Origin of the sequence: Allobosea spartocytisi (assembly GCF_014764685.1) — a bacterium.
Lineage (GTDB): Bacteria > Pseudomonadota > Alphaproteobacteria > Rhizobiales > Beijerinckiaceae > Allobosea > Allobosea spartocytisi.
In genome coordinates this window covers 1-45,939 of sequence record NZ_JACXWY010000028.1, presented here as the reverse complement: position 1 = coordinate 45,939, position 45,939 = coordinate 1, and the positions used below count along the sequence as shown (strand labels likewise).

Below are 45,939 nucleotides of genomic sequence, written 5' to 3'. Positions count from 1 at the left end.
GCCTCGTGATCCAGCACCATCCGCACAGCCCGGGCACGCACCTCAGGCGAGAACTTGTTCGTCGTCTTGTTCGTCATAGCCCCATCCTCTCAGGAGTTGGGGCCTCCGACAAACCCGGGGCGGTTCAATCGGCATCCTCACTATCGGCATCTTCATCATCGACACCATAACCCCTTACGAGATATCCGCTGCGACGTTTTATGTGATTGTCGTTCTATTGTCGGCTCGCTTCAGCCACACGCGGGGCATGGGCACGGTCTCTGGAATATGCATCGCGTTGACGATCGCGAGCTACATCCTGACGCCGAGTGGAAGCTTCGGAACCGGAGTCGTCAACACCTCGATCAGCCTGCTGGCGATCGCGGCAACGACCTATCTCGCTGTCAAGATGGAGACCGCTCGTGTGGCGGCCGAACAGGCGCAGACCCGCCTTGCGCACGTCGCTCGGATCACGACTCTCGGCGAGATCGCTGCCTCAATCGCCCATGAGGTCAATCAGCCGCTCGCCGCAATCGTGACCAACGCCAATGCATGTACACGCTGGATTCACGGAGATCCCGCGAACCTAGAAAAAGCCGCGTCTTCGATAGATAGCATCGTCAGCGACGCAAACCGAGCAAGTGAAATCATCAAGCGCGTCCAAGCGCTGTCTATGCGTGCAGAACCAAAGAGGTCCTGGATTGAGATCAACGTCGTAATCAGAGAGGTGCTGGGGCTTTTGCAAAGCCGTTTCCGAGAAAGCCGAGTTTCCGTTTATACGAACCTGTCGAGTGATCTGCCCATGATCTTCGGTGATCGTATTCAACTTCAACAGGTTGCACTCAACCTTCTCGTGAACGCGATAGATGCGATGGGTACGCTGCAGAGCAGTGTTCGTGAGATTCGAATAAACTCCGCTAAATCAAGCGCGTCCGGCGTGATGATCACGATAGAAGACACGGGAGGCGGTATCGATCCTGGCTTCGTAAGGCATCTTTTCGATGCCTTTCACTCCACCAAGAGCGATGGCATGGGAATTGGACTTTCAATATGCCGATCAATTATTGAATCTCACGGCGGTAATATTTGGGCTGAGCCGACCAATCCGCGCGGCGCTACCTTTTGTTTTACTCTGCCTGGCGACAGGGAGAAAATACTATGAGACAGTCGAAACAGCCCGTCGTTGTGGGCGGCACGGTAGCCGTCGTCGACGATGATCTTTCCGTGCGTGAAGCGCTCAGAAATCTCCTGAGTTCTGTCGGACTTGATATTCACACCTTTGCGTCTACGCACGAGTTTTTGGCGTGGTCGATTCCTGATACGCCGATTTGCTTGGTATTGGACGTTAGAATGCCGGGTCAGAACGGCTTGGATTTCCAACAAGAGCTTTTCAGAACGCGTGTGGAGATCCCGGTCGTGTTCATTACGGCGCACGGGGATATCCCGATGTCGGTCCGGGCTATGAAGTTTGGCGCGATCGAATTTCTGACCAAGCCGTTTAGGGACCAAGACCTACTTGATGCGATCTATCTCGGTCTCCAGACTTCGCAAATCCGACGAAACGAGAAGACAATGACAGCTGATCTTCGCGCGCGGTACGATTCGCTTTCTGTTCGCGAGCGCCAAGTTATGGACATGATACTTGATGGAAAACTCACAAAGCAAATTGCTGCGAAGTTTGCACTCAGCGAAATCACGGTGAAGGTGTGTCGGGCGCAGATCATGCGGAAGATGGAGGCGGCATCCTTGCTTGAACTCGGGCGGATGTCCGAGAGATTGGAAAGAATAAGGGATTGAGAGGCAGTCGATTATTGCTGACTTCAATGCGGCCTTGGAGAGCAGCTTGGGCTCACGCAGGAGCGTGCGCGATCTGACGAGCTATTCTGCCTCGCCATCAACGTCCTCAGAAATCTCCTGATGAAGCTTCGGGCCCTTCGCGAGACGGCGGCCGAGAGCTGTGACAAACTGATCATAGCGTTCGCCAGCTTTGGCGCGCGCGGCCTGCGCAGCAGGTTCTGGCAAACTCGGTGTGGTGGTCACCCAGAAGCGCACGAAGACTGCGAGCATCTCGACCGATATTCCGATATCGCGCTCCATCCGCGACATGCGTCGGTCGAGCTGGTCGAGGCGTTTCGTGATGACGGCCTCCTGGCGTTCGGCGGCATCGGGTGAGAGGAATGACTCGATCGCCGCCTCCGCGACCAACGATCGCGAATGGTCGCGGCGCGCGGCGTGATCTGCGAGCCGGTTCATGACAGAGGGGTCGAGATAGACGGAGAGGCGTTGCTTGCGGGGTGGTTTCGTCACGGGCGTCTCACAGCTCCATGCCGTCACCGGGGTCGAGCGAGACCTGGCGCGCGACGCCCTGCATGAGCCGGTTCATACGGCTGGTGCGCACGGCATCGTCGTCAGACTCGTCCCGATCGGTATCGATCTCGAACGGGTTGTCGATTGGCACTTTCTTCTCGACGGGGTTCACCCGATTGAGTTCCGGTTGCTGGCGGCGTTCCGACTCGGTTGGATCTTCATCGGCGGGCTGCGCTAGCAAGGTGGCCTCGGCAATCTGTGGTCGGGCTGGCAACTGGTGCGTGGTCCAATCGTCGGGCTGTCCTTGCTGCGACGTTGTGAGCGCGGGCGGCGGCAGCAGGCGTTCCTTGAACCGAGCATCCTCGTAATAGCGCGCCTTCTTCGCACGAATCGGCGGCGTGCCCGCCGCCATGACGATCTCGTCGGTGGGAGGGAGCTGCATGATTTCGCCAGGTGTGAGCAGTGGCCGAGCTGTTTCCGAGCGCGAAACCATCAGATGGCCAAGCCAGGGGGACAGCCGGTGGCCGGCATAGTTCTTCATGGCCTTCATCTCGGTGGCGGTGCCGAGGGCGTCCGAAACGCGCTTGGCGGTACGCTCGTCGTTGGTCGCGAAGCTGACGCGCACATGGCAATTGTCGAGGATCGAATTGTTCGCCCCGTAGGCCTTTTCGATCTGGTTTAGGGATTGCGCGATCAGGAAGCTCTTCAGACCGTAGCCGGCCATGAAGGCCAGTGCTGACTCAAAGAAGTCGAGCCTCCCCAGCGCCGGAAACTCGTCCAACATCAGCAGGAGACGATGGCGTTCGCCCTTTGCTTGCAGATCCTCGGTCAGGCGTCGGCCGATTTGATTGAGGATCAGTCGGATAAGCGGTTTGGTGCGGTTGATGTCGGATGGTGGCACGACGAGATAGAGTGTTGCCGGGTATTTTCCGCCCACGATATCGGAGATCCGCCAGTCACAGCGCCGCGTCACTTCGGCGACGACGGGATCGCGATAGAGTCCCAGGAACGACATGGCGGTAGAGAGCACGCCTGAGCGTTCGTTGTCGGATTTGTTGAGGAGCTCGCGTGCGGCGCTGGCGATCACGGGATGCGGTCCGGCGTCGCCGAGATGCGCCGTCTTCATCATCGCATCGAGGGTGGATTCAATTGGTCGCTTCGGATCAGAGAGGAACGCCGCGACGCCGGCCAGAGTCTTGTCCTTTTCCGCATAGAGGACGTGGAGGATCGCGCCGACTAGCAGCGCATGGCTCGTCTTTTCCCAATGGTTCCGCTTGTCCAACGACCCTTCTGGGTCGACCAGGATGTCGGCGATGTTCTGGACGTCGCGAACCTCCCATTCGCCGCGGCGCACCTCGAGCAGAGGATTGTAGGCAGCGGATTTTGTGTTGGTCGGGTCAAAGAGCAGCACGCGGCCGTGCCTGGCGCGGAAGCCGGCGGTGAGCTGCCAGTTCTCGCCCTTGATGTCGTGAACAATCGCCGAGCCCGGCCAGGTCAACAGCGAGGGCACAACGAGGCCAACACCCTTGCCGCTTCGGGTGGGCGCGAAGCACAGAACATGTTCAGGCCCATCATGGCGCAGATAAGCGTGCTCGTAGCGTCCCAGCACGACACCATCGGGACCGAGAAGGCCGGCCGTCTCCACCTCCTTCTTCTCGGCCCAACGCGCCGAGCCATAGGTCTCGACCTTCTTGGCCTCGCGTGCACGCCAGACCGACATGCCGATGGCGACGGCGATCGAGATGAAGCCACCGGACGCCGCGATGAAAGCGCCTTCGACGAAGATCGCGGGTGCGTAGGCGTCGAAGCCGTACCACCACCAGAAGAAGGAGGGTGGCAGATAGAAAGGAAAGCCGAACAGCGTGAACCACGGCGCGCCCAACTCCGGCTGGAACGCCAATCGCCAAGCCACCCATTCCGTTGCGCCCCAAGTGGTGGCGAGGACGATCAGGAAAACGGTGAGGATCTGGCCCCATAGGATCTTCGTGGCGGACATTGGAACGGTCCTTTCGGAGAGAGGTTAGAGGCCGAGCCCTCGTTTGCGGCCAAAGCTCCAGTCGATGCCGCCATCATCGCGGGCGACGCCGGAAACATGCTTGCCGAGGTGCTTTTCCAGAGAGGGTGACCAGGGCACGAGTTGGAAGCCGAGGCCGTCGTCCAGCATGGCAAAGCGGCCGGAGGCGAGTGCCAAACGCTGGCGGTAGGTGCCGGCAACATACTCGCCGCTTCCCGCGCGATTGAACGGCTGGCCTGTTTCGGCGGAGAGTTTTTCGCCGGCCGCTTCCAGCTCGCGACGGCGCAGCGTGTCGATCAGCCCGCGATTGAAGGTGACACGCTGGCCGTGTCGCTCGCCGAAGCCCTGTCCGACCAGATGATCCGCGCGTCGATCCAGCGCCTGCCGTACCTCGGCGCCGAAGCCGGCCTCGGACAGGGCGGCAGGTTCGCGCGCGATGTTCTGCCGATCGAGCCAAGTCGCGCCGGTTGCCGTGACCTGACGATCGATATCGAGATCGGAGCGGACGGCGATTGCGACCCGGCGCTGTCCCTGTGCATCATCGAACGCACGCAACTCGACGATCGAACCCGCCGCGCTGTCACCGGCGGCTTCGAGATCGGGCAGCTTGATGTGATGGGTGCGGCCGTCGACGCCGTCGACCACGGCGTAGGCGGAGCCCTTCAGCTCGTCATCAAGACCGCGATCGACCAATCGGCCGATCACGGGCGCATCGAGGCTTTCGGCCGCGAGCACATAGCCCGCCGAGCCGCGTTCGATGCCGCGATCCGTCAAAGCCCGGTGCATGCGTTTGATGATGTCGCCGCGCTCGCCGAGTTCACGCAGAGTCGCCTCGGCCTTCGTGTCGATCGCCCATTGACCGGGGCCGACCTGCTCGGCGAGGCCGAGTGTTTCCAGCTTGCGGAGCCGTCCGACCTTCAGCGCATGAAATTCGTCGAGCCGGACGTTCGGATCGATCGCCGTCTCGATGACGCCCGTGGCATGGCCATCGCGGATAAGCTGGCGGTCAAGCTGCGTGAAGCGCTCGGCATCGACCTGGCGTTTCAGGCTGCGCTGGATGTCGAGGTCGGTGCGCGGCCCTAATTCCTGCGTGATGAGGTCACGCGCGCGGTCGCGCATTCCTTCCTTGATGTAGTCGCGTGAGATGACGAGGTCCTGCCCGTCGTCACGGACCCCGCGCACGATCAGGTGGACATGGGGATGCTCGGTGTTCCAGTGGTCGACCGCCACCCAATCGAGGCGGGTGTCGAGATCCTTTTCCATCTGCGTGACGAGATCGCGGGTGAAGGACCGCAGGTCGGCCATGTCGGGCGCATCGTCGGGCGAGACGATGAACCGGAAATGGTGGCGGTCGTCCTGGCACCGTTCCGCAAAGGCCTTCGGATCGGCGTCGTCGCCCCCGGGACCGAAGAGATGGGCCTTCTCCCCATCGCGGGTCACGCCTTCGCGGCGCAGATAATTGAGGTGGGTCGCGAGCGGCGCCGAGCGCGATGTCTGGCGCACGACGCGCGCCTTGATGACAGCGCCGCGCGTTCGCGCGGTGAGCAGCCGGTTCGCCTGGATGCTCGCACGCTGGCCCCGCCCGAAGCGCGAGCGGTTGCCGGACACGATCCGGCCGGAGCGTGAGACGCCGGCCCCGGCCTTCTTCGCCGCGGCGAGAGCCTGCGCGATGAAGGGACGAGCCTGCTGCGCACGGGTCGAGCGGATGCGGCCCGGCCGGATGCGGAAATCACTGTCGCCGGTCATGGCTGATGCCTCGCACATCGCGCCAAGCACAGGAAATCGCAGGAAAATCGGCGTAGTCGTGAGGTGCGGGGAAATCCCGCACATCGCGAAATCGCCTCATAACCTATTGAAAAACCACAACCGACCCAAGCCGCACCTCGCGGCCTTTTATCCTGCCATCGTCCGGTCGTGTTGCCTGCCTCTACCCTCAACGCACACCATGACGCGCTTGAGCACGCTATCGTGCGATCAGGAACCGGGCTGCTCATGGCGCATTCCTTTGGCCCGAACGCGGGACAAACAGCCCGCCCGACTGCGGCTCGATGGCGGAAACATCGCGCACGGACGATGTCGTCATCGCGGCATCGGAAGCGCGCTCGGCCGGTACGGGAACGGGTATCGATATGCGCTCAGCTTGCGCGATGAACAGCGGCGCGCGTGTCCAGGCGAGTGCATCGGCCGCGGCGGCCACGATCGGCCAAGTCGCATCGCCGCTGGTCACCGACGGCGCGACGATGGCGACATAGGCGCGCGTTTCCGCGGGCAGCGCCCGGCCCTTCAGCGAGTCCTCGTAACGACCAGGACCGGCATTGTAGGCCGCGATCCAGCCGGGCGATCCGTAGCGATCGAACAGCTCGCGGATGTAGCCGGCGCCGGCGATGATGTTGTCATGCGGATCATAAGGATCAGCGCCGAGACGGTGGCGAAGGCGCAAGCCTGCCCAAGTGGGCGGCATGATCTGCATCAGGCCCATCGCGCCCTTCGGCGAAAGGGCGCGTGGATCGCCTGCACTTTCGGCACGCATCACCGCCCTGATCCATGCGATCGGAACGCCGAAGCGCCGCGAAGCCTCGGCGATATGATCGCCATAGGGATCGCGTGGCGACGGTCGATCGGCGCCCAAGTCCTGCGCCATCGTGATCGCCGGCATGATGCTCGCGAGGCTAAGGCCGGAAAGGAGGAGGAGAGCCATGCGCCGGGCAGCGCAGCGCGGCCCGGACGCAATCGAACGGCTCCTCGGTTGACGAGAGCCAAGCATCGCTCAGTCCTTCTCGCCGCGATCGCGCGGACGCGACCAATGCAGCGACCAGGCCGAGCCGCCATCGTCGTCGCGGAACATGTTGGCGCGGATCGGGTGCGGGAATGTCGGATCGTCGATCAGCAGCGCGACGTATTCGCCGGCCTTCTCTCCGGAGCGTTTCCATCCGGCGCCGATCTCCGCGCCCGGCTCATTGTTCATGCCGTCGAAGACATGCACGCGATACTGCGGTGCGTTCTCAACCTCGGTCGGTTCGGCTGCGATGATTATGACGTCCTGGTTCAAAACCAGCGTCGTCAGATGCCCGACGAAGCCGGTCTCGTCGCGCGTGAATTCGCCAATCTGGGGCATGTCAGTCTCCTTCGCGGTGGGGATTGGGACAGCCATCGGCGAGCACCGCTCCCGCCGAATGGGAAGGCGGTCAGCGTGTCGGCGCACGCCATTCGAAGCGGCCGGTGCCGTCTTCATCGGTCCACAGTGGGACGGCACGGCCGATGATCTGGTCGGTCGAGATCAGGCCGAAGTAGCGGCCGTCGAGGCTGTCGCGGACCTGCCAGTTCATGAGGAAGACTTCGCCAGTCTGGACCCGGCGGCAGCCTTGCCAGACGGGAAGATCGCGGCCTGCGCGATCGCGCTCCAGTGCCGCACCGACCTCCACACCATCGACGGTGATAGTGAGGTTCGAACGGCAAACGGTCTGCCCGGAGACGGCGAGGATGCGCTTCATCAGCGGCACGCCCTTGGGCAGGTAGCCGCGCTCGGCGAGGAATGTCGCGAGCGGCTCGGGCGCATCGACCGCAACGAGATCGGTAACGTCGAGCGGCCCGTCGAAGTCGATCGAATAGAACCCGATGGGCGCGCTCGCCGATGCGTTCCAGATCAGCTTGATGGGCATCGGCGTGAGGCCGGGATAGCCGACGCTGAGCGCGGCGAGCGTCGTCGCCAGGAGAAGTCCGGCGCGGCTCACGACTCGGCCTTTCGGCGCAGCAGGAATGCGCGATGATGGTCGAGCGTGTAGGTGCGCGGCTCGTGTCCAGCAGCGAGCCGGTTGTGGACGTGACGCCAATGATCGGGCGAAACCGCTTCGGGATCGATGCCGATGCGCTCGATGGCGTCGATCGCCTGCAGCACGCGCTCGACCCTGGGCCAGCTCTCGACCTTCAGCAGGATTTCGCCGCCAGGACGAACGAAAGGCAGCGTCTGGTACGTCTCGCCGCGCGCAACCGAGCGCACGACGTCGATGCGCGAGATGATCGTTCCGAAGTCATTCGAGGCCCAGCGCACGAAGGCGAAGACCGCGCCGGGGCGAAAAGACAGGACACGCCGACGGCGATCGAGAATCTGTTCGTGGGCGTGCGTGCCGAAGCGGATCCAGTTCTCGATCTTCTTCTCAACCCAGGTCAGTTCGACATGGGTGAGATTGTCTTGGTGGCGTGCGGTCGGCGTCGGGCCGCCGCGCGCGCGGGGGGCCGCGGCGCCGGTCATGAGGGGTCTCCTTCGATGTGTGGGAATTCGCGCGCGAGCATCTCGCGCAGCATGTCGGCAACGGTAACGCCGCGCCGGAAGGCAGCGATCTTGATCCGTCCACGTAAGGCGGGCGTGACGTCGATCGTCATGCGGGCGGTGAAGGCTTCATCGTCCGGCGCGCGCGGCGCGGTGGCATCTGCGGCCTTGATCCAGGCCTCTTGATTGGTCGGACGTGCCGCAAAGCCGCGCCGTTCGGATCGCTCGCTCATGGTGAGATCCTTTCGAGCTCGGTGACGAGCGCCGCGATCTCGCGCGCGGCGGGTCCGTCGTCGTCGATCTCGAAAGCGAGCCGGCCCGATTGCGCGGCGTCGGCGTAGATGACGCGCTGTCCGATCGCCGTGCGCAGCACTGGCGGATCGTGGTCGGCGAGCGTCTCGGCCGTCTCGCGGGCGATCACGGTGCGCGCGCCGCAGCGATTGAGGACGAAGCGAGCGCGAAGCTCCGGCCGATAGATGCGCGCCTCCGACAGGAGCGCCAGCATCTCGGCCGAGGCCCAACCATCGAGCGGCGACGGCTGCACGGGGATCAGCACGAGGTCGGCGGCGAGCAGCGCGGATCGCATCAGCCCGGCGACGCGCGGCGGCCCGTCGATCACCACATGATCGACATCGCGCGCCAGCTCGGGCGCCTCACGGTGGAGCGTGTCGCGCGCCAGGCCGACGACGCCGAACAGGCGCGGCGCGTGCTCGCGGGCGCGTTGCTGCGACCAGTCGAGCGCCGAACCCTGGGGGTCCGCATCGACGAGCGTGACCCGCTTTCCCCTACCGGCCCATTCGCCGGCTAGGTGCAGCGCCAGCGTCGTCTTGCCGACGCCGCCCTTCTGGTTGAGGAAGGCCACGATCATCGGCGGCCTCCCGGGCGTGGACCGAAGGGAAGCTGCGGAGGGCCGGAGGTCCCGTTTCTCGCCGCGCCAGCGTTGGTAAGAGCGGCGCTGCTGGTGCGCCGCTTGCCAGCGGCGCTTAGCGCGTTCGCGGCCTGCCGGACGAGGTTTTCCACCTCTCGCGCGCGCTCTTCAAAGTTAGATTCTCTGTTAGATTCTAAGTTAGCGAGGCGATTTTCGGTTCTGCTGTCGTGGGTTAGGCCGTGTTTCGGTTCCCGTTGGCACGAGGGGCCGGTTCCTGATGGCACGCGCTTTCGGGTTCCCGATGGCACGAAGCCTTTCACAGCTTTTCCACAGGGCGGCGTCCGCTCGAAAGCGAGCAACGTTCGGCCGCCGGCCTCGATCTCGAGGAACAGCGTGTAGCCGGGAAGCGGCTGGCGACGGATGATGTCGCGCAGCTCGAAGGCGAAGCGTTTGTACGGTGACAACGCGCCGGATTTCTGGTGGAGGTGGCGAAAGTCGAATCGCCAGCCATTGCGCTGGCGCCCGCCGTGCTTGCGCACCAGGCGATAGAGCCAGCGATCGAGCCCGCCTGTGAGATCGAAATAGGCCCGGTCGATCGTCAGCACGAGCGCATCGTCGAGAACGGCCTGATAAAACCAGTCCGGGACGATCATCTCGATCCCGTCCGGCTTGCCGTTGCGGTTGGTGCGCTCCTTCCACTCGTTGATCCACGAGAAGCGATGACGCCGGCCCTCGGCGGATTGGCGGATCGAGGTGCAGACCGTCGTGGATTGCAGACGATCGAGCGCGGCCTTCAAGCGCTGATAGTCGCGTAAGGACGTGCCGCGGCCGATGAATTTGAGAATTTCATAGGGCGTGGCGACCATCAGGCGCGACGTGCGCAGGCCGGCGTCACGCGCCTCGACGATCTGGCTCGCCGCCCAGATCAGGATGTCGGCGTCCCAAATGGTCGCCATGCCGTGATCGGGCACGGCCTCGACGCGGATCGACACATTGCCGGCGGCGAAGTCGATCGGCGCGACGCGGTGCGATTTGGAGAGGGAGAAAAACGGATAGGCCATGAGATCCTGTGCGTCTCGTGCTGCGAACTCGCCGGGGAGCGCACGGAACAGATCGAGCTGCCCGCGCTCCGAGAGGGACTGGTGTCGCGCCGCCATTCGGGAATCCGGGGGCGATCAGCGCGCGTATCGTCCGGCATGTGCCGGCGGCGCAGGCGTATGGCGCTTGGCCGGAAGCACGCTGCCGCGCGGATCGGAGGTGGAGGTGACGGCGCCGCGCTCGGCCCAGGCCTCAAGATCGTCGACCGCATAAACGACGCGACCGCCGAGCTTGCGATAGGCCGGACCCGTTCCGTAAGTCCGATGCTTTTCGAGGGTGCGGGCCGATAGGCTGAGGAATTCGGCGGCTTCCTTGGTGCGCAGGTAGCGCGGCGGGAGAACGGCGAGATCAGGTCGCATGGGAGGGCCTCCGTGGGTTCGTTGGGGCCGCCGGGAAGCGGCGGGTAACGAAGGCCACGTTGGCGAAGCAGGGCCGGCGAGATGCAGGGCGAATTCAGGGGGGCCTAAATTCGCCCACCAAGAGTCGGATGGAGATCGGCTAAAGTTGCCGCCGATGACGAAGCAACGTGCGATACCCACCCACCATCATCGCGCGGGCATCTCGAAGCAGGGCTTTGGTGGCGTGGCGGGCGGAAGATGCCTGCCAGTCGTCGCGACCGAGAGCGCCGATCCGAAATATGACCTGCGCAATTTCTTGCTGGGTCGCGCCCGCGCGATGACCGTCGAAGGCCTGCAGCATCCGGCACAGCCGAGCACGTTGCTGCCGTGTCAGTCGGGTGTCGGGCGGTATGGCGCGGCCATGGAGGGCGGAGAGCAAGCGGGCGACCGATTGGAGCCGGTCGAAGCCTTCCAGGCCGAGCGGGATGAAGGCGCCAAGAGATTTGGCGGGTCGTGTCTCGGACGGATGAACAAGCGCTACGCGCTGACCGTTTCCGAGATCGAGAACCAGATGGGTCTCGCTGCCGACATCGACGCTTACGGCGGCGTCGATCGTCGGTTGGGGATCAGCGCTTGCGGACGGAATATCCGGAGGTGGGCCAAGAACGATGGCGCTTGTGTCTTCCTGGGGAAGCCAGATCACCTGCGCTTCGGGAGGTGCCTGCATCGGGTCTACGGGGAAATCGCAACCCCCACCGCTGCCCGATCCCGTCGGTCAGCGTGCGCAGATCACTTTCGCTGTCGCCGAGCGCTTGAAAATCCCTGTCGTAGGTTTCGTTGCGGCGCAGCCATTCCCACGCGACGTCGGACGCGGTCATGTCGGCGACGTGCGCATAGCGTTCCGATGAACGCCAGCCGGAAGCATCTGGTGTCATCGCGATCCTCCCTAGTCTTTGAATTTGTGGGAGAGTCAGGATTCCCGGCTGGGTTGTTCAGTGGAAGTCAGAGGGCCGGCAAAGGGTGGTGCCGAAACGGCATCGCGGCGATCACTGTGCGGAGCGGACCAAGTCTCGATAGCCGTGCTCGGTCATCCACTGCGCGCGGGCGAGATGCGTGTCATGGACCTGGCGGCACCGCTGCGGCTCACGTGCCGTATCGAGGCCAAAGAGAATCTGGACGGCTTCGCGCCAATCAGCTCCGTCGCGCGAGGAATCGAGCAGGCGCAGATAGAGAACCATATGCTCGCGGTCATAGGCCGTGAGGGTCTGGCTGATCGGAGGCGCATCGAGAAACGGCGGCATCGCGGATTCCATCAGGCGACTATATTCGCGCGGAAAGCATTCGTTAACACTCGTGCCCGGCATTACTGTGACAACGTGCGATGGATGGTGTGCGCCACGCGATCACGGCGCTGCTAACGCCTCGTCGGCCGGTCGTCCCGCTCATGGAGCAGCAGCACTCCTTCGCCCTTGTCGGTGGAAAGCAGGACGATACCGGCTGTTTCAAGCGCCCTTCGCACCTGATCGCGCGTCGACTCGTACACCTCTAATCCACTTTCGGACTCAAGGCGCTTGAGCGCGGTTAGCGATGTCCGGGCCTTGTCAGCGAGCGTCTCCTGTGTCCACCCCAGCAACGCGCGCGCGGCCCGCGATTGTCGGGCGGTGATCATGCATGATCACCTCCCACCGACGGACACACGCTTGCCAGAACTACGACTATAATAGTCGTTCTTTGCGCCCATTGCGAGGGTAATCGGCGTCTCAGGGCTGGCGGTGCCCTCGCCGGGCGGCCGAAGTGATTCGCGCTAGCAGTGGAAAGGCCCCGGCCTGTTCGGCCGGGGCCTTGCTCGGGGCTCAGTCGCCGCGGCGGGTCGGGCGGGACCAGATCAGCGAGTGGGTGTCGCCGTCCTCGTCGTCGAAGAGGTTGGCGTAGATGGGGGCGTTGAAGCTCGGATCGTCGAGCTTGAGGCCCAGATAGTCGCGGCCCTCGTTGGAGCGCTTGGACCAGGCGGCGCCGATTTCCGCGCGGCCGACCAGAACCCGGTGGCTGGGGGCGTTCTCGCCGGTGGCGCGGGTGTCGGGGACGATGCGCACGCCCTTGGCTTGGACGCTGAGGGTTACGATTTCGCCGGTGAACTCGTTCGAGCCGGTCTTCTTGAAGGTGCCGATGGTCGCCATTGTAAGTCTCCGTTTCGTTTTCGGGACCGCTCCATTGCGGCCTCGATGGCGATCGACAGGCCGGAGGCGACCGACGCCGCATCGCTTGCGACCGGAGCAACGCGGAGGATGGCAGGAACGACTTTGTTGTTTCGCGAGGAATGACGGCCTTGGCCGGCAGGGGAAGAAAGTCGGGACGCGCCGTTGCGGCATAGGCGGTCGAGGCGCAGCCGTCCTTCGGTCAGATCAGGCCATTGGAGAGGCCGTTCGGAGCGGTCTGGAGACAATCAGGAACGGAAGATCATGGCGACCCGGTCGCAACCAGCAGACGGCGCAAGCTGAAGATCATCTGCGACCCGTCCTCCCCTTGTACAGGCGAGGGTCGAGCTTTCGTTTCGAAGTCGGCCAGTGGAGATGACGCCCTCGACTTCGTGTTGCACCGTTCCCGCGCACAGAGGCGCCGAGCAGAAATCCGGGCGCTGTTGAGGCGGCCGCACGATGGGCTTCAGTCAGGTTCCGGTGACGCGGCTCCCTCTCCAACTGCACAACGCTGAGGGCTGAAACCCCCGACTGGTCGTCCCGGCGACGGTTCCGTCGTGGTGTCAGGCTGGTGCAATGCCCTGGCTGGACGGGCCGGTGCTTGCCATCCCAGCGACGCGCGCGAACGCGGTGACGCCGACCGCGACCGCACCGATGACGGAGAACACGAGCTGCCAGGTCTCCGACGGCATGGTGTGTTTCACGATGCCATGCGTGGCGTGGAAGCCGGCGATCGCCGCGGGTGCGACAAATGCCAGCGCGATCAGCAGGCGTGCCCAGAGCGGGCGGACAATTCCAAGCAAGAGCTGCCCCACGCCCAACGTCAGGCCGGCGCCGAGCATGCCGATAAGGATGGCGCCGAGCCAGCCCGCGCCAGTGTCATAGGCCCAGGTGCCGGCGGTCACGCCCGCGAAGAATGGCAGTGCGAACACCGCGAGCGTGAACAGCAACCAGCACAAGATGCCGATGGCTGCGAAGGATAGGACAATGCCGAGGATAATCATGGTGGTGTCTCCGAAAGAGCAAATTCTGACGGTCGCGCCTTCCACCACCACCACGGCGCATTCGGGAGCATAGCAAAAGCTGTGCTCCGTCGGGAGCGGAAACCGCAGGGGTCTCCGCGTCGCCTGGAAGGGTGGCGCGCCGTCATGGCGCGAAGGGATCGACCTCGTGGACGATCTCCGAGACGTCGCCGTCGTATTCGTTTGCGGGTGTCACCGAGAGAGTGCCGTCGCCCGCGCGGAAGATGACGATGACGGCCATCAGCGTGGTGGCGAGGCTGAAGGCGAAGGCGTGTGCGTCGGGGAAGGACATCGATCCGGCTCCTGTTTCGAGCGGAGGACCATCCCCCCGCTGACAGGCGCCCGATGTGTTCGGCCGATGGCCGCAATCACCGCGCAGGCAACGCCGGCGCGGCGGCACGCTATGCGTAGTCCGACCCTTTACGGGTTGATGGCGTCAGGCCATCGGCTGGACCAAGGACCAGCGCCATTCAGCGGGGAGTGGTCTTCTCCGGGCTGGAAGCCGAGTCGATGTGGCCGTGACGTTGGTGAAGCCGTACTGTCTGCGCGAGCTGCCGTGCGACCTCACCTGCGTCATCCGCAAAGCCTGGTGGCCATTTCCTCGACGGCTCGCGCTGAAACCCGCCACGCTGAAAATGCGGATGGAGGTGGCTGATAATCCACTCGATGCGTGAAGGAGGCACCAAGCCGGCTTGAGCCGAATAATGGAGTGCCTTGGCGAGATCGTGCCCGATGTTCGCGCGGTTCCAAACATCATCGGTCGCGACGTTAAGCAGATAGGATTTGAGGAGGAGTTCGATGGCAATTGCAATCGCATGAAGGGCTTGATTGTCGAATCCTTGATCCGCCGCCCATTCGGCGGCTGCAGCCTTCACGGTGGCATTCTCCAGGAAAACCGCAGCGAGAACGGCGTCCGAACGTGCCGGTTTCGGGAGTGGCTTCAGTCGCTGCATTCGTTGCGTTATGCCATAGGCTTGGCCGTTTAGCAGGTGCCCGATGCGGCGGCGCTTACGCGCCGCCGAATTTCCACACCGGGATGCCGAGCTTCTTGGCTTTGTCGGCGAGGTTGTCATTGATGCCGGTGCCGGGGAAGTGCAGCACGCCCTTCGGCAGGATTTGCAGCATCTCGTCATTGCGTTTGAAGGGTGCTGCCCGGCCGTGCTTCGTCCAGTCGGGTGCAAAGCCGATCTGTGGGACATTGCGATTCCTGGCCCAGAGAGAAGCGATCTTCTCGGCACCCTTCGGCGACTTGCCGTGGATCAGCACCATGTCGGGGTGCTTCTCGTGAACCTGGTCGAGCTTGGCCCAGATGAGGTGATGGTTGTCGAAATCGAGCCCGCCGGTGACGGCGATCTTCGGTCCAGGCGGCAGGAGCACTTCCTGCTCGGCACGCTTCTTCGCCATGATGAAGTCGCGGCTGTCGATCATCGCCGAGGTGAGGTTGCGATGATTGACCTTCGATCCTGACCGCGGGAGCCAGGCTTTGCCGACCTGGCGTTCGTAGTGCTCGGCGGCCTGGTCGCGCATCAGTTCGAAGGCGGTCTGGCGTTCGACCTGTGTCTTGCCCTCGGCGATCAGGCGCTCGAGATCGACCGACTTCACCTCGCTGCCGTCCTGTTCGCGTTGGGAGCGCTTTTGGGCCTGCTCGTTGTCGTCGAGCTCGCGGTTGATCCGTTCGGCGGCGCGATGAAAGACGTTCACGGTCGACCAGAGGAGATCGTCGAGGTCGGGTTCGAGGCGCGTGTCCTCCAGGGTCACGATCAGGGCGTCGAAGATGTCGGCGACCGCGCCCGCGACCGCGTTGCCGTCCGGCAGAAGCCGCTGATCGGGTTCGTCGGCGAAAGGCCGGTAGCCGTGGAGCTGCAATTCGTTGAGGACGTGGTCAGTCGGTGAGGATTCGTGGTGCGGTTCGTAGTCGTCGAGATCGCGCATCGGATGCTCCGTCGGATGGACCGCGACCGTCGCGGCCTTCATGGCGACGAAGCACACCGGCGGGGCGGCCCTGCACCCGGAGCGCGAGCGAGGGCCGGAGCGTCAGCGGAGGATGGCGGAGGCCGGCTATTTTGTTTCGCGATGGAAAGCGGCCCCTTGGGGCCGCGCCGGAAAATAGTCGGCCGCAGCCATTGCCGGGCCGGCCTGCCTGTGGGCCGATCGCCCTCTCGAAGGCCGAGGCGCGGTCCTCTCCGATCCGCTGCGTCTGAGCGAGTACGGCGGCGGGGCCGCTGCCGCTTCCTTACCGGCTATGCCGCCAGCGCCATGAAGCGTGCGACGTCCTGCGGCCCGAGCTGTACCCGAGTCTGACTGCGCAATGTCGCGATGCCGAGGGTGCGGAGATCCTCGTTGAAGTCCCCGAGCTGTGGAGAGATCACGATCGCCTCGATCCCGGCCGCGTTCGCCCGTTCGATCAGGCTGTCACGCGCACCATCGCCTGCCGGATCGTCATCGCGCAGGATGTAGAGCCGCCGCAGCGTGTCCGGGAACAGGATGGCGGCGAGATGTGCCGCGGAGAGCGCCGCCACCATCGGCATGTTGGGCACGACCTGGCGGATTGAAAGGACCGTCTCGATGCCTTCGCCGGCTGCCATCACTTCGCCACCAGCGCCAAAGCGGACCGCGTTGCCGAGGAGATCGCCCATCGCCCGGCGCGGGGTTTCGAATGGCGCCTTGTCGTGGCGTCGTGAGTCGAGCCAGGTGCGATGCGCCCCGGTGATCATGCCGTCGAGGTCAGTGACAGCGGCGATCATGGCCGGCCAAGTCTCGGTCGGCGCATGCTCGTCCGGGCGATAATAGCAGTGCGGGTGGAAATACAGATTTCCGGCTCCACGGAGATCCGTAATGCCGCGTTGCCGGAGATACGCCGCGACGATTGTGCCCGCAATCGGCTGCGACATGCGGATGAGGCGCCGTGCGGCTTCGGGCGATCCATGTGGTGCGGGCGCCAGCGGCTGGAAGGCGGAGGGTTCCGGCGCTGGTGGTGGCATGCTGAGGAAGAGCCGAGCCTCGTCGGCGACATCCTTGAAGTCGATGAGGCCGCAGCTCTCGCGGATGACGTCGAGGAGGTCTCCATGCTCGCCGGTAGCGGCGTCAGTCCATTTCCCGGCGGGGCCTTTGGGCGAGTCCTTGAGCCGGACGTACATCGAGCGGCCCTTAGTGTTACGGGCGTCGCCCACCTGCCAGTAGTTGCCCTGACGGTGGCCATTGCTGAGATAATGGCGGCACACCGCCTCGGCCTGTCGGCCGAGACGTTGCGCGAGATCGGATGCGTCGAGACGGGCCATCACGCTGCCTCCCGCTCGCCGACGCGCTGGATCGGGTAGGTGCCGATCAGCTTGCCGATGATGGTCGCGCCGTCCGCGCCGACGGGCACGAAGAAGCGGAGCTTCCACGAGATGATCTCGCTGAAGAGGCCAAAGGCGCGCAGGCGCTCGCGCATCGCGTCGGTGAAGCCGGAGAGTTCGATGCGATCGGCGCCCATGACGCGCACGCGACGGAGTTGGAGGCCTTCGGCGAGATCGAGGATTGTCTTGCCCTCGATGAGCGCGGCATAGGCATGGTCGGCGGACAGGTTCGTCGTTCCGACTGTCGTGGCGTTGGCGACCCATGCGGGCGACACGCGGCGGCCGATGATCCGTTCCCCGTCATCGGTCTGGAGCCGATAGACACGGCTCGACTCGTTGGGCAGCCGCTTCCAGATCGGCAGCAGCAGGCCAGCGACGATGTGGATCGTGGAATCGGAATAGGCTGGCACCTCCGCGATCTCGGCGTTCCAGGCGGCGGTGAACTCGGCGCGACTGGCGGCGATCCAATGGCTTTCGTCCATCATGCGGATGGAGGCGTGATGCTGCTCCATCGGCCGGATCAGCCGCACGCGGCGTTCGATCTCCCCGTCGTCGAGCATCAGCGAAGGCGCTGGAAGCTGAACCGCGGCGCGGTGGGAGCGCTCGTTGACCAGCAACTTGGCGACCGGATCGTCGAGCCAAGCCATCGCCTCCTCGGCGGTCATCGGCCGGTTGCGCTCGCGCTGTTGGATGGTCAGCAGGCTGGTTTCCGCGCCGGTGCCGGGATGGGTGTAGATGGTCTGGCGATCGGTGACGACGAAGCTCTCCGCGCGCAGCGTCTCCAGTCCGATGTCGTAGATGCCGGCGGCGATCGCGCCCTCGACCTTGGCGGTCAGAAGCTGCTCGAAGGCGGCGAACAGGACGTCCTGCAGGTCGATGGTGAGCGCGAGCAGGCGGTTGAGAAAGGTTGTGATCGGCGGGAGCTCGTCCTTGATGCCGTTGTCGTCCATCAGCTTCAGGCCGGTCGTGTCCTCGAACCGCTGGAGCGAGCACCCTTCGATCTTGCCGCGGACGATCAGGATGTAGAGCTGGCGAAGCGCATCGCGCGCATAGTGGCTCTCCAGATTGTCCTCGGGTCGGAACAGGCCCTGGCCGCCGGTCTGGCGCTGTCCGCGCGTGATCGCGCCCAGCGTGTCGAGCCGGCGCGCGATGGTCGATAGGAAGCGCTTCTCCGCCTTCACATTGGTCGCGATCGGACGGAAGAGCGGCGGCTGCGCCTGGTTGGTGCGGTGGGTGCGGCCGAGGCCTTGGATCGCGGCGTCGGCTTTCCAGCCCGGCTCAAGCAGATAGTGGACGCGAAGCCGCGTGTTCCGTGCCGACAGCTCCGCATGGTAGCTGCGGCCCGTACCGCCGGCATCGCTGAACACGAGCACGCGCTTCATGTCGTCCATGAAGGCCTGGGTCTCGGCGAGATTGGCGGACGCCGCGCGGGTCTCGACCACAAGGCGCTGTCCCTTGCGCACGATACGACGCGAGCGGCCGGTGACTTCGGCCACCACGTCCGCGCCGAAATGCTGGACGATCTGGTCGAGCGCGCCCGGCACCGGCGGAAGGCTCGCGAGTTTCTCGATCAGCTCGGTGCGGCGGGCGACCGCCTCGCGGCTCTCGACCGGCTGGCCGTCGCGAAAGACCGGACGCGAGGACATATTGCCCTCGCCGTCGCTGAAGGGCTCGTAGAGCTGCACCGGGAAGGAATGGGCGAGATAATCGAGGACATATTCGCGGGGCGTGATGTCGACGCGAATGTCATTCCACTCCTCGGTCGGAACTTCGGCCAAGCGCCGTTCCATCAGCGCCTCGCCGGTCGAGACGATCTGGATGACCGCGGAATGCCCGGCCTCCAGGTCCGCCGCGATCGAGCGGATCAACGTCGGCGTCTTCATCGATGTTAGCAGATGACCGAAGAAACGCTGCTTGGCGCTTTCGAAGGCGGAGCGCGCGGCGGATTTGGCCTGGCGGTTCAACGTCCCGGTCGAGCCGGTGATGTTGGCCGCCTGCATGGCCGCATCGAGATGGTTGTGGATGATGGCGAAGGCGCCGGCATAAGCATCGTAGATGCGCCGCTGCTCGGCGGTCAGCTCGTGCTCGACCAGCTCATATTCGACGCCGTCGAACGACAGCGATCGGGCGGTGTAGAGGCCGAGCGCGCGAAGGTCGCGGGCAAGCACCTCCATCGCCGCGACGCCGCCGGCCTCGATCGCCTCGACAAACTCGGCGCGGGTCGAGAAGGGAAAATCGTCGCCACCCCACAGACCGAGGCGCTGCGCGTAGGCAAGGTTCTGGACCGTGGTGGCGCCGGTGGCGGAGACATAGACGACGCGGGCATTGGGCAAGGCGTGCTGCAGGCGAAGCCCCGCGCGCCCTTGCTGCGAGGGCGTGACATCGCCCCGTTCTCCCTTGCCGCCGCCAGCGTTCTGCATCGCGTGCGCCTCGTCGAAAATGATCACTCCGTCGAAATCGGAGCCCAACCATTCGACGATCTGCTTGACCCGCGAAACCTTCTCGCCGCGGTCGTCGGAACGCAGCGTGGCATAGGTTGTAAATAGGACGCCTTCCGGCAGAGCGATCGGCTTGCCCCGCGGGAAGCGCGAGAGCGGCGTGACCAGCAGGCGCTCCATGCCGAGTGCGGACCAGTCGCGCTGCGCATCCTCAATCAGCTTGTCGGATTTGGAGATCCAGACCGCCTTGCGCCGGCCCTGCATCCAGTTGTCGAGCACGATGCTGGCCGACTCGCGCCCCTTTCCGACGCCGGTGCCGTCGCCGATGAAGAAGCCGCGGCGGAAGCGGACGACGCCGTTTGCATCATCGGCGGCGGCCGCCACGACATCGAAAGTGTCGTCGATGGTCCAGGAACCTGCGAGAAAATCGGAATGGGCTTCGCCCGCGAAGATCAGGGTTTCGAGCTGGGAGTCTGAGAGCGAGTCCATGATGGTCGCTGGCAGCGTCGGCCGATAGCTCGGCTTGGGCGGGGCGACCGAGGCCATGGCGGCGGATTGCACGAGCTTGGTGGGATGGGCCTGAGAGCCGGGAATACGGATCGTCTGCAATCCGTATTGCTCGTAGATCGCGTCGCTGAGGCGGGCGCCCTCGGCCGGGGTCCAGTCGACGGTCTCATAGGCGAGCGGCACGCCCTCGGGATCGGCGAGGCCCACGCGGGTCGCCGATGTCGCCGCGGTGCGCGCGAGATAGCCGCGAACGGTGCGCGGCGTGGCGCCGGTCGGCATGACCTGAACAGCAGGCGCGACAGCCAGGCGCGGCGGCACATGCTCGGCGATCCACGTCATCAGCGTGGCGATGTCGGGAGCGGTGCCGGGGGACGCCGGAAATGCGGATGGCTCGTCGGCCGGGATCTTGTCGATCACGGTCAGCCGGGTTTCGACGGTCGTGCCGTGCTTGGCATAGACTGAGCCATGGACGGCGGCGGTGAACACGACGCGGCCCCTCTCCTGCAGGCGGACGAAGGCGTCGCGCCAGGCCGGTATGTCGGGGCCGAAATTCGCGCCGGTGATCGCGACCAGGCGCCCGCCATCGGCGAGCCGCGCGAGCGCGGATGCGAGATGGCGATAGGCTGCGTCGGCGACACGCCCCTCGACATTGGCGAGGACCGAGAATGGCGGGTTCATCACCACGATTGTTGGGACGGTCGCCGGGTCGAGATGATCGTCGATCTGGGCTGCGTCGAAGCGGGTCACGGGAATGGCCGGAAAGAGGGAGGAGATGAGTGCGGCCCGGGTTTCGGCGAGTTCGTTGAGGACAAGCGTGCCGCCGGCGATCTCGGCGAGGATGGCGAGCAGGCCGGTGCCGGCCGATGGTTCGAGCACGCGATCGGCGGGTGTGATGGCGGCCGCAGTGATCGCGGCCAGGCCGAGCGGGATCGGCGTCGAGAATTGCTGGAAGGCCTGCGCCTCCTCGGAGCGGCGCGTGTGGGTGGGCAGAAGTCCCGCGATCTTGCCGAACAGAGGAACCGCCGCAGCCGGAGACCCGGCTTTGCGCAAAAGCGCCTTTCCGTATTTGCGGAGCATGAGGACGGTTGCGGCTTCGCAGGCGTCATAGGCGTCCTTCCAGTCCCAGGCGCCGGCAGTATCGGACGCGCCGAAGGCGGTCTCCATGGCGGTGCGCAAGACCGCGGCGTCGATGCGCTCGCCGCGCTCGATGTGAGGAAGGAGGAGAAGTGCCGCGGCATGGATGGCGGCAGCGTCGGTCGGCTGATCGGCGGCGGTCGGCAGCGCCGCCGCAAGGGTGTGAGCATTCATGGGAGACGTCCTCGGGAGAGCGGAGCGGGAAAGCCCGCCGGCGCTCTCTCTCGGACCGGACGGGCTCAAACCCGTCCCGGCCTTCCTCTCGCTCTCAAGGGGCGCGGCCCGGCCGCGCCATCAAGCGACAGACAATGGTCTCGATGATGTCAGGCACCATCGCCGCCATCGATCACCTCGGCGAGCCAACCGTTGGTATAGATCCACGCCACAGTTTCGCCGGTCGCGAGATCGAGGACATGCGCGCCGCCACCGAAGCCATCGAGACGCGGCCGGGAGCAGGTGTTGGCGTACTGAAAGCCCCATCGGCCGGTGAGGTGGAATTCGGCGGCGCAGCGTATGACGAACTGGATCAGCCGTTCGGGATCGCCGGTGACATCGTCGCGCATCCAGAGTTTGGAGCCGCCATGCTCGGGCTGGATGGACAGGAGGAAGCCATCGGACGGCGGTTCCTCGGATGCTCCGTCCTCGGACAGTTGGTTGTAGAGATCGAGCGCGCGGGCTGCGGTCTCGGGCGTGCCGACATCGAGCAGGCATGAGAAATGGGTGAAATAGTCGGCCATGAGGCCACTCCCGGAGAGCAGGGAACGGGAGAGCCGGCAGGCGCTCTCTCCTCCATGTCCGGCTCGCCACGTCCGGGCCAAACTCTCCCTCTCGATCGGCGCGCATGAAAAAAGCCCGACGCCCCCGAAGGGACGCCGGGCTCGTCAAGTCAGATGAGGACCGCCGTCACTCCGCGGCGGCGAGGTGCCGTTCCTCCTCATCATCGGTGTTGGTCTCCTCGTCATCGCCGTCGAGGAAGTCCGGCAACGCCTCGTCGCCCTCGCCAGAGTCCGCCTCGGTGCTTTCGGCATCGGCGCCGGAATTGCGCAGCGGTTCGGGCAGCCAGCCCGTCTCGGCGAGGAGACGTTCGGCTTCGGTCGCCATGTCGCCCTTCTTCAGATGTGCGATGAGTTGGGCGGCGCGCTCGCCGGCGCCTTCACGCACCGCTTCGAGGATGCGGGGCTTGGTGACGCGGCCGAGATAGTTGGCGACGGTCGGCCGCCACCCGGCTTCGGCCATGTCGAGCCCGACCGCCAGCGACAGGCGATCGGCTTCGGCGATGCGCTGTTCGACACTATGCGCCGAGACACGGCCACCGTAGCGATCGGCCCGCTCATAAAGCGCATTGACGCCGAACGAAGCGCAATGGGCGAAGAGTTCGGCCTGTTCGGGGCCAGTCAGTGCGGCCAGCCCATCCCAGAGATCAGCGACTTTGGCCGGGAGCCGTTTGCGCCAGCTATCGTGCCGGGCCTCGATCGCCTTGGCATAGACGCTGTCACGAAGCCCTTCGGGCTGCGAATGGAAGGTCGTGCCCCGCACGCTGACCTCCATCGCGAAGCCGTACTGGCTGCCGCCGTAGAACACGTCCTGGCAGAACTTGTGCAGGACGGCGACGAAGGCGACCGAGGGATCGGTGGCGAGCTTGTCGCGGAGCGCGAGGGTGCGATCGGCGGTCAGCTCCGTGATCAGTCGATCGGGGAGCGGCTTGATCGTGTCGTCCTCGTCCTCCTCCTCGGGCTCGGCAGGTTTGCCGCAGATGGTGATGACCGCGCGCTGGACCGAAGGCGACGCCGGATAGTCAGCGTCATCGTCGCCGCCATCCTGCTCTTCACCCTCGCCATCGCCCGCCTGGTTGGCGATCTCGTCCTCGGGTCGGACATAGCCGCGGTCGATCGACAGCGTGCCGTCGGCGTCCAGGCTGACGAAGACCCCGGCGATCGCGATGTCGGCGGGTTCGTAGTGGACCGGCCGCTCGTCGAAGCTGGCGAGCGCGGTTTCGATTTCGCCAAGGCGCTGATCGATCTCGTCCGGCAACTCGTCGGCGTTCTCATATTCGGCCTCCAGCTTGGCGCACTCGGCGTTGAGCGCCTCGATGGTCGCCTGTTCGTCAGCCGTCAGGTCGAGCGGCGTGCCCACGATCTCGCGCAGGCCGTGGGTGGCGCCATAGGGGAAGCTCATCGCCACCTCGATCCATTTCCAGCCTTCGCCGGCGATCGCTTCGGCGGAGGCTTTCAGCTTGTCGGCGACCAGGCGATCGAGCAGCGCAGGATCCTGCAGCCAGCCGCCGTCGTCATCCTGGAAGAGATCGCGCAGCACGCAGCCGCCGTTGGTTTCATAGGCATCGATGCCGACGAATACGGCCCGCTTGTCGGATGCGCGGACGGCGGTCTCGGTCAGCATGCGCCGGATCTGGTAGGGTTCCCTCTGCCAGCTATTGCGAACCGACTCCCAGACCTGCTCCTGACGCGCATGATCGTTGGTGACGGTGAAGGCCATGAGCTGTTCGAGCGTGATGCCGTCCTCGGCATAGATATCGAGCAATGACGGCGAGACGGCCGCGAGGCGAAGCCGCTGCTTCACGACCTGGACGGACGCGAAGAATGCAGCCGCAATCGCCTCCTCGGTCATGCCCTTCTCGCGCATCGCCTGGAACGCGCGGAACTGGTCGAGAGGATGCAGCGGGGCGCGTTCGATATTCTCGGCCAGCGACACCTCGTCGACGAGGATGTCGGCATTGGCGTCCGACACCACGCACGGCACCTTGGAGGTCTTGGTGAGGCGCTTCTGCTTGACGAGGAGCTGCAGCGCGCGGAAGCGACGCCCGCCCGCCGGCACTTCGTACATGCCGGTTTCCTGGCCGTCGGCATCGAGCACCGGCCGGACGTGGAGGGACTGGATGAGACCGCGCCGGGTGATCGACTCGGCCAGCTCGTCGATCGAGACGCCAGCCTTGACGCGGCGGACGTTCGACTGGCTCAGCACCAGCTTGTTGAAGGGGATGTCCTGCGCCGACGACAGGGTGATCTTCTGAATGGCAGTTGCCATGAGACTTACTCCGCGACGGGCGCCGAAAGCCTCTCTCTCGACCCTAAACCCGTCACGAAGCGAAGCACCGCCCTCTCACTCTAGGAGGGCAGCGACACCATCAAACGCCATCGGTAAGGTCACTGCCAGAACCGGCGATGATCCCGCGCCAGTCCTTCGTATTCGCCCATGACGGCTTGATGCCGCCCTAGAAATTCGAGCGCGGTTCGATGCCGAGGAAGCGGATCATGTTGTCGGGCGCGACGAAGTTGACACCCGAACCCAAGCTGCGGTCGCCTGTTGCGACGAGGCGGCGGAAAATCGCTACCTTGTCAGGATGCATGGGGGCGCCGCCCCACACAGCGTCCTGTACATATCGCGCGATGAAACCGGCGAGGACGTCGGCGACCTGAATGCCGATAGAATCGTGCGATCGCTGGAATTGCAGGTCGGCCGCCTGCGAGAATTCGAAGTCGGCCGTCTGCAGGGGCAATTTCACGCCAAGCTGCGCCAGGTCCTCTGCGAGCTTCTTGTTGTGCAGAAGAATGTCTCCGAACTGCAATTGCTCGTCGTGGAACAGCGTCACGCCGGAAACCTGCTTTCGCGCGAAGCGATTGATCCGGGCGTAGATGTTGGTGAACGATGTCAGGTTCGGCAGAACCCAGAGCAGCTTCCCGGCGGGATTCTTGTCGGGAATCGGTAATGCCCGCTCGACGGCCTTGGCTTTCGGCAGCTTGCGGAAGTCCTTCAAGCTGTCGCGCGCAAAACGGATGATCCCCGCCGCCACGTCAGTAGGCGGAACTCCGCTTCCCTGCGCCCACCGAATTATTTGCTTGTAAAGTTCGCGTATTTCCGCGTGGTCTCTGCTTTGGCAACATGCGGCAAAGGCGTGAGCCAGCTCGGGAGGTGCATATAGCGCCATGTAGTTCGCCATAACGCCCTTCATCCAAAGGGCGCCAGGTTGAGTGTCACATTCCCCCACATAGGGCACCACCATTCGCTCGATGATGTTCACGACAACGAAGAAGTGCTTGTCGACAAGCTCGATAAAGATTGGGGCGCGGCGCGTCTCAAGGAGGTCCAGAAGATCAAAGATGAAGCGCGGCTTGTCATAAGCCTGTTTTGATTTGAGCTCCGACGACTGGATGCGGTGCGCCTTTTTTAGTGCGCCCAATTTATCGGTGAAGTCCTGGTCGAGCGTGCAGCCGAATGCAGCCAAGGCGAACATGCGCTGTTCGACGAAGTAGGAGTCGATTTTGACCGTGCTCAGGTCGCCGGTATTGCCGCTTTCATCGATGTAATATTCCGCAGGCGCCTGCTCTAGCATTCTGTATCCAGTCGCTCGTTTGGCGATTGTGCTCCATGCCGCACCACTGAATAGGTGACCTGGATCTGGGCCACAAGACAGCCCGGAAACAGTATGGCTAGGGGACGCAAAGCCGGAGACACGGACAACCGCATCTCCGGCATTGCGGGGATCAGGCGGCGCGATCGAGCAGCTTCTTGGCCTTGCCTTCGAGCTCGAGCCGCGCGTCCTGGTGGGGCTTGTCGCGCGCGACGGCGGTGATGCCCTGGACGAAATCGAAGATGCTTTCCGGCGGGCGGCCTTCCTCGGCCAGCACCGCGTCGATGATTTTGCCCGTCTCGGCTTTCGAGAAGCCGCGGCGGCGCAGGAATTCGGTGCGCTCTTCGTCCTTGTGCGCGACGATGCGTTCGCGCGCCGCCTTGATGCCGGTGATGAACGGCTGCGGTGAGGAGTCCGCGAAGCTGAGCAAGGCCGGCGCCGCCTCATGGGCGAAGCGCGAAGCGGCGTATTTGGAATGGCGGATGGAGATCTCCTCGAAATCTTCGACGCCCCACAAATTGCGATTCTGGCACACGGCCCTGAGATAGAAGGACGCGATACCAAGGGTCTTGGCGCCCACTTCGCTGTTCCAGGCATAGAAGCCCCTGAAATAGAGATCGGGCGATCCATCCGCGAGCTTGCCGGCTTCGATCGGATTCAGATCGTCGACGAGGAAAAGGAAGACGTCGCGATCGGAAGCGTAGAGCGTCGTGGTGTCCTTGGTGATGTCGACGCGCGGATTATAGACGCCGGTCGACCAGTCGAGGACACCGGGCACTTTCCAACGGGTGTCGCCGGTGCCGTTGCCGGCGATGCGCTGCACGGCTTCGACCAGCTCGTGGTCGTAGATCCGGCCGTAGTCGGGGCCGGTCACGGCGCGCAGCTCGACGCGGCCGTCGTCGGTCTCGAGGGTCTTGATCTGCTCGGCGCGGTGGGCGGTCAGCCCATATTGCAGGTTGATGCCGGCGAGCGCGGCGGGGAGCTGCCGCAGATAGGCGGCCGGCGCGCCGACCTGGCTCGCGAGCTGACCGAAACTCCAGTGCGTCGGAGCGATGGGCTTGTCGGCGCCTGGTAGGATCAGGGCAAGCCGTTCGGGATCGGTGCGGCTGGCTTCGACATGGATAAGCGCGGATTCGACAACGCGCGTTCGGCTGCGCTCGGTGCGCTCGCGGACGGTCCGGCCGAGTTCGGCGAGCGAGAGATAGCGCTCGTCGTCGGGTCGCGAGAACCACTCCGAGGAAACCCGACCGATGCGCTCGCCGCGGTTGATGTCCACCTTCCAGCCGCCACTCACGTCGCGCCGGGCATCGAGAACCTGCATGTTCATGGGATCAAACTCCATGACGGGCGCCGGAAGACTCTCTCCCGACCCTCAACCCGTCACGGAAATCCGGTCCACACTCTCACTCTAATGAGGGCGTTGCGGGGTCTCCCCGCAGAAGGGGTCGGCCGAGACCCTGGGCTCGGCCGCAGGGGAAGGCTTTCCCCTCCAGGCCCCCTCTCAATCGCTGGCCCTTCCAGTCGGTTTGGGGGAGATTGAAAACTGTCAGAAAACCGCATATATTTCTGACAGGAGAAGTGCCGTGCAACGACTGACCGAACAGATTCTGGCGCACACCGAGGGCTTGCCCGAGGGCGCTCCGATCGCGGCGAAGAGCCTGCTCCATCTCGGCAATCGCGCCGCGGTGGATCAAGCCTTGTCGCGACTGGCTGAACGTGGCCGGCTGATGCGTGCCGGGCGCGGCGTCTATCTGCGCCCGGTTTCGAGTCGGTTCGGCGTCCGCGCGCCCTCCGTCGAGAAGGCCGTCGAAGCCCTCGCGCTCCAGCGCGGCGAAACCATCGTGTCGAACGGTGCCGCGGCCGCTAACGCGCTCGGCCTCACGACACAGGTGCCGGTCCGGTCGGTCTATCTGACATCGGGCCGTAGCCGGACGATGAATCTGGGCCAGCAGGTCGTCGAGCTGCGGCATGCGCCGCGCTGGCAGTTGGCGCTGGCCGATCGGCCCGCCGGACAGGCGGTGCGAGCGCTCGCCTGGCTGGGGCCGGAAAAGGCAGAAGCCGCCTTGATGACGTTGAAGCGCAAGTTGCCGTCTTCCACGTTCGGCGAACTCGTCGCGGTCGCGCCCCAGCTACCGAGCTGGCTCGCCAGGACGGTCGGCAAAGTTGCATACGGCCGAAGGAGCCATTCTCAGGTGGGCGGCCTACCTATTTAGATTGTCCGAAATTTGTATATTTATTTCGGACAATCCACTTGGTTCGCGTCCGAAAAAGGACTACAATTTTCGGACATGAACACCGACTCGCCCGATCTGAAGAAAGCCATGCTCGAGCGCATCCGTGCGGATGCGCCACGCAAGGTCTGGACGCCCAGTGACTTCGTCGATCTCGCCTCGCGGGACGCGGTCGATAAGGCGTTGCAGCGGCTGACGAAGGTCGAAATCCTTAGGCGGATTGATCGTGGGCTCTACGATCAGCCTGGCTTCAACAAACTCACCCAGAAACCCAATCCGCCTGATCCGCGCTCAGTCATCGACGCCGTCGGGCGACGTGACCAAACCCGGATGCTTGTCGACGGCATGACCGCGGCGAACGATCTGGGCCTAACTGACGCCGTCCCCGCCAAAATCGTGGTGCACACCGACGCTCGGCGCCGCGCGATCAAGCTCGGCAACGTAACGATCACCTTCCGTCCAACCGCGGCCAGCAAGCTATTCTGGGCCGGACGACCAGCGATGCGCGTCGTCCAAGCGCTTCACTGGCTGCGCGATCTCCTGGTTCGTGAAGGAGAAAGTGATCAGGTTAGGCGCAAGCTCGCCAATCTTTTCGAAGATCCCACGGTGGGACCGCCCCTCAAAGCGGATCTCACTGCCGGTATGACAGCTCTTCCGACATGGATGTGGGTGTTTCTCAAGCCGCTCGTTGAAAGCGACGCCGGCGTTCGTCGTCGGCACGTCGATGATGATCGTGATGATGCTGATCATGATCGTCATCAACAAAGAACGGCGGACGATGCCGATGATCAGCGTCATGCTGCCGTCGCCCGGCCCAAGCGAAAGCCGCTCTCCCCGCAGAAGGCACAAACTGCCAAGCGCGGTGCAGCCCGGGCGGTGAAGACATGAATCCGGCTTTCGACGAGGTTCTCGCGGCCGGGTCGGACGCGATGTTGAGCGCCTTCGATACGACGGCGCTACGCCTCGGCACGGCGTCTCAGAATATCGAGAAGGACTTCTGGGTCTGCTGGACGCTGGATGCCTTGTTCAATGGCTTGAAAGAGGGCGGACCCCGCCTCCTCTTCAAAGGTGGAACCTCCCTGTCCAAAGGGTTTGGTTTGATCAATCGCTTCTCCGAAGACATTGATGTCACGGTGTTTCGGGACGACATCGGCGAGCCGGCGACCATCGAGGAGCTCGAAGCGCTGAGTAGCAAAAAGCGCCGGGCGCGCCTCGATGCGATCAAGGACGCCTGCCAAGCCTACATCAACGGCCCGCTGCGGGCTGAGTTGACGCAGATCCTGCAGGACCGGCTTCAGGCTGCCGGCCTCGATGCCGGCGCGGCCCGAGTGGAAGCCGATGACGCTGATCCCGACGGGCAGACGCTTCTGATCTGGTATCCCGCGGCGACGCCGCGATCGGATTATGTGCGGGCAGCGATCAAGATCGAGTCGGGCGCGAAATCCGCGCTCGATCCGAACAGCGAAGTGCCGATCAAACCCTATGTCGATGATGATCTGCCGGCGCTCGACCTGACCGTGCCGGCCGTCCGCACGGTCGATCCGGAACGTACCTTCTGGGACAAGGTTGTCATCCTCCATGGGCTGCGGCGCTGGTTCGACAAGCGCGGCGAGCTGCGCGGGGGCGGCCAACGCGTTTCCCGTCACTATTATGACCTGCACCAGCTCGCCGCGGCCCGCGTCGGCGCCGCCGCCATCGCTGATCCGGCGCTCGGTGCGGATTGCGTCGCGCACGCCCGGATGTTCTTCAATCGACCGGACTTCGATCTCGCGAGCGCTGCGCCTGGCTCGTTTGCACTCGCCCCGCATGACGCGATGATCGAGCAACTGCGCGTCGACTACAGGGCCATGCAGGGCATGATCTTTGGCGATCCACCGGATTTCGAGGCGGTGCTCGACAGCATCGGCTCGCTCGAGACGCGTCTCAACAAGAAGGGCGATACGGGAGGCGGGGCCGCGCGATGAACCAGTTGGAGGGAGCTTTCGACACCGGGCAAAAGGCAGACGCGCGTGGCGCGGGCGAAGCGATCGTAACCCCGCTGCGCAAACGCCGCCTCAGCGGCGAACTCTACGAGCGCGACCCGAAGATAGAAGCCCTCATCGCCGAATTGGCAGTCCTGCCGCGTGATGGCTTGATCGCCAGGGCGGAAATCACCAAGCGCTCGGACCCGGGCTACGTCCCGAGCGAATGTCTCGTTTACTTCATTCGCGCGAGCCGTCGCGACAACAACGAGGTGTGGTTCGAGCGCCTCTATCGGATCTTGACCGAACGGGTGCTGCGCAGTTTGCCCAGGGCGGAAAGCTCCGATGGAAAGACGGAATCGCTGACGCGCGGGGTCGTGCGCGACAAGGTGTTCGGCCGGTTCGTCGAGCTCTTTTCGGCGGACCGCGCCGCCTACGACGAAAAGGTCGACTACTTCGAGGTGCGCTTCGATGGCGCGCTAGCGAGCCTGCGGCGCGATGCGCAGGAAAAGGCCTGGCGCGACGAAAACCGTTCCCAGCCCCTCGAATATGACGAGGAGAGCGGAGAACTGTCACCGGAGGTCGAGGCGGCCGCAGGGACCCACGATCCCTTCGCCGTGTCGGATTTCGACGACCCGTCTTACCGGTCGCGCCTGGATGCAGCGATTGAAGCTCTACCGACAGAACAAAGCAGGATCATTCACATGTTGAGACAGGGCTTCCCCATCGACTCCAAGGAGCCGGACGTCATGACCATCGCCAAGGCTTTGGGCCGCTCCGAAAAGACCGTCCGAACCTACCGCGACAAGGCCTTCGCCGCCCTGCGAGCTGCCATGGCCGACGGAGACGAGCGGTGAGCCCCGGCGGCGGACGTCCATCCCGCGAGGCCGTGCTCGACGCGTTCGCGGTCGAGAGCGAGCCTGGCCGGTCGACCTTGGAACGCTATCTGCGGCTATACCCGGAATATGCCGGGGAGCTCATCGACCTCTCGCGCGAACTCAGCCGCGAGGCTTATGAAGATGCCGCACCCCTCTCTGCTACCGATCGGGCGCTGATCGACGCTGCCTGGTCGCAACACGCGAAGGTTATGCCGGCGGCAGCAGCCGACCCTTTCGCGGCGCTGACGGTCGATGACTGGCGCGCCGTCGCGCAGCGTCTGGACGTGCCCCGGCAGGTCGTGACCGCACTGCGCGAACGGCGGGTCTCTCTCGTCAGTATCCCGCGACGCTTCCTGGCGATATTGGCGGATGCGATGCGCAGCTCTGTCGCACAGTTGGAGTCGTCCTGGGGGCCAGCGCACCTGATTGTCGCGCGCAGCTATAAGGCCGACAGCAAACCGGTGGCCGGCGAGCAGGTCACCTTCGAGCAAGTGCTGATCGATGCCGGCGTCCCGGCCGAGAAGCGCGCCCGGCTGTTGGCGGAGGCGGACTGACATGGACAGTATGGAGCTCGCCAGGCAAGTCGCCGCCGAGCTTCACGCTCGCCTCGTTGCATCCGGCGCCGATCCCTGGTCGCCCTATGACTTTGCTGTCGCCGAGGCCAAGCGGCGGGGGATTGATGTCGAACGGACTGCCGCCGGCGCAGCCGTCCTCAATGGCGGCCGCGCGACTTTCGTCGCCGCCGACGATCTGATTCTTCACGAGAATATGGGCTCTCCGTTCGAGCAAGCTTTCCTCGTGGCGCATGAGATCGGCCATGTCGAGCTGGGCGACGATCCTGGTGGCGAAGCGGCGCCGATGATTGATCCGGCACGCCCGGCCGAGCCCTCACCAGTCGGAATGGATCGGGTTGTCGATTATGGACGCCGGCAACGCCGCGAAGTCCAGATGGACCTGTTCGCGCGCGAACTGCTGCTTCCGCGCACCGTCGCGCGGGCGCTCCATGTCGACCAAGGGCTCGCCGCGTCCGCCATCGCCGCGAAGCTCGGCGCGCCGTTCGAGGTCGTCGCGCAGCAGTTGTTCGATGCTTTGCTGCTGCCGCCCGTGCCTCCCGCCGCGACTGCGGCGCATGTCGAACGGCCGCTCAATCCGCTGCAAGCGGCCGCTGCGGCGCATCGCGGCGAAGCCTATCTGCTTGAGGCGGGGCCTGGCACCGGCAAGACGCAGACGCTGATCGCGCGCGTCGAGGGCCTTCTAGGCGAGGGCGTCGATCCACGGCGCATACTGCTGTTGACCTTTTCGAACAAGGCAGCGGGCGAGATGGCCGAGCGGATCGCGCGCAAGCGGCCCGAGGCTGCGGCCGCGATGTGGATCGGCACGTTCCATGCCTTCGGCCTCGATATCATCCGTCGTTTCCATGCGGAGCTCGGCCTGCCGAAGGACCCGCGGATGATGGACCGGACCGAAGCGGTCGAACTCCTCGAGGGGGAGTTCCCGCGGCTTAGGCTCGCGTACTACCGCAATCTTTACGATCCGACCCAGATCATTGCCGACATGTTGGCCGCCGTATCGCGGGCGAAGGATGAGGTGGTCGACGCCGAAACCTACGCCGCGCTCGCCGACGCCATGCAGGCGAAAGCCCAGGACTCGGATGCGCGCGAGGCGGCGGAACGCGCCGGCGAGGTTGCCCGCGTCTACGCGGCCTACGAACAGCTCAAGCGCAACGCGCATTGCATCGACTTCGGCGATCTTGTCGCCTTGCCGGTGCAACTGCTCGAAAAGGAGGCGGCCATCTGCGCGGCGCTGCAGGCGCAATATGATCATGTCCTGGTGGATGAGTATCAGGACGTGAACCGCAGCAGCGTGCGGCTGCTGAGCGCACTGCGGCCCGACGGCCGCAATCTCTGGATGGTCGGCGACGCCAAGCAGTCGATCTACCGGTTTCGCGGTGCCTCATCCTTCAACATAACCCGGTTCGGCAAGGAGGACTTCGCCGGTGGCAATCGCGGTCGATTGAAGCGTAATTATCGTTCGGTGCCGGAGATTGTCGCCAGCTTCTCCAGTTTCGCGATCACGATGCGCGCCGGCGATGCGGATAGTGGCCTCGACGCGGACCGCGACGCCAATGGACATAGGCCCGAGTTGCGCACGGTCCAGCGCGCCGAGCAGCAGCAGGTCGCCCTGGCCGACGCTATCGAGGAGCTGCGGCGTGACGGCTACGCCTATCGTGACCAGGCGGTCCTGTGCACCGGCAACGAAAAGCTGTCGACGATCGGGCAGGACCTGGAACGGCTCGGCGTGCCGGTCCTCTTCCTGGGAAGTCTGTTCGAGCGGGGTGAGGTCAAGGATCTCCTGGCTCTCCTCTCGATCCTGGTCGATCGGCGCGCCATGGGCCTGGTGCGCATTGCCTGCTGGCGAGACTTCGCCACCTCCTTTGCCGATGTGGTCGCGGTCTTCGACCATCTGCGGGCGGCCGAGCACGCGCCGGCGGGCTGGCTGCGGCATGGCGAGGCGATCCCCGGTTTGAGCGACAGGGGGCGGCAGACCGTTGCCAAGCTCGCGACTGCGCTCGATGGTTTCGATCAGACGGCCTCGCCCTGGACCGTGCTCGCGACGCTGTTGCTCGATCGCACACGCATCGCCGCGCGCCTGGGCGCGTCGGAGGATCTCGCCGACCGCACACGGGGCATCGCGATCTGGCAATTCCTCAACTTTGTGCGGGTACAACCGGCCGGACGCGGGCTGCCCATCACGCGCCTGCTCGATCGTGTGCGCAGGCTCGTGCGGCTCGGCGACGACCGCGACCTGCGCCAATTGCCGGCGGCCGCCCAGCATCTCGACGCCGTGCGGCTGATGACCATCCATGGCGCCAAGGGCCTAGAGTTCGGTGGCGTCCATATTCCTGGGCTTAACAGCGACACGATCCCACGCACGCCGCCGGCGCCGCCCTGTCCGGCGCCCGACGGGATGATCGCGGGGGCGGAGGGCAGTGCGCTGGAGGCGTTCCGCGCAGGTCAGGCCGAGGAGCAGGAGTGCCTATTTTACGTGGCGCAGTCGCGCGCCCGCGATCGCCTGATCCTTTATGCGCCGACCGAGAAGAGTAACGGCCACAACCGACCGCTTTCGCCATTCCTCGACCGTCTCGGGGCGACCTTAACACGCCGTTCGCTCGTGCCGGCACGGCCGCTTCCCGTGGCCGCGGAAGCTCGGGATATCGATTTGGTGGTCGACGGACGGCTGCGGTTAGGCGCCCCGCAGATCGCTCTTTATGAATCCTGCCCGCGTCGCTTCTTCTACACGCATGTCCTGCAGGTCGGCGGCCGGCGAACCGCGACCGCCTTCATGCATCTGCATGAGGCGGTTCGCGTGGTGGTCGAGGCGGTGATCGCGTCGGATGGACCCGTGTCCGAGCAGGCGCTGCAAGATCGCATCGATGCGGCGCTCGCCGGCGAGGGGCTCGGCGAGCACGGCTATCGCGCGGAATTCCGCGATCTGGCGCTGGCAATGCTGCGCTTCTTCCTGGCGAACCGCGCCGAAGCAGTCCCCGAAGCGCCGGTCGCGCTCAGCCTCAGTTTCGGCGGCGAGGAGATCATCGTTCGGCCGGACGAGGTGCTGGTGCGGCCGGACGGCATCCGCGCCGTGCGCCGCATTCGCACGGGTCACATGCGGTCGGCCGAGGGCAAGGATGTCGGCGCGGCGGCGCTGATGCTGGCGGTCAGGCAGTCCTTTCCCGGCGCGGTCGCAGAGCTCGTCCATCTTTCCGACGGCGAGGCACATGCGCTTGCCTTGTCCGATCGGGAGCTGAAGGGGCGCAAGGACAAGCTCGCAAAGTTTCTCGGCGACATCCGCGCCGGACGGTTTCCGGCCGAGGTTTCGTCGCGCACCTGCCCGAACTGCCCGGCCTTCTTCATCTGCGGGCAGACCCCCGACGGCCCCTTGCAAAAAAAGTTCGTCTGACCTTACCGGTCGGCCTCCCTCGCTCCGATTGGACCCTTAGAGCCGCGGCGCTGCCTCGGCCGAACCTAAGGACCCAATCTTATGAACACCGAAGAACTTCTTGATTACGACGATCTCGGCAACGCCCTGCGCGAAGGCCGGGCGTTGCGTCCGGCGCGGGGGTATCGCTTTCTCCTCGCGCAGGGCGATCTCAACTTCCAGTCCCGTGTGGTGAGCGATCCCGTGCCGCTCGGCCGCCAGTTGCTGGAAGCCGCGGCACTCGACCCGCGGGACGGTTACAGCCTCATCGCGATCCTGCCCTCGGGCGATTTCGAGGATGTGAGGCTCAACGAGCCGTTCGACCTGCGTGAGCGCGGCGCCGAGCGGTTCATCGCCTTCCAGACCGACCGCGACTTCAAGCTGACCCTCAACGACCACGAGCTGCTCTGGGGCAAGCCGGTCATCAGCGGCACGGTGCTCTACGGCCTCGCCAAGCCCGGCGAGGGGGAGGCCGTCTTCCTCGAGGTTCCCGGCGGTGAAGATCGCCTGATCGAGCATGGCGAGCTGATCGATCTGGTCCAGCCCGGCATCGAGCGGTTCATCACCGCGCGGCTGACGTTCGAGATCATCGTCAATTCGCGGCCGCGCACGGTGAACGCCCGCACGGTGACGTTCGAACAGATCGTCCAGCTCGCCTTCCCGGGCCAGCACGAACCCAACGTCGTCTTCTCGATGACCTATCGGCACGCGGCGTCGACGCCGCCCGCCGGTGAGCTCGGGGTTGGCGGCTCCGTCGACGTCAAGAAGAAGGGCACGGTGTTCAATGTCACGCGCACTGTTCAGTCGTAATCCGGACCTCAAGCGGCTGCGGGACGAAGGCTACTTCGTCCAGCAGCAGGGCGGGTATCTCGTTATGCGCGAGGTGCCGTATGTCGATGCGCGCCGGGAGGTGCGCATCGGCACCCTCATCTCCAGCCTCACGCTGGCCGGAGATCAGACGCGCCCGCCCGACACCCATGTCATCCACTGGGACGGCGATTTCCCGTGCCACGCCGACGGCAGGCCCATCCAGGGCATCTCGCATGCGGCCGGCGCCTTCGATCTCGGCCACGGCCTGAAGGCGACGCACAGCTTCTCCAGCAAGCCAGACGGCGGCTACTCGGACTACCACCACAAGATGACGAGCTACGCGAATATCCTCGCGGGCCCGGCCGCAGTGCTGAAGTCCGGCGCGACGCCTCGCACCTTCCGCGAACCGGAAGAGGAGGAGGACAGCGTCTTCAACTATGTCGAGACCGCCTCCGACCGTGTCGGGATCGGCGTCCTGACCGAGCGACTCGTCAACGAGCGGGTCGCCATCATCGGCGTCGGGGGGACCGGCGGCTACATCCTGGATTTCGTCGCCAAGACGCCTGTCCGGGAAATCCGGCTGTTCGACAGCGACGAGTTCCTGACCCATAACGCGTTTCGCGCGCCGGGCGCTCCGAGCCTGGAGGAATTGCGGGAAGCGCCCAAGAAGGTCGAATACCTGAAGCGCATCTACAGCCGGATGCACCGGAACATCGTGGCGCACGATGTCGCGCTCGGCGTCGACAACATTCACCTTCTCGACGGCGTCACCTTCGCGTTCCTGTCCCTCGATGCGGGTGACGCTAAGCGGCTGATCGTAGAGAAGCTCGAGGCGATCGGCGCCGCGTTCGTCGATGTTGGCATGGGGCTCGAGCTCGACGAGGGGTCGCTGGGCGGCATCCTGCGCGTCACCGCCAGTACGCCGGAGAAGCGCGATCACGCGCGGCAGCGCATTTCCTTCGTCGGCGGCGGCGCCAAGGACATCTACGCCTCCAACATCCAGGTCGCGGATCTCAACGCCCTGAATGCTGTCCTCGCGGTCGTCAAGTGGAAGAAGATTCGCGGCTTCTACCGCGACCTCGAGCGCGAGCATCACTGCACCTACACCACCGACGGCAACATGCTGATCAACGGGGATCTCGCGTGATACGGCACAAGCGACTCGAACATCGTTTCGTCGAACACATCCCTGAGCGCCTTGAGGCAGGCATTCTCTATGTTTCGATGGAATATGCCACATCAGCCCACAGCTGCTGCTGCGGTTGCGGCGAGGAGGTCGTCGCCCCCTTCACGCCGACGGACTGGAAGATGACGTTCGATGGCGAGACCGTCTCCCTTCGGCCGTCGATCGGCAATTGGACGCTGAAATGCCGGTCACACTATGTGATCGACCGCAGCAAGGTGATCGAGGCCGGCCCCTGGAGTGACGAGCAGGTCGAAGCCGAGCGTCGTCGTGACCGCGCTGCCAAAGCGCGCTTCTACGGGCAGACGCCAGCGATCGAACTTGCCGTTCAGCCCGCTCCCGTCAAGGCGGCTCCCGGCTTCTGGCGCCGCGCCTGGCGTTGGCTATCTGGCAGATCGTGACGATAGGCCCGACGGCAGGTTGCCGTCGGGCTATCCCGCTTCGGAACGCAGCGCAGCCCTAAGAGACAAATCAAGAACATCTATCAGGAGCTTACACGGTCTTCGCCGAAATCCTTGTGCAAGGAATGACCGACACACCATATATTGATGTTAGGCATGGGGCGATCTCCTAGCACGTGCGCGTCTCCACTCATGGTGGTGGGGACGTGGGCGAGCTTCTTGCGACCTCCTCCGGTGCCTGGCGAGGACAGATAGGCATCGAGAAGGAGCGTGGAGAATGGATGCTACCGAATTCAAGCCCGGCGATCTTGTGCGGGTGAAGTCAGGCGGGCCGATCATGACGGTCGAGCAGGTCGGGAAGACGGCCATGCTGGAGGAGGATGCCGTCTGGTGTGTCTGGTTCGAGAAGGTGGGCAACAAGCAGGTCGCGCGGAAAGACACGTTCGCGCCGGTCGTGCTGGAGAAGGCTGAGAAGCCACGAGCCGCGTTCTCCGTCGGCGTCGTTCGGGCGTAGCGTGGTGCCTCATGCCGTTTCGCGGCCTGTTCATCGGCATCGACCGTTATAGCTCGACCGGCATTGATGAGCTGACCTGCGCGCGTCGCGACGCGACGGCGCTGGAGGCACTGTTCTTCGACACGCTGGGCGGCAGCACAGTCTTGCTGGCAGATGCGGAGGCCACGCGGCAGCGGATTGAGGACGCATTTGCCGACCTGGCCGGCTGCGGCCCCGAGGATACGGTGGTGATCGCGTTCTCCGGCCATGGGTCGGAGACACATGAGCTCGTCACCCACGACGCGAATCCAGATGATCTCGCCGGCTCCGCGATCCCGCTCGAGCTGTTGCAGGAATGGTTCTCGCGGATACCGGCAAAGCGCCTGATCCTGTTCCTCGACTGTTGTTTTTCCGGCGGCATTGGGGCGAAGGTTCTGCACGTCGATGCGAAGCCGCGCAGCCTTTTGTCCGCCGAAGCGCGCCTGGCTCAGCTTGGCGGCGCTGGTCGGATCATCTTCACCGCCTCCGCGGCGACCGAGCCCGCCTATGAGCACCGCCGGTTCGGGCACGGCTTTCTGACCCACTTTCTGCTTGAGGCGCTATGTGGCGCCGAGGAAGTCGTGAGCGGCGGCAAGCTCTCGCTCTACCGCCTCCTCGAGCATGTCACGAGCCGCGTCCGGGCGGCCGCGCTGCAGGGCGGCAAAGAGCAGAACCCGACCATGCGCGGGAGCATCGACGGCGATGTCGCGTGGCCCGTGTTCGTGCCGGGCGCTAAGTATCGGGCGGCCTTCCCGGCGCGTCTGCCTGCCAAGGTGACGTCCGATCTTGCCAGCCTCTCGTCGGCCGGTTTCCCCGACGCGCTTGTCACCGCCTGGGCTGGAGCGATCCCGTCCTTGAATGCGCTTCAGATCTCCGCCATCACCGACTTCGGCGTGCTGGACGGCGAGAACCTGGTGGTGTCGGCCCCGACATCCTCGGGCAAGACGATGGTGGGCGAGCTCGCGGCGCTCCGGAACGTGCTGGATCGCAAACGGGCTTTGTTTCTGCTGCCGCTTAAGGCCCTTGTGGCAGACAAGCGGCGGCACTTCGAGAGCGTCTATGGCGGTTTCGGGGTCCGCACGGTGGAAGCGACGGGCGAGACGGACGACATCGCGCCTCTGCTGCGGGGCCAATACGATGTCGGTCTCCTGACCTATGAGAAGTTCGCCGCGATCGCGCTGACATTCCCTCATGTGCTGGCGCAGGTCGGCGCGATCGTGATCGACGAAGCGCAGATGATCGCCGACCGTGGCCGCGGCGCGAATCTGGAGTTCATTTTGACGCTCATCCGGATGCGCCGGCGTGAGGGGATCGAGCCCCAACTGATCGCGCTTTCGGCTGTGATCGGGGACACGAACGGCCTTGAGCAATGGCTCGGCGCGCGGCTCTTGCGGCGCACGGAGCGGCCCGTTCCGCTTGAGGAGGGCTTGTTGCTCGGCACCGGGCATTTCCGCTTTCTTGACCCGGAGAATGGCAATGAGCAGGTTGAGGGGCCGCTCGTTCGGCGTCTTGTCGGCGGCAAAGGATCCAGCCAGGATTGGATCATCCCGCTGGTGCGCAAGCTTGTGGCCGAAGGCCAGCAGGTGATCGTGTTTCGCGAAACCAAGGGCGAAGCCCGCGGCTGCGCCAACTATCTCGCAGAGTCGCTCGGATTGCCTCCGGCTGCCGAGGCGCTGACGCAGATGCCCGGCGGCGATCCCTCGCAGGCCAGCGCCGACTTGCGGAGCGCGCTGGGGCGCGGCGTCGCTTTCCACAACTCGGATCTCGACCGCGAAGAGCGGCGCGTCATCGAGGAAGAATTTCGCCGTAGCGGCTCGGGCCTGCGCGTCATCGCAGCCACGACGACGCTGGCGATGGGCGTGAACACGCCCGCGTCATCGGTCATCATCGCCGGCTTGAATCATCCCGGCGACGAGCCCTATTCGGTAGCCGAATACAAGAACCTAGTCGGTCGCGCGGGAAGGCTTGGCTTCGCCGAGAAGGGAGCTTCGTATCTGCTGGCGCTCGATCCGCGCGCCGAGCATGATCTGTGGTCGCGATACGTGACCGCGGAGCCGGAAGACTTGGTGTCCCGCTTCCTCGACGGTACAACCGACCCACGCTCCCTGATTATCCGCGTCCTAGTCGCGGCACAACGAGCGGCCGGCGAAGGCGTGCCGAGCGAGGAGATTGTCGAATTTCTGGAATCGAGCTTCGGCGCGTTCCAAGCCCGGCGCGCCCATAGCGCGTGGCAGTGGAGCCGGCCGGATCTGCTTTCGGCCCTAGCGGATTTGGAACGCCACGGCCTGGTGCAGAAGAACGCTACAGGCGCGTATGAATTGACCAAGCTGGGCCGTCTCGCTGGCGAAAGCGCGGCAGAGGTCGGGTCCATCGTCGCGCTCGTAGATTGCCTCGGCTCGCTTCAGCCCCAAGAAATCAGCGATCCCGTCCTGATTGCCGCAGCTCAAACGACGGTCGAGGTCGATCAACTCCTTTTTCCGATCAACCGAAAAAGCACGCAGAAAGAGCCTCAGCTATGGCCCAACGAGCTGCAGAGGCAGAATGTGCCGTGGCACGTCCTGAACGCGCTTCAGCGCGGGACAACAGAAGATCATCAGGCGACCCTGCGTGCGAAGAAGGCGGTCGCTTGTCTTTTGTTCGTGTCCGGTCGTGCCATGAGCGAGATCGAGCGCGTGCTGACGCAGTTCGGTGGTGCGTTTGGCGGCGCCGCCGGCCCCATACGCGCGGTCGCAGCGCGGACTTGCGATCTGATGCCGGTCGCGGCTCGCGTCGCCGAGATCCTGCACCCCACGCTCGATCTCGGTGACCGTGTGAGACGTCTGGCGATCCGGTTGACATATGGCGTGCCCAGCGCCGCCGTCGACCTCGCCCAATTCGCTGGAGCCGATTTGCTGCGGGGCGACTATTGCCGCTTGGCCGCCGCGCAGCTCTGTGAGCCCGAACAGATCGACGCCGCAACTGATGACCAAATTCTGGCATGCGTGGACAAGGACAGGCGCAAGCTTGCACTTGTCCGCGATGCGGCGAAGCGCGTTGCCAAGCGTCGGGCCGAAGCGGTGGCGCCTTCCGCCCCGATCCTTGAAGTATATGTGCCCTAAATTGCGCGCAACGGGGGCGTGAGGCGATTGCGTCAGATGCCCCCTCTGCGAGACGTTCCTGCCTCAGAAAGTCTCCAATGCTGGCGGAGCCAATGCGGCAGCGGGCGATCAAGCGGTCGAACGAGACAACGCGCCGCTACGGCTGCGCTCGGTGTGCAGGAGTGTCAGGATGGTCTGCCGGTTCGGAGCAAATGACCTGGTCGCCGATGGCGCCAAACCGAAGATCGTCGATTTCTTCAAAAAGCTTTTTCGACTGCATCGTGGGCGGCGATGAATTGCTCGCCGACCAGTGGCTGATCGCAAGCCTCAAGCTGCCAAGCGACGCTCCTCGTCCTCGGCTTCGTTCCCCGGCTCTCCAACCGCTTTGGTCAGGAAGAGGTCAAGCGCAGCTCGACGAGAATCACGATCCAATGCGTAGGCCGTCTGTTTGAATTCGATCCCCTCGAGTAGCCCTTGGATGTAACCGGAGATCGTGTCGGCGGCCATGATGAGCGCAGTGTCGAGCGTGTGAATGTATTTGCTCGTCACCGAGCCCTTGGAGTGGCCGACGAGCGCCGCGATGGTCACCTCGGTGAAACCGAGATCGTTGGCGATGCTGGCAAAGCTGTGACGCAGGACATGCGGGGTGACGCCGGCGAGCGGACTGTCGCTGAAAATCTGTTCCCAATGGTTCGGGAAGCTGCCGAACGCATGGTCCTCGCCCTGACCTGGGAAGACATAGGTGCCCGCTGCGGTCTTGCGCCGTTCCTCCAGATACTCGACGACGGGCAATCCGATTGGACGAATGGACTCACCTTCCTTGCTGTCCACCAGGCGCATGCAGCTCGCGTCGGTGTCAGCTTCGATCCACATTAGCGAGATCATTTCCGAGCGGCGGCAGCCGGTGAGCGCGATCTGCCGGATGATGTCCACGGTCATGGCGTATTTTTCGTTCGCCGCGGCATCGCGAAGCATTTGCCCGAGGGTGCGATACTCCGCCTCGGTCAGCCTACGATTCCGAACATTGTCCTTGGGCTTCTTGATGCCGTGCGCCGGATTGACCTCTATAATCCCAGCATCGACAGCGTAGGTGAGGATTCCGCCCAATAGGCCGACGGTGCGCGTGGCGGTGCCCGCGCCACCACGAACAATGGCCTTTCCTCGCAGCTTTTTCGTCTTGACGGCGACGCGCGTCTTGCCGGCCATGATGTCCTTCAAGACCTTGTTGATGTCGGCCTTGGTGAGATCCTTGACCCGGCGCGCGCCGATCAGCGGGATGATGTGCCGCTCGATACGGCCAGTGTCGGTGACGATGGTGGTGGGCTTTTTCGGTCGCCCGCCCTTACCCAGAATGAGGCCCGCGTTCAGATCAGCGGTATAGAGGGCGCAAAGCTCCTTGACCGTGATGGCCTTGTGATCGAGCTGACGTTCTTCGGAAGGGTTGTCGCCGCGCGCGACGCGCCCGAGTTGGACCTTCGCTTCTTGCCGGGCTGTCTCCGGCGTCCACACGCCATGCAGGCCGATGGTGTAGCGTCGCGTGCGTCCAACAGCGCGATATTGGATGAGGTAGCTGCGCTTGCCGGAGGCGAACACGCGGAGGCCGAAACCGGGCAGTTCGTCGTCCCAGATAAAATAGTCCTTCTCGCGAACATCGGCAGCGTCCACGATCCGCTTGGTCAGCTTTGCCATGAGGTGTTCCCCTCGCTAGTGAGGGGCTGCTTCCGCGGAAGCACCACGGAAGCAACCGGATGGATATCGGAGCGAAATTCTGGATAGACAGTTCGGCGCGGAAATACGAATTGTCTAGTATCTTCAGTTACATATCGCATTGTAGCGTGCCCTGTCGTGCATTTAGGATAGGCAGGCTAAATTGCTCCGAAGGCAAAGGTCACACGTTCGAATCGTGTCGGGCGCGCCAATAAAATCAGGCACTTAGCTTGATTTCCCCCCAGGACATCAAATATCCATCAAATATGCGTCGCGAACACGGCGATCAATCCGGTCGACCATTAAACGGCCTACGCTTGGGTTTGGTGCTACCTTGAGCAAGAGCGCATCCACTCTACCAAAACCGAAAAAACGGAAGAAGCGCGCGGTTATCACGCGCTCCGAAGCCGTGCGTCGCCTGGGCGCAATGCTGAAGGCCATTCACGCTGACCTAGACATGGTGTTGGCGACCGAGGCCGCGCTTGAGACTGCCAATGCCACTGTAAAGGCGACGCCGGGTGTTAAGCGCCCCGGCGCTCACACCTATAATGTCGTCGTTCAGAGTCTCAGCTTTAATCTAGCCATGTCCTTGGCTCGGCTTTTCGATGAAGGGGCGAAACGTTTCAAACCCAATCAGCGCGATCTCGCCTCAATCCCTCTCATCGTCAGGCTGCTGCGACAAAAACGCTGCCAGGACGCTTTAGGACGAGAAGCGAGAGAGTGGATTCCGCACATGCCGCGGCTTGCCGATCAGCAAGAAGCCGCCTGCCGCAAGGCGGCCGCAGATGCCATCGCGGCGTATGATGCCGTGCGCAGAGATCCCAAAGGCAGGCGTGGTATCCGCCGCCTCCATGATATGCGTAACAAGGTGCTGGCGCACAGCTTCATGGAGGAAGTGCTTATCGCCATGCCTACCTACAATGAGCTTTTCCGTCTTGCTGATGCGGCTCAGGAGGTCGTGTCGGGAGCTCTTTTCGCTATTGATGGGCAAAATGCTGATCTCTCTAATATCGAGGAAATCTACCGCGACCATGGCGAGGAGTTCTGGGAGCATGCGCTGCGTGCCCCTGTCGCCAAACCATAAGCCGGGCCTTGATTCAAAGGAGCAAGCGGGAGAGTTCCAACATGAATCTACAAGCTGAAATCGCCCGCATAGAACGCCGGCAGGCGGAAGTGCGCGCGTTCGTGGATGAACGCTGTGCGTTGTCTCGGGCGGTCCTCGAGAGGGTGCCGCATATGCACCATGGCTCGCCGCCATGGGTATTCGCAGCCGGCGGAGTGCTCGCTGCCATTCTGCTGATCGGATACGGCGCTCTGCTCGCTAAATTGGCGACATAGGCACAGATCGATTACGAGCGGAGCCACGCAACTGCCCGCGAGCGTTTGAATGACGCTCAGCGTGAAGTCTCGTCTGTCTGAGCGACGGGAGCTTGCCGGGAACGGCGGCTAGCGGCGACAGCGTGCGCAAACTGCAGCACGGACGCAGAGAAGCCCTCAAAGCCCTCGTCGCCTGATAGGAACTTCAACACCTGCGGGCACCGGCCAAGCGGGCCTCACTCGCCATCGATAGGATCCCCAAGCGCTGAGGTAAGGACTGCTTGCGACTGCCTTTGTCGAGACGATGGCGTACGAACCTTCGACCATTCATCCTCGTGACGAAATCCGTTAGCAGCAGCGGCGATCAACTCACCGACCGAATGCCCACCATACAGGATCCCGCTTCTCCACTCGTCTCCCGATGCATCCATATCGTCACGAAAGCGCTTCAGAGCATTCGAAGCAAAAACAAGGAGCAGGCCGGGATAAAGGTATTGGCCCGAAATTGCCGCCCCTTCCTCTCCATAGTGCGCGTGCCAAGCTTCAAGGAACTCGGGCGAATGAGGCTGCCGGCTCATGCCACCCTTGCCAGCTTCCTTCCTAAAGGCAGCCTCAAGGCGGTCGTCCGCCTCCCTTCTACGAACAGCCATAAGCTCAGCAAGTGAATACAGGTGCGCCAAGTGCGGGGTGTTGTGGCGCCAGGTCTCAACCAACCGATAGAGCGCGTTATAGACGACATCACCAATCATGATGTCGCAGTCTTTAGTCATGGCAAGGTCGCCATAACTAACGTGAAATCGCCGGGCGCCTTAAGAATTTCAAGGTCGTACCGCTCGACAGTTGCCTTATACACCGGCGATGAAATAGCGGGGGCGCACATATGATTCTCTTCAGCGATTGTCACTTGCTATGAAGAAGTCGACTACGGCTTACTCAACTGCTCCAACGCGAAGCACGGCCCTATGATAAATTGCCCAATCTACCTTAGCGATAGCGATGCTCTTTGTTCCAAGTTCCAGACGGGGCGCGATGCGGCTGGCTATGATTGTGAAGCTTGCGGCAAATTCATCCTCACCGGCTCAGCGGAAGCTGGATATTTCGATGGCGCTGTACAATGGACGCCCATGCAGCGCTGGGCGCTGTCGCATCGACTCGCGACGTCTCGCAATGACGGTGCTCTATCAGTCCTGACGTCCGATCTCATTCAGCGGCTGATACCGGACCTTCGGACCCCAAATCCCCCCGCGCAAATGGTGAATCTCATTCGTCTGATCGGGGACCATGAAAGCGAAACGGGCACACCGTTCCCTATAATCGATCCCGCCATTGTGTCGCGCGTCGGCTGCACGGGTCCCCTCGCCTGGCGCCAAATCAAGGGCGAAATGTCGGACCGCGGCCTTTGGCGGCTCTGGTCCAATGTTCGAGCGACTAGGGGCGGCACTCAAATTCTAATTGATGGCGCCTCGCTTACCCTCAAGGTTTGGGAAATCTACGAGAAAGAAAAAAGAGGACATATTGTCGGTAGCTATGGTTTCATGGCAATGAAATTTAACGATCCCGAGTTGGAAACGCTTTTAAAGGAAACTATTCGGCCGTCCATCAAAGCAGCAACTGGCTACGGCGTTATAGATCTACGCGATGTGGCGCGCGCCGGAGTTATCGACAACCTACTTCGTGAGAAAATCCGGGACTCCGCATTTATTTTGGCCGATCTTACACATGAAAATGCAGGCGCCTATTGGGAATCCGGCTATGCTGAAGGTTTGGGCAAGCCCGTGATCTACCTTTGCGAGCAGCAAAAATTTGCGGACGCGAAAACGCATTTCGACACAAACCATTGTACAACCGTGATGTGGAGCAGCGCCGATTTAGGCCTCGTGGACAAAGCTTGACCTGAGACACGCGGATTGATTCAAGGCTTCTTTTTGGAGGAAGCCTTGGGCGAGCGGATCGGTCTGACGGACGAGGAATGGGCGTTGATTGGGCCTTTGCTGCC

At 63.9% G+C, this 45,939-nt stretch carries 44 protein-coding genes; 16 read left to right on the top strand and 28 right to left on the bottom strand.

From position 1 onward, the window contains the following. Nucleotides 1-277: 277 nt before the first annotated feature. On the top strand, nucleotides 278-1,141 hold the full coding sequence (locus tag IED13_RS25620) for a sensor histidine kinase (protein WP_248312771.1): 864 nt from the start codon (nucleotides 278-280) through the stop codon (nucleotides 1,139-1,141). Further along, on the top strand, nucleotides 1,138-1,776 hold the full coding sequence (locus tag IED13_RS25615; RefSeq protein WP_006022597.1) for a response regulator transcription factor: 639 nt from the start codon (nucleotides 1,138-1,140) through the stop codon (nucleotides 1,774-1,776). Before IED13_RS25620 ends, IED13_RS25615 begins: the two co-directional genes overlap by 4 nt. An 81-nt stretch (nucleotides 1,777-1,857) precedes the next feature. Here the strand turns inward: IED13_RS25615 and IED13_RS25610 are convergent, their stop codons facing one another. The 26 genes from IED13_RS25610 to IED13_RS25485 form a co-directional block, all read right to left on the bottom strand. Continuing rightward, the gene (locus IED13_RS25610) at nucleotides 1,858-2,286 is read right to left on the bottom strand and encodes a hypothetical protein (RefSeq protein WP_006022598.1); all 429 of its coding nucleotides are present in this window, start codon (nucleotides 2,284-2,286) and stop codon (nucleotides 1,858-1,860) included. 7 nt (nucleotides 2,287-2,293) lie between these two features. After that, on the bottom strand, nucleotides 2,294-4,282 hold the full coding sequence (locus tag IED13_RS25605; protein ID WP_006022599.1) for a conjugal transfer protein TraG: 1,989 nt from the start codon (nucleotides 4,280-4,282) through the stop codon (nucleotides 2,294-2,296). A 24-nt stretch (nucleotides 4,283-4,306) separates the two neighbouring features. Beyond that, nucleotides 4,307-6,046, bottom strand: coding sequence for a relaxase/mobilization nuclease domain-containing protein (locus IED13_RS25600; protein ID WP_033965849.1), 1,740 nt, complete (start codon nucleotides 6,044-6,046; stop codon nucleotides 4,307-4,309). Between the two features lie 244 nt (nucleotides 6,047-6,290). After that, entirely contained in the window at nucleotides 6,291-7,064 is a 774-nt protein-coding gene (locus IED13_RS25595; protein ID WP_006022601.1) for a lytic transglycosylase domain-containing protein, read from the bottom strand. Between the two features lie 3 nt (nucleotides 7,065-7,067). After that, nucleotides 7,068-7,415, bottom strand: coding sequence for a DUF736 domain-containing protein (locus IED13_RS25590; RefSeq protein WP_006022602.1), 348 nt, complete (start codon nucleotides 7,413-7,415; stop codon nucleotides 7,068-7,070). Nucleotides 7,416-7,485: 70 nt separating this feature from the next. Continuing rightward, complete coding sequence (locus IED13_RS25585; protein ID WP_006022603.1) at nucleotides 7,486-8,031, bottom strand: S26 family signal peptidase; 546 nt, start codon at nucleotides 8,029-8,031, stop codon at nucleotides 7,486-7,488. Continuing rightward, nucleotides 8,028-8,549: a DUF2840 domain-containing protein gene (locus tag IED13_RS25580; RefSeq protein WP_006022604.1), complete on the bottom strand. Its 522-nt coding sequence runs from the start codon at nucleotides 8,547-8,549 to the stop codon at nucleotides 8,028-8,030. The genes IED13_RS25585 and IED13_RS25580 overlap by 4 nt, the downstream gene beginning before the upstream one ends. Further along, entirely contained in the window at nucleotides 8,546-8,800 is a 255-nt protein-coding gene (locus tag IED13_RS25575; protein WP_006022605.1) for a hypothetical protein, read from the bottom strand. Before IED13_RS25575 ends, IED13_RS25580 begins: the two co-directional genes overlap by 4 nt. Further along, nucleotides 8,797-9,435 (bottom strand): ParA family partition ATPase, encoded by a 639-nt coding sequence (gene parA, locus IED13_RS25570; protein WP_006022606.1) that lies wholly within the window; start codon nucleotides 9,433-9,435, stop codon nucleotides 8,797-8,799. Before parA ends, IED13_RS25575 begins: the two co-directional genes overlap by 4 nt. Beyond that, nucleotides 9,432-10,592, bottom strand: a complete 1,161-nt coding sequence (locus tag IED13_RS25565; RefSeq protein ID WP_006022607.1) for a replication initiator protein A — start codon at nucleotides 10,590-10,592, stop codon at nucleotides 9,432-9,434. Before IED13_RS25565 ends, parA begins: the two co-directional genes overlap by 4 nt. An 18-nt stretch (nucleotides 10,593-10,610) precedes the next feature. Then, nucleotides 10,611-10,892, bottom strand: coding sequence for a helix-turn-helix transcriptional regulator (locus IED13_RS25560; protein WP_006022608.1), 282 nt, complete (start codon nucleotides 10,890-10,892; stop codon nucleotides 10,611-10,613). Between the two features lie 139 nt (nucleotides 10,893-11,031). Beyond that, nucleotides 11,032-11,574: a DUF2285 domain-containing protein gene (locus IED13_RS25555; protein WP_223806899.1), complete on the bottom strand. Its 543-nt coding sequence runs from the start codon at nucleotides 11,572-11,574 to the stop codon at nucleotides 11,032-11,034. Continuing rightward, nucleotides 11,498-11,806: a transcriptional regulator domain-containing protein gene (locus tag IED13_RS25550; protein ID WP_006022609.1), complete on the bottom strand. Its 309-nt coding sequence runs from the start codon at nucleotides 11,804-11,806 to the stop codon at nucleotides 11,498-11,500. Before IED13_RS25550 ends, IED13_RS25555 begins: the two co-directional genes overlap by 77 nt. Nucleotides 11,807-11,917: 111 nt before the next feature. Beyond that, on the bottom strand, nucleotides 11,918-12,184 hold the full coding sequence (locus IED13_RS25545; protein ID WP_024343455.1) for a DNA -binding domain-containing protein: 267 nt from the start codon (nucleotides 12,182-12,184) through the stop codon (nucleotides 11,918-11,920). 101 nt (nucleotides 12,185-12,285) lie between these two features. Then, nucleotides 12,286-12,540, bottom strand: a complete 255-nt coding sequence (locus IED13_RS25540) for a helix-turn-helix domain-containing protein (RefSeq protein ID WP_006022611.1) — start codon at nucleotides 12,538-12,540, stop codon at nucleotides 12,286-12,288. 184 nt (nucleotides 12,541-12,724) lie between these two features. Continuing rightward, complete coding sequence (locus IED13_RS25535; RefSeq protein ID WP_006022612.1) at nucleotides 12,725-13,048, bottom strand: DUF736 domain-containing protein; 324 nt, start codon at nucleotides 13,046-13,048, stop codon at nucleotides 12,725-12,727. Between the two features lie 581 nt (nucleotides 13,049-13,629). Then, nucleotides 13,630-14,070: a hypothetical protein gene (locus IED13_RS25530; protein WP_006022613.1), complete on the bottom strand. Its 441-nt coding sequence runs from the start codon at nucleotides 14,068-14,070 to the stop codon at nucleotides 13,630-13,632. Nucleotides 14,071-14,212: 142 nt separating this feature from the next. Then, nucleotides 14,213-14,380, bottom strand: coding sequence for a hypothetical protein (locus tag IED13_RS25525; protein WP_006022614.1), 168 nt, complete (start codon nucleotides 14,378-14,380; stop codon nucleotides 14,213-14,215). 178 nt (nucleotides 14,381-14,558) lie between these two features. After that, nucleotides 14,559-14,963, bottom strand: coding sequence for a hypothetical protein (locus IED13_RS25520; RefSeq protein WP_137903083.1), 405 nt, complete (start codon nucleotides 14,961-14,963; stop codon nucleotides 14,559-14,561). Nucleotides 14,964-15,096: 133 nt separating this feature from the next. Next, nucleotides 15,097-16,020 carry a DUF2493 domain-containing protein gene (locus IED13_RS25515; RefSeq protein WP_006022616.1) on the bottom strand — a complete coding sequence of 308 codons (924 nt, stop codon included), beginning with the start codon at nucleotides 16,018-16,020 and terminating at the stop codon, nucleotides 15,097-15,099. 308 nt (nucleotides 16,021-16,328) lie between these two features. Beyond that, nucleotides 16,329-17,366: a DUF7146 domain-containing protein gene (locus IED13_RS25510; RefSeq protein WP_006022617.1), complete on the bottom strand. Its 1,038-nt coding sequence runs from the start codon at nucleotides 17,364-17,366 to the stop codon at nucleotides 16,329-16,331. Next, entirely contained in the window at nucleotides 17,366-21,679 is a 4,314-nt protein-coding gene (locus tag IED13_RS25505; protein ID WP_006022618.1) for a strawberry notch family protein, read from the bottom strand. The genes IED13_RS25510 and IED13_RS25505 overlap by 1 nt, the downstream gene beginning before the upstream one ends. A gap of 149 nt (nucleotides 21,680-21,828) precedes the next feature. Further along, nucleotides 21,829-22,242 (bottom strand): hypothetical protein, encoded by a 414-nt coding sequence (locus tag IED13_RS25500; protein ID WP_006022619.1) that lies wholly within the window; start codon nucleotides 22,240-22,242, stop codon nucleotides 21,829-21,831. 166 nt (nucleotides 22,243-22,408) lie between these two features. Next, entirely contained in the window at nucleotides 22,409-24,547 is a 2,139-nt protein-coding gene (locus tag IED13_RS25495) for a ParB/RepB/Spo0J family partition protein (RefSeq protein WP_006022620.1), read from the bottom strand. A gap of 187 nt (nucleotides 24,548-24,734) precedes the next feature. Beyond that, a complete protein-coding gene (locus IED13_RS25490) occupies nucleotides 24,735-25,853 on the bottom strand; it encodes a DUF3800 domain-containing protein (protein ID WP_006022621.1) in 1,119 nt (372 codons plus the stop codon). 151 nt (nucleotides 25,854-26,004) lie between these two features. Continuing rightward, entirely contained in the window at nucleotides 26,005-27,198 is a 1,194-nt protein-coding gene (locus tag IED13_RS25485; RefSeq protein WP_024338475.1) for a hypothetical protein, read from the bottom strand. A 256-nt stretch (nucleotides 27,199-27,454) separates the two neighbouring features. On the opposite strand from IED13_RS25485, the gene IED13_RS25480 reads away from it, so the two are divergent. The 11 genes from IED13_RS25480 to IED13_RS25430 all read left to right on the top strand — a co-directional run bounded on the left by IED13_RS25480 (nucleotide 27,455) and on the right by IED13_RS25430 (nucleotide 40,940). After that, complete coding sequence (locus IED13_RS25480; protein WP_006023614.1) at nucleotides 27,455-28,084, top strand: DUF6088 family protein; 630 nt, start codon at nucleotides 27,455-27,457, stop codon at nucleotides 28,082-28,084. Between the two features lie 75 nt (nucleotides 28,085-28,159). Then, nucleotides 28,160-28,990, top strand: a complete 831-nt coding sequence (locus tag IED13_RS25475; RefSeq protein ID WP_006023613.1) for a DUF6088 family protein — start codon at nucleotides 28,160-28,162, stop codon at nucleotides 28,988-28,990. Further along, nucleotides 28,987-30,066 carry a nucleotidyl transferase AbiEii/AbiGii toxin family protein gene (locus IED13_RS25470; RefSeq protein ID WP_006023612.1) on the top strand — a complete coding sequence of 360 codons (1,080 nt, stop codon included), beginning with the start codon at nucleotides 28,987-28,989 and terminating at the stop codon, nucleotides 30,064-30,066. Before IED13_RS25475 ends, IED13_RS25470 begins: the two co-directional genes overlap by 4 nt. Beyond that, the gene (locus IED13_RS25465) at nucleotides 30,063-30,920 is read left to right on the top strand and encodes a response regulator transcription factor (protein ID WP_006023611.1); all 858 of its coding nucleotides are present in this window, start codon (nucleotides 30,063-30,065) and stop codon (nucleotides 30,918-30,920) included. Before IED13_RS25470 ends, IED13_RS25465 begins: the two co-directional genes overlap by 4 nt. After that, complete coding sequence (locus IED13_RS25460; RefSeq protein ID WP_006023610.1) at nucleotides 30,917-31,495, top strand: hypothetical protein; 579 nt, start codon at nucleotides 30,917-30,919, stop codon at nucleotides 31,493-31,495. The genes IED13_RS25465 and IED13_RS25460 overlap by 4 nt, the downstream gene beginning before the upstream one ends. 1 nt (nucleotide 31,496) lies before the next feature. Then, nucleotides 31,497-34,898 carry a UvrD-helicase domain-containing protein gene (locus IED13_RS25455; RefSeq protein WP_191125842.1) on the top strand — a complete coding sequence of 1,134 codons (3,402 nt, stop codon included), beginning with the start codon at nucleotides 31,497-31,499 and terminating at the stop codon, nucleotides 34,896-34,898. 81 nt (nucleotides 34,899-34,979) lie between these two features. After that, nucleotides 34,980-35,726: a multiubiquitin domain-containing protein gene (locus IED13_RS25450; RefSeq protein WP_006023608.1), complete on the top strand. Its 747-nt coding sequence runs from the start codon at nucleotides 34,980-34,982 to the stop codon at nucleotides 35,724-35,726. After that, nucleotides 35,701-36,873 carry a ThiF family adenylyltransferase gene (locus IED13_RS25445; protein ID WP_006023607.1) on the top strand — a complete coding sequence of 391 codons (1,173 nt, stop codon included), beginning with the start codon at nucleotides 35,701-35,703 and terminating at the stop codon, nucleotides 36,871-36,873. Before IED13_RS25450 ends, IED13_RS25445 begins: the two co-directional genes overlap by 26 nt. Beyond that, the gene (locus IED13_RS25440; RefSeq protein WP_465248652.1) at nucleotides 36,774-37,310 is read left to right on the top strand and encodes a ubiquitination-like system serine protease family protein; all 537 of its coding nucleotides are present in this window, start codon (nucleotides 36,774-36,776) and stop codon (nucleotides 37,308-37,310) included. Before IED13_RS25445 ends, IED13_RS25440 begins: the two co-directional genes overlap by 100 nt. 277 nt (nucleotides 37,311-37,587) lie before the next feature. After that, a complete protein-coding gene (locus IED13_RS25435) occupies nucleotides 37,588-37,824 on the top strand; it encodes a DUF2158 domain-containing protein (protein WP_006023605.1) in 237 nt (78 codons plus the stop codon). 11 nt (nucleotides 37,825-37,835) lie between these two features. Continuing rightward, complete coding sequence (locus IED13_RS25430; protein WP_006023604.1) at nucleotides 37,836-40,940, top strand: DEAD/DEAH box helicase; 3,105 nt, start codon at nucleotides 37,836-37,838, stop codon at nucleotides 40,938-40,940. Between the two features lie 306 nt (nucleotides 40,941-41,246). Here IED13_RS25430 and IED13_RS25425 read toward each other — a convergent pair whose 3' ends face one another. Further along, complete coding sequence (locus IED13_RS25425) at nucleotides 41,247-42,608, bottom strand: tyrosine-type recombinase/integrase (RefSeq protein ID WP_006023603.1); 1,362 nt, start codon at nucleotides 42,606-42,608, stop codon at nucleotides 41,247-41,249. Nucleotides 42,609-42,960: 352 nt separating this feature from the next. Between IED13_RS25425 and IED13_RS25420 the strand changes: the two genes are divergently transcribed. Both IED13_RS25420 and IED13_RS25415 read left to right on the top strand, forming a co-directional pair. Continuing rightward, on the top strand, nucleotides 42,961-43,710 hold the full coding sequence (locus IED13_RS25420) for an AbiU2 domain-containing protein (protein ID WP_191125841.1): 750 nt from the start codon (nucleotides 42,961-42,963) through the stop codon (nucleotides 43,708-43,710). 41 nt (nucleotides 43,711-43,751) lie between these two features. Beyond that, entirely contained in the window at nucleotides 43,752-43,964 is a 213-nt protein-coding gene (locus IED13_RS25415) for a hypothetical protein (RefSeq protein WP_191125840.1), read from the top strand. A gap of 215 nt (nucleotides 43,965-44,179) precedes the next feature. Here IED13_RS25415 and IED13_RS25410 read toward each other — a convergent pair whose 3' ends face one another. After that, nucleotides 44,180-44,713, bottom strand: a complete 534-nt coding sequence (locus IED13_RS25410; protein ID WP_191125839.1) for a hypothetical protein — start codon at nucleotides 44,711-44,713, stop codon at nucleotides 44,180-44,182. A gap of 354 nt (nucleotides 44,714-45,067) precedes the next feature. Between IED13_RS25410 and IED13_RS25405 the strand changes: the two genes are divergently transcribed. Further along, a complete protein-coding gene (locus tag IED13_RS25405) occupies nucleotides 45,068-45,835 on the top strand; it encodes a TIR domain-containing protein (protein WP_191125838.1) in 768 nt (255 codons plus the stop codon). Nucleotides 45,836-45,939 lie beyond the last annotated feature (104 nt).

Coding starts and splice junctions, on each gene's coding strand:
- IED13_RS25510 (WP_006022617.1), bottom strand. CDS start 17,366: ATGGCCCGTCTCGACGCATCCGATCTCGCGCAACGTCTCGGCCGACAG.
- IED13_RS25530 (WP_006022613.1), bottom strand. CDS start 14,070: ATGATTATCCTCGGCATTGTCCTATCCTTCGCAGCCATCGGCATCTTG.
- IED13_RS25500 (WP_006022619.1), bottom strand. CDS start 22,242: ATGGCCGACTATTTCACCCATTTCTCATGCCTGCTCGATGTCGGCACG.
- IED13_RS25565 (WP_006022607.1), bottom strand. CDS start 10,592: ATGGCGGCGCGACACCAGTCCCTCTCGGAGCGCGGGCAGCTCGATCTG.
- IED13_RS25545 (WP_024343455.1), bottom strand. CDS start 12,184: ATGGAATCCGCGATGCCGCCGTTTCTCGATGCGCCTCCGATCAGCCAG.
- IED13_RS25415 (WP_191125840.1), top strand. CDS start 43,752: ATGAATCTACAAGCTGAAATCGCCCGCATAGAACGCCGGCAGGCGGAA.
- IED13_RS25605 (WP_006022599.1), bottom strand. CDS start 4,282: ATGTCCGCCACGAAGATCCTATGGGGCCAGATCCTCACCGTTTTCCTG.
- IED13_RS25595 (WP_006022601.1), bottom strand. CDS start 7,064: ATGCTTGGCTCTCGTCAACCGAGGAGCCGTTCGATTGCGTCCGGGCCG.
- IED13_RS25470 (WP_006023612.1), top strand. CDS start 28,987: ATGAATCCGGCTTTCGACGAGGTTCTCGCGGCCGGGTCGGACGCGATG.
- IED13_RS25515 (WP_006022616.1), bottom strand. CDS start 16,020: ATGCGCGATCTCGACGACTACGAACCGCACCACGAATCCTCACCGACT.
- IED13_RS25425 (WP_006023603.1), bottom strand. CDS start 42,608: ATGGCAAAGCTGACCAAGCGGATCGTGGACGCTGCCGATGTTCGCGAG.
- IED13_RS25450 (WP_006023608.1), top strand. CDS start 34,980: ATGAACACCGAAGAACTTCTTGATTACGACGATCTCGGCAACGCCCTG.
- IED13_RS25495 (WP_006022620.1), bottom strand. CDS start 24,547: ATGGCAACTGCCATTCAGAAGATCACCCTGTCGTCGGCGCAGGACATC.
- IED13_RS25540 (WP_006022611.1), bottom strand. CDS start 12,540: ATGATCACCGCCCGACAATCGCGGGCCGCGCGCGCGTTGCTGGGGTGG.
- IED13_RS25590 (WP_006022602.1), bottom strand. CDS start 7,415: ATGCCCCAGATTGGCGAATTCACGCGCGACGAGACCGGCTTCGTCGGG.
- IED13_RS25435 (WP_006023605.1), top strand. CDS start 37,588: ATGGATGCTACCGAATTCAAGCCCGGCGATCTTGTGCGGGTGAAGTCA.
- parA (WP_006022606.1), bottom strand. CDS start 9,435: ATGATCGTGGCCTTCCTCAACCAGAAGGGCGGCGTCGGCAAGACGACG.
- IED13_RS25490 (WP_006022621.1), bottom strand. CDS start 25,853: ATGCTAGAGCAGGCGCCTGCGGAATATTACATCGATGAAAGCGGCAAT.
- IED13_RS25445 (WP_006023607.1), top strand. CDS start 35,701: ATGTCACGCGCACTGTTCAGTCGTAATCCGGACCTCAAGCGGCTGCGG.
- IED13_RS25505 (WP_006022618.1), bottom strand. CDS start 21,679: ATGAATGCTCACACCCTTGCGGCGGCGCTGCCGACCGCCGCCGATCAG.
- IED13_RS25475 (WP_006023613.1), top strand. CDS start 28,160: ATGAACACCGACTCGCCCGATCTGAAGAAAGCCATGCTCGAGCGCATC.
- IED13_RS25580 (WP_006022604.1), bottom strand. CDS start 8,549: ATGACCGGCGCCGCGGCCCCCCGCGCGCGCGGCGGCCCGACGCCGACC.
- IED13_RS25525 (WP_006022614.1), bottom strand. CDS start 14,380: ATGTCCTTCCCCGACGCACACGCCTTCGCCTTCAGCCTCGCCACCACG.
- IED13_RS25560 (WP_006022608.1), bottom strand. CDS start 10,892: ATGCGACCTGATCTCGCCGTTCTCCCGCCGCGCTACCTGCGCACCAAG.
- IED13_RS25615 (WP_006022597.1), top strand. CDS start 1,138: ATGAGACAGTCGAAACAGCCCGTCGTTGTGGGCGGCACGGTAGCCGTC.
- IED13_RS25405 (WP_191125838.1), top strand. CDS start 45,068: ATGCAGCGCTGGGCGCTGTCGCATCGACTCGCGACGTCTCGCAATGAC.
- IED13_RS25600 (WP_033965849.1), bottom strand. CDS start 6,046: ATGACCGGCGACAGTGATTTCCGCATCCGGCCGGGCCGCATCCGCTCG.
- IED13_RS25550 (WP_006022609.1), bottom strand. CDS start 11,806: ATGACACCAGATGCTTCCGGCTGGCGTTCATCGGAACGCTATGCGCAC.
- IED13_RS25465 (WP_006023611.1), top strand. CDS start 30,063: ATGAACCAGTTGGAGGGAGCTTTCGACACCGGGCAAAAGGCAGACGCG.
- IED13_RS25535 (WP_006022612.1), bottom strand. CDS start 13,048: ATGGCGACCATCGGCACCTTCAAGAAGACCGGCTCGAACGAGTTCACC.
- IED13_RS25410 (WP_191125839.1), bottom strand. CDS start 44,713: ATGACTAAAGACTGCGACATCATGATTGGTGATGTCGTCTATAACGCG.
- IED13_RS25485 (WP_024338475.1), bottom strand. CDS start 27,198: ATGAACATGCAGGTTCTCGATGCCCGGCGCGACGTGAGTGGCGGCTGG.
- IED13_RS25575 (WP_006022605.1), bottom strand. CDS start 8,800: ATGAGCGAGCGATCCGAACGGCGCGGCTTTGCGGCACGTCCGACCAAT.
- IED13_RS25430 (WP_006023604.1), top strand. CDS start 37,836: ATGCCGTTTCGCGGCCTGTTCATCGGCATCGACCGTTATAGCTCGACC.
- IED13_RS25455 (WP_191125842.1), top strand. CDS start 31,497: ATGGACAGTATGGAGCTCGCCAGGCAAGTCGCCGCCGAGCTTCACGCT.